This window comes from Erwinia rhapontici (assembly GCF_012271765.1).
In the GTDB taxonomy this organism is placed as follows: domain Bacteria; phylum Pseudomonadota; class Gammaproteobacteria; order Enterobacterales; family Enterobacteriaceae; genus Erwinia; species Erwinia rhapontici.
Map to the genome: position 1 here is coordinate 56997 of NZ_VRKO01000017.1, position 57671 is coordinate 114667.

A 57671-nucleotide genomic window follows, 5' to 3' on the forward strand; every position below is an offset into this window, starting at 1 on the left:
CTTCGTTGACGGTGCTTTCCACTTTCGGAAATGAGCACTAATCCCCCAGGATGTTTCTGTGTAGAATGGCGTGCTTTTTATTCACTTATCCGCCTCTCTGGGAGAATCCTATGGCTCTGCTGAAAGGATTGCTGGCGTCAGCAATTCTGTTTCCGACGTTGGTGCTGGCACAGACCGCTACCGTAAAAGATGTCCACGATCAGCCTGCGGTTCGCGGCAGCATTATTGCCAATTTGCTGGAGAAGCACGATAACCCGTTTATCTTGTTCCCTTACGAAAACAACTATCTGCTTTACACGGATACCAGCAATATCAACAAGGAAGCGATCGAGTCTTACGACTGGGGAAATAAAGCCAAACATGATGAAGTGAAGTTCCAGTTAAGCCTGGCCTTCCCGTTATGGCGTGGCATTCTCGGCGATAACTCGGTGCTGGCGGCGTCCTATACTCAACGGTCCTGGTGGCAGTTATCTAATCGTGGTGCCTCTTCACCGTTTCGTGAAACCAACTACCAGCCGCAGATCTTTCTTGGCTGGGCCACGGATTACTCTTTCGCTGGCTGGACGTTACGCGATGTGGAAACGGGCCTGAATCATGAGTCTAACGGCCGATCCGATCCGACATCGCGCAGCTGGAACCGTGTCTATGCCCGACTTATGGCAGAAAACGGCAATTGGATGGTTGAGGTCAAACCCTGGTACCGTCTTCCAGAAAGTGAAAATAATGACGATAACCCGGATATCACTAAGTACATGGGTTATTATCGCCTGACGGTGGGCTACCAGTGGGGCGAGAGCATCTTCAGCGTGAGGAGCAACTACAACTGGAACAGCGGCTACGGCGGCGCTGAACTGGGCTGGAGCTACCCGATGACCGATCATGTGCGTTTCTATACGCAGGTGTTTAGTGGTTATGGCGAATCGTTAATCGACTATAACCACCGTCAAACGCGCGTCGGTGTGGGCGTGACGCTCAACGACCTGTTCTAAGGTCGTCGTGACCGGGTTGAGCAATCAACCCGGCCAGAATTCTTGTTATTTCAGATGTGGGGACAACGTGTCTACGGCAGCAGTCATCAATAAAGAAACGCTGGCAGAGCAGGTATTACGCGATACCTTCGGCTATCAGCAGTTTCGTCCGGGGCAACAAACCATCATTCAGGAGTCGCTCAACGGGCGTGACTGTCTGGTCGTTATGCCAACCGGCGGCGGAAAATCACTCTGTTATCAGATCCCTGCACTGGTGCGTGAGGGGCTGACGCTGGTGGTGTCGCCGTTGATCTCGTTGATGAAAGACCAGGTCGACCAACTGCTTGCAAACGGCGTTGCGGCGGCCTGCCTCAATTCGACGCAGAACCGTGAAGAGCAGCAGGAAGTGATGGCAGGCTGCCGTACCGGTCGCATCCGTCTACTGTACATTGCCCCTGAACGTCTGATGATGGACAACTTCCTCGAGCAGCTGACGCACTGGAATCCGGCGATGCTGGCGGTGGATGAAGCCCACTGTATTTCCCAGTGGGGCCACGACTTCCGCCCAGAATACGGTGCGCTGGGCCAGCTACGTCATCGCCTGCCGGATGTCCCGGTGATGGCGCTGACCGCCACCGCCGATGAAACCACGCGTAACGACATTGCCCGTCTGCTGCAGCTTGATGACCCGCTCATCCAGGTCAGTAGCTTTGACCGCCCCAATATCCGCTATACGCTGGTGGAAAAATTCAAACCTACCGAACAGCTGCTGCGCTATGTGCAGGATCAGCGCGGCAAGTGCGGCATCATTTACTGTAACAGCCGGGCCAAAGTGGAAGACACCGCAGCACGTCTGCAAAGCCGTGGCCTGAGCGTTGGCGCCTATCATGCGGGCATGGATAACGCACACCGTGCTCATGTGCAGGAAGCCTTCCAGCGCGATGACCTGCAAATCGTGGTGGCGACCGTGGCTTTTGGTATGGGCATTAACAAACCCAACGTGCGTTTTGTGGTGCACTTTGATATCCCGCGCAATATCGAATCCTACTATCAGGAAACCGGGCGTGCGGGGCGTGATGGCCTGCCAGCCGAGGCGCTGCTGCTGTACGATCCGGCCGATATGGCCTGGTTGCGTAAGTGTCTGGAAGAGAAAACACCGGGGCCGCTACAGGATATTGAACGCCATAAGCTGAATGCGATGGGTGCGTTTGCCGAAGCGCAGACCTGCCGTCGTCTGGTCTTGCTGAACTATTTTGGTGAGGGGCGTCAGCAGCCTTGCGACAACTGCGATATCTGCCTTGATCCACCGCGCCGCTATGATGGCCTGGTCGAGGCGCAAAAAGCACTCTCCTGCATTTATCGCGTTGGGCAGCGTTTTGGTATGGGGTATATCGTCGAGATCCTGCGCGGCGCCAATAACCAGCGCATCCGCGATATGCAGCACGACAAATTACCGGTGTATGGCATCGGCCGTGAGCAGAGCCATGAGCACTGGACCAGCGTGTTACGCCAGTTGATTCACCTTGGGCTGGTGACGCAAAACATCGCCATGCACTCAGCATTACAGCTGACGGAAGCCGCACGCCCCACCTTACGTGGTGAAGTGCCGCTGATGCTGGCGGTTCCTCGCCTGGTGAGTATTAAACCGCGTAACAGCAGCCAGAAATCCTATGGCGGAAGTTATGACCGCAAGCTGTTTGCCAAACTGCGCAAGCTGCGTAAATCCATCGCCGATGAAGCCAATGTTCCGCCATATGTGGTGTTTAACGATGCAACGCTGATTGAAATGGCGGAGCAAATGCCGCTGACAGCATCCGAGATGTTGAGTGTGAATGGCGTCGGGCATAAGAAGCTGGAGCGTTTTGGCAGGCCGTTTATGGTGATGATCAAAGAACATGTCGACGGTGAAGACGACGAGTAATGTTTGATGTGGGCCGATCGATAAATTATCGGCCGCGACAGTTTTTGTAGGGGGCGGGCATGCCCGACCCGGGTTCTGTCAGGCGATTCTTCGTGCCGAGGCCAGCAGTGCACCTACCGCAATAAACAAGCCCCCAAAAATCCGGTTTAGCAATTTCATCTGATGCGGTCCTTTGATCCACGCGGAGATGCGTGTGGCCAGCGTGGCATAGCCAATCATCACGATAATATCCACCACTACGGTCGTGACGCCCAAGACCAGATACTGCATCGCCTGCGGCTGATGTGGCAGAATGAACTGCGGGAAGAGGGCAGCCAGGAACACAATACTTTTTGGATTGGTCAGATTCACCAGCACGGCGCGTTTAAACAGCCTACGACGCGGCATCGCTTTGGCAACCGCATTCAGATCGATCGCCCCGGCCGATCGCCACTGTTGAATACCCAGCCAGACCAGGTAGCCCGCCCCGGCCCATTTAAGAATTTCAAAGGCCAGTAACGACTGGGAAAACAGTGCACCCAGCCCGATGCCAACCAGCACAATATGCAGTGACAGCCCAACCTGAAGGCCGGAGATTGAGGCGACCGCACCCCGATAACCGTGGCTGATACCGGTGCTCATGGTATTGATTGCGCCAGAACCTGGCGACAGACTTAAGATGCTGGTTGTTAACAGATAGGTCAGCCACCACTCGATGGTCATGCGTAAAACTCCCGAAAAACGCTCATTTGTGACACAATACGTTATTGTTGAATGCGGCGCTACGGGGAACCCTGCCCCTTTTTTTAAGGGAGAGTCCTTTCTGGAAATGAGCCTGATGGAACATCGTAAACACAACTGGACGACGCGGGAAAAAGCCTTTGCGGCATTTGCTACAGGCCCGTTGCTGGATTTCTGGAAATTGCGTGAAGAGGATGAGTTTTTCGGTGTTGAAAACATCCCGATCCGCTACGTCCGTTTCATCTCACCGCAACACGATAAGGTGATACTGCTGTGCCCGGGGCGCATTGAAAGCTATGTGAAATACCCGGAGCTGGCCTATGACCTGTTCCATAGCGGTTATGATGTCATCATTATCGATCATCGCGGGCAGGGACGATCCGGGCGGTTATTGCAGGATTCTCACCGTGGCCATGTGGTTGAATTCGAAGATTATGTCGACGACCTCGAAACCCTGTATTTGAAAGAGATTGTCACACGTCACTATCGCCGCCGTTATGCACTGGCCCATTCGATGGGCGGGGCGATACTGGCGCTGATGCTGGCTCGCCAGCCTGCGGCGTTTGATGCAGTGGCGCTGGCATCGCCGATGTTTGGCATCTTCCTGCCGATGCCGTTATGGATGGCCAACTCTATCCTTAATTGGGCGGAAAAATATCCGACGGTACGCGAGGGTTATGCACTGGGGACCGGAAAATGGCATGCGCGCCCGTTCGCCATTAACGAACTGACACACAGCCGTGAACGCTATCGCCGTAACCTGCGCTTTTATGCCGACGACCCGGGCTTGCGTGTGGGTGGCCCCACTTATCACTGGGTGAGAGAAGGGGTACGCGCCGGGCACAGTATTTTAAGCCAGGCGGCGAAGATATCGACGCCGCTGCTGCTGCTCCAGGCCGCTGACGATAAAGTGGTGGATAACCGCGCTCAGGATCTGTTTTGCCAGACGATGGTGGCCGCCGGCCAGCCCTGCGAAGGGGGTAAGCCGATGATTATCGACGGTGCCCGCCACGAGATCCTGTTTGAGAAAGACAGCATGCGCAGCGAAGCGCTGGAGGCCATCCTGGCCTTTTTTTCCCGCCACTGCTGAGTGGACAGAATGACTTTGCCGGTGGGTACTGACAGCCCGCCAGAAATATTAATCAGAGGTGTTATGTACCGTATTGTTGCTTCAGATCTGGATGGCACGCTGCTGTCACCGGACCACACGCTTTCCCCTTATGCCCGCGAAACGTTACAGTTGCTGACACGTAAAGGCATCCATTTTGTCTTTGCAACGGGCCGCCATTACATCGACGTGGCGCAGATGCGTGACAGCCTGGGCATCGATGCTTACATGATCACCTCAAATGGGGCGCGGGTGCATAACACCGCCGGTGAGCTGGTTTTCAGTCACAACCTGGATGAAGATATCGCGCTTGAACTGTTCGCCATGCAGCACGCCAACCCTGATATCTACACCAACGTGTATCGGGATGAAGAGTGGTTCCTGAACCGCCACCGTCCTGAAGAGATGGATTTCTTCCGCGAGTCTGACTTCAACTATCAGATCTATGAGCCGGGCCAGCTGTCGACCGACGGCATCAGCAAGGTGTTCTTCACCTGCGCGATCCCGGAACTGCTGGTCCCACTGGAGTTGGCGCTGATTGCGCGCTGGGGTGATCGGGTTAACGTCAGCTTCTCGCTGCCAACCTGCCTGGAAGTGATGGCGGGCGGTGTGTCGAAAGGGCACGCGCTGGATGCGGTATCAAAATCACTGGGCTTCTCGTTACAGGAGTGCATTGCCTTTGGTGACGGTATGAATGATAAAGAGATGCTGAGTATGGCGGGCAAAGGCTGCATCATGAGCAACTCTCATCAGCGCCTGAAAGATATCTTACCGGAGCTGGAAGTGATCGGGTCGAATGCCGATCAGGCCGTGCCGAACTTCCTGCGTCAGCTGTATCACGTGTAAGTCTGCAGGGCCGATCAACTGTTCGATCGGCCCTTTAGTCATCCGATAGTTATCGACCTAAGAAACGAACGGCTTTATCCGGGAAATCGGTAAACAGACCATCAACCTCCGCTTTGTTGTACAGCAGGTCGTACAGCTGATCGACGTTGCTGACATAAGGCGGTAGCTGATCGGCGCGTACCGTGTACGGATGCACCACCAGATGATTCTGGTGTGCCTCTTTCACCATATCGTTCAGCGGCACATTGCCGGTTTTTGCGCCTGGCGCCACCAGCATATGGTAATCCGGGCCGATACCGTCGGCGTATTGGGCGATGGTTTTCATCGCACCCGGCGCAAACATCCAATCGTAATCGTAGTTCACCCACTTACCGTCGCGCTGCTCCTGAGTTTCATCCCATTTGGTATAGGCGATCAGCTGCACCAGCTTCAGATTCATTCCCCGCTGAGGTTCCAGCTCGGTCTTGATGCGCTTCACTTCGTTATAGTCAAAGCACTGCACATAAACCTTATCGGTCTTACTGCTGTAACCATACTGCTTCAGGACATCCAGCACTTTGGCAGAGATATCCTTGCCTTCTTTGCGGTGGAACCACGGGGCTTTAATTTCGGTATAAATCCCGATGTCTTTGCCGGTGGAGTGGTTCAGGCCCTGAATAAACTCCAGTTCTTCCTCAAAGGTATGAACACGGAAATCAGATTTCCCCATCGGGAAGCGGTCTGGGAAGGTCTGCACCTTTTTGCCGTTTTCAAGCGTAAAGCCTTCGGTAAACGCCAGGCTCTTGATCTCGGTAAGGGTAAAGTCGATAGCGTAATAACGTCCGTCAGCCCGTGCGCGATGGGGGAAACGCGTGGCAACATCCGTCACCCGATCCAGATAGTGGTCATGCAGCACCACCAGATGATCGTCTTTGGTCATCACCAGATCCTGCTCAAGGTAATCCGCTCCCTGAGCATAGGCCATCGCTTTTGCCGGCAGGCTGTGTTCCGGCAGATAACCGCTGGCCCCACGATGCGCAATCACGACAGGCGAAGAACTCGCGGCTGTCGCCGCGAGAGAGGTGGTGAGAAGTAAGGTAGCGATAACGTTTTTCAACATAATGTTCCCTTCAATCAGAGTGAGTTCAGGCCCTGTTTGTGTTTCTTCTCGCTGAACATCGTCATCGTCAGCAGGATCACCGCCAGCACACAGCCGCCGATCATAATGATAAAGCCGCCATCCCAGCCGAAGTAATCAACGGTATAGCCGACGATAGCACTGGCGGCAACGGACCCACCGAGGTAGCCAAACAGACCGGTAAAGCCTGCTGCGGTACCCGCCGCTTTCTTCGGTGCCAGCTCCAGGGCATGCAGACCAATCAGCATCACCGGGCCATAAATCAGGAAGCCAATAATCATCATACAGGCCATATCCACACCAGGATTACCTGCCGGGTTCATCCAGTACACGATGGTGGCAATGGTGACCAGCACCATAAAGAACACGCCTGTTGCACCACGGTTACCTTTAAAGACTTTATCCGACATCCAGCCGCACAGCAGCGTACCCGGGATACCGGCGTACTCGTAGAAGAAGTAAGCCCACGATGATTTATCCAGCGTGAAGTGTTTCACTTCTTTCAGGTAGGTCGGTGACCAGTCGAGGATGCCGTAACGCAGCAGGTAAACAAACACGTTAGCCAGCGCGATATACCACAGCAGTTTGTTCGGCAGGATGTACTGCATAAAGATCTGCTTAGCCGTTAGCTCATCTTCATGTTTCTCATCATAGTTCGGTGGATAGTCGTTTTTGTACTCCTCAATCGGCGGCAGGCCGCAAGACTGCGGGGTATCACGCATCAGCGCAAAAGCAATGATGGCGATAACAATGGCACCAAAAGCAGGCATATACAGCGCCGCTTTCCAGTCGTTAAACCAGGCCATACCGAGCAGGAACAGCAGTGGAGGGATACCACCACCGACGTTATGCGCACAGTTCCAGACGGAAACAATGCCGCCGCGCTCTTTCTGTGACCACCAGTGCACCATTGTACGACCGCACGGCGGCCAGCCCATCCCCTGGAACCATCCACACAGGAACAGCAGTACAAACATCACCATGATGCTGGACGTTGCCCAGGGGACAAAGCCCATAAACAACATGACTGCCGCGGCAAGTATCAGGCCAGCAGGTAAGAAGACGCGCGGGTTGGAGCGGTCAGAGACCGACCCCATAATGAATTTTGAGAAACCGTAGGCGATAGAGATGCCGGAGAGCGCAAAGCCGAGGTCACCACGTGAGAAACCCTGTTCAACCAGGTAGGGCATCGCGAGGGCAAAGTTCTTACGCACCAGGTAGTAGGCAGCATAACCGAAGAATATCCCCAGAAAGATCTGCCAGCGTAGCTTGCGGTATAACGGGTCAACGCGGCTGTCATCAACGCGGGGCTGATGTGCAGCAGGTTTGAAAAAACGTAACATTTTGGCCTCCCATGGCTCGAAAGACTGACATCCGGCTTCGAATGCGCAGAGTAGAGGAACAGGATCCTGTTAAAACAGGAATAAATGTTCCATTTCGCGCATAGCGTAGTCGTAATCAGAACAACTGACTGTGAAGAATGGCGCAAATGTTACAGTTTTATGACGAGATGGCTATATCTACATCACAAATCGGTGTTTTATTTTCATAATGAAACTATAAAGTGTGAGGATAGTCACATATGCAAACCCAGATAAAGGCTGTGGGTTTCGTTTGGTGAGTGATTTTGTTCTAAAAGGAAGGTTTTAATCTGGCAGAAGAACAAAGATTAACGCCAGCAGATGGCGTTAATCAGTCAGTCAATCGCTTAGGCTTTCTTCACCGGACGGATTTTCATCGTCAGGCCTTTGAGGAAGTTACGCAGAATTTGATCGCCGCATTCGCGGTAATTTTTATGCCCAGGTTTACGGAAGATCGCCCCAATTTCTGACTGTCCTACCGCAAAATCGGCACTTTTCAGTAGTTCCAGAATGTCGGTGGTTTTCAGGTCGAAGGCCACACGCAGCTTCTTCATCAGGATGTTATTGGTCATCTTGCGTTCGATAGAAGGCGCAGGTGCGTCTTCACTTTTGCCACGGCGTTCAAAAATCAAACCATTCAGAAAGTAACCCATGATGACATCAGGGCAGGGGCGATAGCCGGCTTCATCCTCTTTTTTCAGGAAGCTGTGCACTTCGGCTTCTGTTACTTCGCTCTCTGCCAGCGCCAGAATGCTCACAACTTTAGCATCGCTTAAATTCAGCATGTAACGCACGCTGCGCAGGACATCGTTATTGGTCATAGGGACTCTCTGTAGTGAAACAATTGCAGTGAGTGCAGTATAACTCGTCGTCCCTCAGGGTGCATCTGCGTTAGCGGCGTGCGCTGCCCTGAGTCACGAGCGCGGGTCAGCGTGTAACGCCAGTAGTCGACTGGCTGCCGTGCATGCTAAGGATGGCTGATGGAAGGATGTGGCACGCCAGGACGGGATGCATCACGAACCCGAGGCAGATGATCGCAGGCGTGCTGGCGGGCGGAACGAATAAAGGCTTCGACTACAGGCTGACGCTGTTCACCGTCGCGCACTGCCGCATACAGGCGGCTCCAAAGGCCCTCTCCCAGCGTTTTCGTTACCACCAGTCCCTGATGCTCAAAACTCTCCACTACCCAGTGTGGCAGCGCAGCAATCCCCATCTGTGCAGACACCATCTGAATCAGCAGTAGCGTGTTGTCTACGCTTTTCAACGTTGGGCTGACATCGGCCGGCTGTAAGAAATGACGCCAGATATCCAGGCGTTGGCGCTGAACCGGATAAATCATCAGCACCTCACTGGCCAGGTCTTCCGGTGAAATATGCGCCTTTTGCGCCAGGGGATGATCCGGTGCCAGCACCAGGCGGACTTCGAAATCAAACATAGGTGAATAAAACAGCCCACTGCGCGGCAGAATATCGGAGGTCAGTACCACATCCAGCTCTCCCTGTTGCAGGGCGGGCTGCGGGTCAAATGTCATCCCCGATTTGAAATCCATCACCACCTGCGGCCAGCTCTTGCGGAAATTGTTCAGCGCCGGGGTCAGCCACTGAATACAACTGTGGCATTCAATAGCGATGCGCAATGTGGTCTGGTGCGGTTCATGGCAGGCCTGCAATGCCTGCTGGATTTGCGGCAGCACCTGTTCCGCCAGTTGCAGCAAAAGTTCTCCCTGTGGCGTGAAACGCAGCGGCTGGCTTTTACGTACAAACAGCCGGAACCCCAGACGTTGCTCCAGGTCGCTGAACTGATGAGATAACGCTGACTGCGTTTGATGAAGCTGGGCCGCCGCCGCCGCCAGTGAACCTGTCGTTCGCAACGCTTGCAGCGTCCGCAGGTGTTTAAGTTCGATCATGAGAGTCCTTCACATCGACAGTGAATATTTTGCGCTTGTGGTTGATACAGTACCTGCACAATATAGCGGTGTAAACATCTGGACGTCTAAATGATTCGCTGATGAGTTTACTTGTCATTTTACATCCCGGGCAGTGCTCAGAATCCTCACGTACTTCAGTACGCTCCGGTTCTTGCGCGCTGGCTGTGTGCACACTGACATCAGCCAATTTTGATGGTCCCGGTAAAGAACAATTTAACGAGGCACAACTGATGACTATTCTGAACCACATTCTCGGATTTCCCCGCGTTGGTCTGCGTCGCGAACTGAAAAAAGCGCAGGAAAGCTACTGGGCGGGCACCACCAGCCAGGACGATCTGCTGACGACTGGCCGTGAACTTCGTGCACGCCACTGGCAACAGCAGAAAGACGCAGGTGTGAATCTGCTGCCGGTCGGTGACTTCGCCTGGTACGATCACGTGCTGACCACCAGCCTGATGCTGGGTAACGTACCCGCGCGCCACCAGAATAAAGAGGGCTCAGTTGACCTCGATACGTTGTTCCGTCTTGGTCGTGGCCGCGCTCCGACCGGTGAACCCGCCGCCGCCGCAGAAATGACCAAATGGTTTAACACCAACTATCACTACATGGTGCCTGAATTTGTTCAGGGTCAGCAGTTCAAACTGACCTGGACCCAACTGCTGGACGAAGTCGACGAAGCGCTGGCGCTGGGCCACAAAATTAAACCTGTCTTACTGGGCCCGGTAACTTATCTTTGGCTGGGCAAAGTGAAAGGGGATCAGTTTGATCGCCTGAGCCTGTTGAAAGACATCCTGCCAGTTTACCAGCAGGTGCTGGCCGAACTGGCTAAACGCGATATCGAATGGGTGCAGATTGACGAGCCCGCGCTGGCGCTGGAACTGCCTGCCGAGTGGTTAGCTGCTTTCAAATCCGCCTATGCTGCATTGCAGGGGCACAGCAAGCTGTTGCTGACCACCTATTTCGACAGTATCGGCCAGAACATTGACATCATTACGGCACTACCGGTTCAGGGGCTGCATGTGGACCTGGTCCACGGTAACGATGATATCTCTGTGCTCAACAGCAAAGTACCGGCAAGCTGGTTGCTGTCAGTCGGGGTGATTAACGGTCGTAACGTCTGGCGTGCGGATCTGAGCCGCTGGTTTGAGCGTCTGCAGCCGCTGAGCGCTGCCCGTAAACAGCTGTGGATCGGTTCTTCCTGCTCACTGCTGCACAGCCCGATCGACCTGAGCGTGGAAACCCGTCTGGATGATGAAGTAAAAAGTTGGTTCGCCTTTGCCCTGCAAAAGTGTGCTGAACTGTCACTGCTGAGCAATGCGCTGAACAACAACGATCCGGCGTCACTGGAGGCCTGGAGTGCGCCCATTCGCGCCCGTAAACACTCCACCCGTGTTCACAATGCGGCCGTTGGCGAGCGTCTGGCCGGGATTACTGCCAAAGACAGCCAGCGTAACAGCAGCTACCTGGTGCGTGCTGAAGCACAACGTCAGCGTTTCCAGTTGCCCGCCTGGCCCACCACCACTATCGGCTCTTTCCCGCAAACCACCGAAATTCGTGGCCTGCGCCTTGATTTCAAACAAGGGCGTCTGGACGGCAATCACTACCGTACCGGCATCGCTGAACATATTAAGCAGGCCATTGCTGAGCAAGAGCGTTTAGGTCTGGACGTGCTGGTGCACGGCGAAGCGGAACGTAATGACATGGTGGAATATTTCGGTGAAAACCTGGATGGCTTTATCTTTACGCAGAATGGCTGGGTACAGAGCTACGGTTCGCGCTGTGTGAAACCGCCGGTGATTATCGGTGACGTCAGCCGCCCGCAAGCCATTACCGTTGAGTGGGCGAAGTATGCGCAGTCTCTGACCGACAAGCCGGTCAAAGGCATGCTGACCGGGCCAGTGACGATCCTGTGCTGGTCATTCCCACGTGAAGATGTGTCTCGCGAAACCATCGCAAAACAGATTGCCCTGGCACTGCGTGACGAAGTGGAAGATCTGGAAAAAGCCGGTATCGGTATCATCCAGATTGACGAACCTGCACTGCGCGAAGGTTTACCGCTGCATCGCTCCGACTGGGCTGCCTATCTGAAGTGGGCTGTGGATGCCTTCCGTTTAAACGCCGCCGTGGCGCAGGATGACACTCAGATTCACACCCACATGTGTTACTGCGAGTTCAACGACATCATGGATTCGATCGCTGCACTGGATGCCGATGTGATCACCATCGAAACCTCACGCTCGGATATGGAACTGCTGGAGTCGTTTGAAGAGTTCGACTACCCGAATGAAATCGGTCCCGGCGTTTACGATATTCACTCGCCAAACGTTCCGAGCGTGGAGTGGATGGAAGCACTGCTGCTGAAAGCGGCACAACGGATCCCGACTGAACGTCTGTGGGTTAACCCGGATTGTGGTCTGAAAACGCGTGGCTGGACAGAAACACGTCAGGCGCTGGCAAACATGGTGAAAGCGGCCCAGAACCTGCGCAGCACGCAAAAAGCCTGATGACGATGTTGTTGCTGATCATAAAGGGGCGCCAAGAGGCGCCCCTTTTTTATGCTTTTGGCGCCACGCCATGCTGTTTAAACCATGCCAGCATCCGTTGCCAGCCATCCTGAGCAGACTCCGCGTGATAGCTGGGACGATAATCCGCATTAAAGGCGTGCCCGGCATCGGGGTAAACGATAATCTCAGCGTCAGCATTCGCCGCACGCAGCGCCTGGCGCATGGTCTCCACGCTCTCCAGCGGGATACCGTCATCTTTGCCGCCGTAAAGGCCCAGGACCGGCGAATTCAGATCCACGGCAATATCCACCGGATGCTTCTGCTGCTTCATGGTTTTTTCACCCACCAGCTTGCCATACCAGGCGACCGCGGCTTTTAGCTGCGGATTGTGCGCGGCATACAGCCAGGTGATACGTCCGCCCCAGCAAAAACCGGTGGCAGCCATGTTGCGCATATCCCCGCCATGACGGGACGCCCAGTTTGCCACGTGGTCGAGATCGGCCAGTACCTGGCTGTCCGGGACCTTGCTGACGAGGTCATTGAACAGGGTGGAGATGTCGGTGTAATCCGCAGGATCACCCTGGCGGAAATAGAGTTCTGGCGCCACCGCCAGATAGCCTTCACTGGCCAGACGACGACAAATATCCCGGATATGTTCATGTACGCCAAAGATCTCCTGGACCACCAGCACTACCGGCAACAGCCCTTCGGCATGGCGCGGTTTCGCATGGAAAGCCGGCATGTTCTCACCCTGAGTAGGAATGGACGTCTCACCTGAAATAATATCGGTACTGTCAGTGATAATCGTGGTGGCTGCGGCAGGACCTGTTGCGGGTGCAAACCCTTTATTGCTCGATTCTTGCGTCGTGTTATCGTCGGTTTTCATTATCCTCTCCGTGCATGCACAAGTACGATCGGCATTCAGGGTTTAACTATAGCCCGTAATGCGATGGGATCAGGTTTCACTACGGGCTATCTCTATCACCAGATAGCCCTGAACCACAGGCCCGGATGTGTGAAAGTGCCATGATCGGATTTAATAATGTGACATCCATCACTTTTTACAATGTAATCAATGCAATTTTCATTTGTATTATCGATGTTAATCACATAAATGTTCGCCGGATTTCCTTACAGTAGCATCCCGTTAACTATCCCTCTTCCCGTGAAAGGAGTTTGAAATGGCACAGTCTGACGTTTTCCATCTTGGCTTAACGAAAGCCGATCTTCAGGGCGCCACACTGGCCATCGTGCCGGGCGACCCGGAGCGCGTGAAGAAAATTGCCGCCCTGATGGACAATCCGGTTCATCTGGCATCGCATCGTGAATTCACCACCTGGCGTGCCGAGTTATCCGGTAAACCCGTGATTGTCTGCTCAACAGGTATTGGTGGCCCGTCCACCTCGATTGCCGTGGAAGAACTGGCTCAGCTTGGAGTACGTACTTTCCTGCGCGTGGGAACCACCGGCGCGATCCAGCCTGATATCAACGTCGGTGACGTGCTGGTGACCACGGGGTCTGTGCGTCTTGATGGCGCCAGCCTGCACTTTGCTCCGCTGGAGTTCCCGGCTGTGGCGGACTTTACCTGCACCACGGCGCTGGTCGACGCGGCTAAAGCGGCTGGTGCGACCACCCATATTGGCATTACCGCCTCGTCAGACACCTTCTATCCGGGCCAGGAGCGTTATGACACCTTCTCCGGACGGGTGGTCAGCCGCTTCCAGAACTCGATGAAAGAGTGGCAGCAGATGGGCGTACTGAACTACGAAATGGAATCTGCCACGCTGCTCACCATGTGTGCCAGCCAGGGGCTGCGTGCCGGGATGGTGGCAGGGGTTATCGTCAACCGCACCCAGCAGGAAATCCCGGATGCAGAAACCATGAAACGCACCGAGAGCGATGCGGTGAAGATTGTGGTTGAGGCTGCCCGCCGTCTGATCTAATCGTTTTTCTTCTGGCCGTGCTCACGCACGGCCTGCAATGCCTTTTCCGCCGTGAAAAAATTCAGATCCTCCTCGATATTCCCTCCCTAAGCTGCCCGTTCACTGCTTTTTATCTGGACATTCATACAGTGCACCTCTATTTTTCCGCTGTCAGGGTTTCAGCAGGAGAAGCAGGGTGGATGCAACAATCGTATATGGTGCCGGTATTGGTCTGGTTGGGTTGCTGGCGGGCTGGTTAATCGCCGGGATCCGCAGCCAGCAGCAGCTGGCCAACGGCGAAACTGAGCGGCGTTTGCTTCAGCAGTCGGTGGAACTGGCGGAATCTGAACGCCAGCGTCAGCAGCAGCAACTGGATGCCCAGCTCCTGACGCAAAAACAGAATGAGCAGGAATTGCGTCAGCTGCACGGTTCACTGGCAGCGGCCGGAGAGAAGCTGCACCAGCTTGATCACTGGCGTGGTGAAACTGAGCAGCTCAATCGTGAGCTGCGCAATCAGCTGGAGATCAATGCCTCGCAGGAGGCTGAACTGCGCGAAGTTACCATCCGCCTGGAAGAGACGCGCATGGCGGCGGAAGAGAAGCAGCGGCTGCTGGTGAACAGTGAGCAGCGCCTTAACGCGCAGTTTGAAAATCTGGCGAACCGCATCTTTGAAAACAGTGGCCGCCGGGTGGATGAACAAAATCGTCAGAGCCTGCATGGCCTGATTACGCCGCTGCGGGAACAGCTTGAGGGCTTTCGCCGCCAGGTTCAGGAAGGATTTGGCCAGGAGGCGCGTGAACGGCACACCCTCGCGCATGAAATACGGAACCTGCAACAGCTGAATGCGCAGATGGCCCAGGAAGCGATCAACCTGACCAAGGCGCTCAAGGGAGATAACAAAACGCAGGGTAACTGGGGAGAAGTGATCCTCAGCCGGGTGCTGGAAGCTTCCGGTTTGCGTGAAGGCCATGAATACGAAACGCAGGTTAACATCCAGCTTGAGCAAAATGGGCGAATGCAGCCTGACGTGATCGTACGCCTGCCGCAGGGCAAGGATGTGGTGATTGACGCCAAAATGACGCTGGTGGCCTATGAGCGCTATTTTAACGGTGATGATGACGCAGCGCGTGAACTGGCAATCACTGAGCATATCGCTGCGATCCGTGGGCACTTACGCCTGCTAAGCCGAAAAGATTACCAACAATTACCGGGTTTACGCTCGCTGGATTATGTGTTGATGTTTATCCCGGTGGAACCCGCTTTCCTGCTGGCCATCGACAGACAGCCAGAGCTGATCAACGAGGCGTTGAACCAGAACATCATGCTGGTCAGCCCGACCACCTTGCTGGTGGCGCTGCGCACCATCAATAATCTGTGGCGCTATGAGCACCAGAGTCGTCACGCCCAGCGTATTGCCGATCGTGCCGCCCGGCTCTATGACAAAATGCGTCTTTTTGTCGATGATATGAGTGCCATCGGCCAGAACCTTGATAAGGCTCAGGATAGCTATCGACAGGCAATGAAAAAATTGTCCGAAGGTCGGGGCAATCTGATTGCTCAGACAGAAGGGTTCCGCCAGATGGGGGTTGAAGTGAAGCGTCCGATTAACCCAAGGCTGGTGGAACAGGCATTACCAGAAGCTGATGACGATGTGGATGACGATGATGATATGCCGCCTGTAGAAAAGGCGGAATATTCGCCGGATGCAGTATCACGCCGTATCAATGAATAAGCGTGCGGCCAGTGCCTGGCCTGCGTGACTCTGGTACACTTGGCAAATATTTGATTGTAGAGCAGGCAAAACAAATGGCAGATGAATCAAAGGACACAACCCACTTCGGCTACCGCACCGTTGCGAAAGACGAAAAGGCCGATATGGTTGCTGATGTTTTCCATTCCGTTGCGGCCAAATATGATCTGATGAATGACCTGATGTCATTCGGCATTCACCGCATCTGGAAGCGTTTTACCATTGATTCCAGCGGCGTGCGCCGTGGGCAACGCGTTCTCGATCTGGCGGGTGGCACGGGTGACCTCACGGCGAAATTCTCGCGCCTGGTGGGTGAAACCGGTGAAGTCGTGCTGGCCGATATCAACAGCTCAATGCTGAAAGTGGGCCGTGAAAAGCTGCGCAATAAAGGCATTATCGGCAACGTGAATTATGTGCAGGCCAACGCCGAAGCACTGCCGTTTCCTGATAACTATTTTGACTGCATCACTATCGCTTTCGGTCTGCGTAATGTGACTGAAAAAGAAAAAGCGCTGGCGTCCATGTTCCGTGTGCTGAAGCCGGGTGGGCGTTTGCTGGTACTGGAGTTTTCCAAGCCGCAGTTCGCACCGTTGAGCAAAGCGTACGATGCCTATTCATTCCATATTTTGCCGCGCATTGGTGAAATGGTCGCGAAAGACGCAGGCAGCTATCGCTATCTGGCAGAGTCCATCCGTATGCATCCCGATCAGGACACTCTGAAACAGATGATGAATGACGTTGGCTTTGAAAACACCACGTATCACAATCTGACGGGCGGCATTGTTGCCTTGCACCGCGGATTTAAGTTTTAAGCAGGGAAACGAATGACATTAACGCCGCTATTAACCGCCAGTCTGGAGACCGCACTTAACCATTTGCTGTACCGCGATCGTGGCCTTAAGGCGGCGCGTCAACGTCTCAATGGTCGCAGCCTGGCGATCGTGCTGGCCGAGCTTAAGCAGCCGATTATCTTCATTTTCAGTGAACAGCAGGTGGACGTGATTGGCGAATGGAGTGATACACCGGATTGTACGGTGAAGACGCGCTTTGCCACGCTGTCAAAACTGCGTGATCGGCAGCAACTGACGACACTTATTCGCAGCGGTGAGCTGGAAGTTGAAGGTGACCTTCAGGTTGTGCAGCAGTTTTCGGCCCTGCTGGACCTGGCAGAACTGGACCCGGCAGAGTATCTTGCGCCCTGGATCGGTGATATCGCCGCCCAGGGCATCACGCAGTTCGCCCGACGTGGTTTCAACGCGGTCCGCCGTGATGTGCAGCGTAAACAGAGTTATCTGTCACAAACGGTGACGGAAGAGTGGCGTCTGGCACCGGGTTCGCTTGAGCTGGTGTGGTTTGCTGAAGAAGTGGATGCGCTGTCCCGTTCGCTGGATGCGTTAGATGCTCGCCTTAGCCAGCTGGAGGTCAAATGACCTTCGGTGAACTGCGTCGTCTCTATCTGATTATTCGTGTGTTCCTCAGCTACGGTCTTGATGAACTGATCCCGAAAATGCGCCTGACTCTGCCGTTACGGCTGGGGCGTAAATGCCTGTTCTGGATGCCTAACCGCCATAAAGACAAGCCATTGGGCGAGCGTTTACGCTTGTCTCTGGAGCAGTTAGGGCCGGTGTGGATTAAGTTTGGGCAAATGATGTCGACCCGTCGGGACCTGTTTCCGCCGTTGATCGCTGATCAGCTAGCGATGTTGCAGGATCGCGTCGCGCCATTTGATGGGGCTAAAGCGCTTAAACTGATCGAACAGTCGCTGGGTGCGCCTATCGACACCCAGTTCGATGATTTCAATATTGTCCCGCTGGCTTCTGCCTCTATCGCCCAGGTACATACTGCAACCCTGAAAGAGAACGGCCGTGAAGTGGTGATCAAGGTGATCCGCCCGGACATTTTGCCGGTGATTAAAGCGGATATGCGATTGATTTACCGCCTGGCGCGCTGGGTGCCGCGTTTGTTACCTGATGGTCGCCGTCTGCGTCCACGCGAAGTGGTGGCGGACTATGAAAAAACACTGCTCGACGAGCTGAACCTGCTGCGCGAAGCCGCCAATGCTATCCAGCTGCGACGGAACTTTGATAGCAGCAAGATGCTGTACATACCGGAAGTCTTTTCAGATTACTGCAGTGAAAATATGATGGTGATGGAGCGTATTTACGGTATTCCCATCTCCGATGTGGTGACGCTGGAGCAGCATGGCGTCAACATGAAGCTGCTGGCCGAGCGTGGCGTACAGGTCTTCTTTACCCAGGTGTTCCGTGACAGCTTTTTCCATGCGGATATGCACCCCGGTAACATCTTCGTCAGCTATGAACATCCGGAAGATCCGCAATATATTGGCATTGACTGCGGTATTGTTGGCTCTCTGAACAAAGAAGATAAACGCTATCTGGCAGAGAATTTCATTGCCTTCTTTAATCGCGACTACCGTAAGGTGGCCGAGCTGCACGTGGATTCCGGCTGGGTGCCGCCCGATACCAATGTGGAAGATTTCGAATTCGCCATTCGCACAGTGTGCGAACCGATTTTTGAGAAACCGCTGGCCGAAATTTCGTTCGGACATGTGCTACTTAACCTGTTTAATACGGCACGTCGCTTTAATATGGAAGTGCAGCCTCAGCTGGTTCTGCTGCAAAAAACCTTGCTGTACGTTGAAGGGGTGGGTCGCCAGCTCTATCCACAGCTGGATTTGTGGAAAACGGCCAAGCCTTTCCTGGAAGACTGGATTAAAGACCAGGTAGGGATTCCTGCCATTGTGCGTGCGTTGAAAGAAAAAGCGCCGTTCTGGGCAGAAAAATTGCCTGAGCTGCCAGAGCTATTTTATGACAGCCTGCGTCAGCATAAGCATTTGCGCCACAGTGTTGATCGCCTGGCTAACGATCTGAAAGGAGAGCGTGCAAAGCAGCATCAGTCGCGCTATCTGTTTGGTGTCGGTGCTACATTGCTGCTCAGTGGGACGGCAATCCTGCTGTCACGTCCTGAATGGGATATGTTCTCTGCCGGGCTGATGGCCGCAGGCGTTGTTGCCTGGCTGGTGGGCTGGCGCAGAACAAACTGATTGTCATGAAAGGTAAATAGGCAGTTTATTGCGCAAGGGGCAAGGTTTGCGCATCGTAAGTAAGACATAAGCTGTTATATACTCGAAATCCGCATCACTTATTGTTATCAGAGGTAATCATGGGTATTACACTTCCACACTTGTTGATCATCGCGGTACTGGTGATTCTGTTGTTTGGCACCAAAAAACTGCGCTCACTGGGTTCTGACCTCGGTTCGTCGATCAAAGGCTTTAAAAAAGCCATGAGCGATGAAGACGACAAAGAAAAAAACCATGCTCATGATGATGCTGACTTCAATGCCAAACTGGCTGAACCGCAGCAGACTGAAGCGAAGAAAGAAGACGTCAAGAACGACAAGGTGTAATCCGTGTTCGACATAGGCTTTGGTGAACTGGTACTGGTATTCGTTATTGGCCTGGTGGTATTGGGTCCGCAGCGTTTACCTGTTGCAGTCAGAACGGTGATGGGCTGGATTCGCGCAATGCGTTCTCTGGCAACCAGCGTTCAGAATGAGCTGGCCCAGGAACTGAAAATTCAGGAACTGCAGGACGGCCTGAAAAAAATTGAACAGGCCAGCAAAGACAGTCTCTCCCCTGAACTGAAAGCGACGGTCGATGAGCTGAAACAGACGGCTGATTCAATGAAGCGCTCCTACTTGGGCGAAAATGAAAAAGCGGATGACGAAGCTCATACTATCCATAATCCGTTGGTGAAAGATCCGCAAGAATCGCATGATGGTGCCACGCCAGCGGCAGCGGATCACCAGGCAAGTGCGCCTGCACAGGCACCTGTCACGGTGACGCAATCTGCCTCGTCAATGCCATCTGAATCGAAACAGCCGCCAGCGTCTTCCGCTCCGCGTGCACCCGTGCCACCCCTACAACCAGGCGATGAACGTTAAATATGGCTGTTGATGATACCCAACCGCTTATCAGTCATCTGATTGAGCTACGTAAGCGCCTGTTGAACAGCATTATTGCTGTTCTGGCCATTTTTCTGTGCCTGGTGTATTTTTCCAACGATATTTATCAACTTGTCTCGGCGCCATTGATCAAGCAATTGCCCGCCGGGGCCAGTATGATCGCTACGGATGTCGCCTCTCCTTTTCTGGCACCGATTAAGCTGACAATCATTGTCTCTTTGTTCCTGTCAGTGCCGGTTATCCTCTACCAGGTGTGGGCTTTTGTGGCGCCCGCGTTGTATCGCCATGAACGCAGGCTGGTTATGCCCCTGCTGTTTTCCAGTTCATTCCTATTCTACCTGGGGATGGCTTTCGCCTACTTTATTGTCTTCCCGCTGGCGTTTAGTTTCTTTGCCAAGACCGCGCCCCAGGGAGTGACGATTGCCACCGACATTAATAACTATCTCGATTTTGTGATGACGTTATTTATGGCATTTGGTGTGTCGTTCGAAGTACCGATTGCTATCGTTCTGCTGTGCTGGACCGGGGTAACAACGCCAGAAGATTTGCGTGCGAAGCGCCCGTATGTGCTGGTAGGTGCATTTGTCGTGGGCATGTTACTGACGCCGCCGGATATCTTCTCCCAGACGTTGCTGGCCATTCCGATGTACTGCCTGTTTGAAGTCGGTGTTTTTGTTTCCCGCTTCTACGTGGGTAAAAACCGTCGAGATGATGAAGACGAAGTACAGGACGCGGAATCGGAGTAACGATGCGCGAACGGCTGCCACCGGCAGAACAATCTGAATAAATTAACCGCCCGTCAGGGCGGTTACTGTATGGAAGAGACTATGTTTGATATTGGTGTAAACCTGACCAGCACGCAGTTCGCGAAAGATCGCGAAAAAGTCGTTAAACGTGCGCGTGAAGCGGGTGTCACCGGCATGTTGATTACGGGCACCAATGCGCTGGAAAGTCAGCAGGCTTGCAGCCTTGCACAGCAGCATCCGAAGTATTGCTGGTCAACCGCTGGCGTTCATCCCCATCATGCCAGCGAGTGGTCGGGAGAAACGGCGGCTACGCTGCGTCGACTGGCAGAAAACGAGCGGGTTGTCGCTATTGGGGAGTGTGGCCTCGATTTTAACCGTAACTTTTCTGAGCCGGAACAGCAGGCTTACGCCTTTGAAGCCCAGCTCGCTTTGGCCGCCGAATTATCACTGCCTGTGTTTCTGCACTGCCGGGAAGCCCATGAGCGGTTTATTGCGATCCTGACGCCGTGGTTACCTAAGCTACCAGCGGCTGTATTGCACTGCTTTACCGGGACACGTGAAGAGCTGGAAGCCTGTCTGGCAGTGGGATTATCTATCGGAATTACCGGATGGGTGTGCGATGAGCGAAGAGGACAGGCGCTGCGCGAGTTGATGCCGTTGATCCCGGCAGAACGTCTGTTGCTGGAAACGGATGCGCCCTGGTTGCTCCCGCGTGATATGCACCCACGTCCGGCATCGCGCCGCAATGAACCCTGTTTTTTACCGCATATTGTTCAACAGGTGGCACTACTGCGTGGGGAAGATGCGGGTGAACTGGCGGAGCAAACGGCGTTAAACGCACGAAAACTGTTTGGTCTGTGAGACGCCCTGGGGCTATTTTTGCCTCTGAATGATGCGTATTACAGCTTCTGAAACTGGCGGTTGCCCACACTGCGTACCACCTGTTTATTTAACAGGTTCAGTAGCAGCATAGATCGGGCTTCACCGTCAGGTTCAGTGAATATCGCCTGCAACCCTTCAAATGCTCCCTCGGTAATAATCACCGTATCGCCTGGCTGCGGCAGCTCACTTTCTACGACGGTTTCGATAGGGCTTTGCAACGCGACAATCACATCCAGCGGGACGGTGGCGGGCTGGGTACCAAAACGGACAAAATGGCTGACCCCACGCGTTGCGCTGATGGTTGTGGTGTGAATGGATTCAGGATCGAACTCAATAAACAGATAATTAGGGAATAACGGTTCATTCACCTGGGTACGTTTACCGCGCACTGTTTTCTCTAAAGCAATCATCGGGCTGAGGCAATGCACGGCCTGGCGCTCAAGGTGTTCTTTTGCGCGCAGTAACTGACCTCGTTTGCAGTAAAGTAAATACCAGGATTCCATAACATCACTTTCCAATTATCTGTCCGATAAGAATAGCAAAATCGCTCTGAGAGATATAGCGAGATTGGCGGCATCAGTCTGTTTCATCCCCCTGGCTCACAGGGTACTCCGTCATACGATAACGCTGAATTCGCCGTTATTATCGAATCAACTTGTCGCCTTACACCTGTGTCGTATCCTTATTATGCACGGTAGATCAGCCTTATTCTAATAAGCGAGTCCGCTGTGTTTTGCCGTGCGCAAGAGGCTAAACGTTGCAACAAAATTTACCCTGAGCGATGGATCGGCACTATAATGGCCGACTCACTGACCGTACTGATGGAAAGTCATGAAATACCACGACTTACGCGACTTCCTTTCTCTGCTTGAACAGCGTGGGGAATTAAAACGCATCAAACATGAGATCGATCCCGATCTGGAAATGACTGAAATTGCCGATCGCACACTGCGTGCCGGTGGTCCTGCTCTGCTGTTTGAAAACCCGAAAGGTTACAGCATGCCAGTCCTTTGCAATCTCTTTGGTACCCCGGACCGCGTGGCGCTGGGCATGGGCCAGGAGGATGTTAAAGCACTGCGTGACGTTGGCCGCCTGCTGGCCTTCCTTAAGGAGCCTGAGCCGCCGCGTGGTTTCCGCGACTTCTTCGATAAAATGCCGCAGTGGAAGCAGGTCCTGAACATGCCGACCAAACGGCTGCGCAGTGCACCTTGCCAGGAACAAATCTGGCAGGGCGATGATGTCGATCTCAGCCGTATTCCGGTGATGAAATGCTGGCCAGACGACGCAGCACCGCTGGTGACCTGGGGTCTGACCGTGACGCGCGGCCCGCTGAAAGAACGCCAGAATTTAGGCATCTATCGTCAGCAGGTGATTGGTAAAAACAAACTGATCATGCGTTGGCTCTCACACCGTGGCGGCGCACTGGATTTCCAGGATTGGTGCCAGCAGCATCCGGGCGAACGTTTTCCCGTCTCTGTTGCGCTGGGTGCCGATCCGGCCACCATTCTCGCGGCCGTCACGCCAGTGCCGGATACTCTGTCGGAATATGCTTTTGCCGGGCTGTTACGCGGCACGAAAACCGAAGTGGTTAAGTGCGTTTCCAACGATCTGGAAGTCCCTGCCAGTGCAGAAATTGTGTTGGAGGGGTACATTGAACCGGGTGAAATGGCACCGGAAGGTCCATACGGTGACCACACTGGTTACTATAATGAAGTGGATAACTTCCCGGTGTTCACCATCACGCATATTACGCAGCGCCGTGATGCGATTTATCACTCTACCTTTACCGGGCGTCCGCCGGATGAACCTGCGGTACTGGGTGTCGCGCTGAATGAAGTGTTTGTGCCGATCCTGCAAAAACAGTTTCCGGAGATTGTGGATTTCTATTTACCACCGGAAGGGTGTTCATACCGTCTTGCCGTGGTGACGATTAAGAAACAGTATGCCGGACACGCCAAACGCGTCATGATGGGTGTCTGGTCTTTCTTGCGTCAGTTTATGTATACCAAATTTGTTATCGTCTGCGATGATGACATTAATGCCCGAGACTGGAATGATGTCATATGGGCGATCACCACGCGTATGGATCCGGCCCGTGATACCGTGCTGATTGAAAATACACCGATCGACTACCTCGATTTTGCCTCGCCTGTTTCGGGTCTGGGGTCAAAAATGGGGCTTGATGCGACCAATAAATGGCCGGGTGAAACCCAGCGCGAGTGGGGTACGCCAATCCGTAAGGACCCTGCCGTTACCGCACGTATTGATGCGATCTGGGATGAGTTAGGCATCTTGAGTGATACACCAGCGCGATGAAGCGCTGGCGGTCAAATGATAATGACGACCCGACAGAGGGAACGCATGACAACCTTAAGCTGTAAAGTGACCTCAGTAGAGGCTATTACCGATACCGTGTACCGCGTACGAATGATCCCTGAAGCTGATTTTAGCTTCCAGGCGGGTCAGTATTTGATGGTGGTGATGGATGAAAACGACAAACGTCCGTTCTCACTGGCATCAACGCCGATGGAAAAAGACATTATTGAGCTGCATATTGGTGCCTCTGAGCTGAACCTCTATGCGATGGCCGTAATGGAACGTATCCAACAGCAGCGTCAGATCACCGTTGATATTCCTCATGGTGATGCATGGCTACAAGAGGGCGAACGTCCGCTGGTATTGATTGCTGGCGGCACAGGTTTCTCCTATGCGCGTTCCATTTTGCTGACAGCATTGTCGCAGCAGCCGGATCGCCATATTGCGATCTACTGGGGTGGGCGCGAGCTGAAACACCTGTACGATCTGGATGAACTGAACGCCCTGGCGATTAAGCACCCGAACCTGAGCGTTATTCCGGTGGTCGAGCAACCTGAAGAGGGCTTTACCGGCCGTAATGGCACCGTTCTGACCGCTGTCATGCAGGATTATGGCTCTCTTGCCGATCACGATATCTACATAGCTGGTCGTTTTGAGATGGCTAAAATCGCCCGTGAACGCTTCTGTGCTGAACGTGGTGCACAGGAATCGCGCATGTTTGGCGATGCTTTTGCCTTTATCTGATAGTAAGGGGCAGCCTGGCTGCCCCTTGTTTTTACCCGTGTTGAAAGCTAAACGCGTTCGAACACCGTTGCGATCCCCTGTCCCAACCCGATGCACATGGTGGCAAGGCCAAATTGCGCATCCCGTCGTTCCATCAGATTAAGCAGTGTGGTGCTGATACGCGCTCCTGAGCATCCCAGTGGGTGGCCTAATGCAATCGCGCCGCCATTCAGATTCACCTTCTCGTCGAGCTGATCCATTAACCCCAGATCCTTAATACAGGGCAGGGTTTGTGCCGCAAAGGCTTCATTCAATTCAAACACACCGATATCGCTGGCGTTCAGCCCGGCACGTTTCAGCGCCAGCTGTGATGCCGGAACAGGACCGTACCCCATAATTGACGGGTCACAGCCGACAACGGCCATTGCGCGGATCCGGGCTCGCGGTGTGAGGCCAGACTCCCGTGCGAGTGACTCGCTCATCACCAGCATGGCGGCTGCGCCGTCGGAGAGTGCTGAACTGCTGCCCGCCGTCACGGTACCGTTCACTGGATCAAATGCCGGGCGCAATGCTGCCAGATTTTCCACGGTGGTATCCGGGCGAATAACTTCATCGGTGTCATAGCGTTTTAATACACCATCGGCGTCATGCCCGGATACAGACACAATTTCACTGGCGAAATGCCCGGCTTCCGTTGCTGCCCAGGCGCGCTGATGGGATCGCGCGGCAAACTGATCCTGCATCTCACGACTGATACCGTGAATTTTTGCCAGCATTTCAGCCGTCAGGCCCATCATTCCCGCCGCTTTCGCGACATTGCGGCTCAGCCCGGGATGGAAGTCGACGCCGTGATTCATCGGTACGTGACCCATGTGTTCTACGCCGCCAATCAGGCAGGCGCGGGCATCGCCCACCATAATGGCGCGTGCGGCATCGTGCAGTGCCTGCATCGACGAGCCACACAGGCGGTTGACGGTGGTCGCGGGCACGCTATGAGGGATTTCCGCCAGCAGAGCCGCATTACGCGCAATATTAAATCCCTGTTCCAGCGTCTGCTGAACGCAACCCCAATAGATGTCATCCAGCAACGCGGCGTCCAGCGCAGAATTGCGGCTGAGCAGGCTACGCATCAGATGAGCTGAAAGGTCTTCGGCACGTACATGGCGAAATGCGCCACCTTTCGAACGTCCCATTGGCGTGCGAATGGCATCAACGATCACAACTTTTTCCATTTTGATTTCCTCACGCCGTTTTCAAAGAGAGATCATTCAGGGGAACCGCCAGCGGATACCAGCTTCCGCCCTGCGCTGCCTTATCCCGTAACCCGTCCGGCAGATGATAAAGCGGACCGAGTACAGTGAGCGGTTCAGCCTGAGCAACAAACTGATCGCTGCCAAGGGTGTCCAGATAGCGGAACGCGCCGCCGTGGAACGGTGGGAAGCCAAGGCCGTACACCAGCGCCATATCGGCTTCCGCCGGACTGGCAATAATGCCTTCTTCCAGACAGCGAACCACTTCGTTAATCATGGGGATCATCATGCGCGCGATAATTTCCTCATCGCTGAACACGCGTTTAGGCTGGCACACGCTCTGCAACAAACGATCGGTTTCGGCATCCGTCACCTTTTTCGCTTTACCTTTATTGTCGGTTTCCCAGCGCCAGAATCCTTGCTGGTTTTTCTGGCCGTAGCGTTTTGCTTCAAACAGGATATCGATGGCATCCCGGTACTCTTTCTTCATACGTTGCGGGAAGCCCTCTGCCATAACGCGTTGCGCATGATGCGCTGTATCGATGCCTACCACATCCAGCAGCCACGAGGGGCCCATTGGCCAGCCGAACTGTTTTTCCATCACCTTATCAACCTGACGGAAGTCGGCGCCGTCGCGCAGCAGCAGACTGAAGCCAGCGAAGTAGGGGAACAGCACGCGGTTCACAAAGAATCCTGGACAGTCATTGACGACAATCGGTGTCTTGCCCATTTTGCTGGCCCAGGCCACCACTTTGGCGATGGTGCTTTCAGCGGTTTTTTCTCCCCGGATAACCTCAACGAGTGGCATACGGGGCACCGGGTTGAAGAAGTGCATACCGCAGAAATTTTCCGGGCGGGTGAGTGCTTTAGCAAGCTGGCTGATGGGAATGGTCGAGGTGTTCGATGCCAGAATCGTATCCGGGCGAATGTGACTTTCTGTTTCGGCCAGTACGGCCGCTTTCACCTGCGGATTTTCTACTACCGCTTCTACTACCACATCAACCCGATCGAACCCCGTATAGTGAAGCGTGGGTTGAATGGTGCTGATGACTCCTGCGAGCGTCAGACCATCAATCTTGCCGCGTACCAGCTGCTTATTCAGCAGTTTTGCGGCTTCATTCATCCCCAGCGTCAGCGATGTGTCGCTGATATCTTTCATGATAACCGGCACGCCTTTCCAGGCGGACTGATAAGCGATGCCGCCGCCCATGATGCCGGCACCCAGCACGGCGGCCTGTTTTGGCGTTTCGACGTCGCGGGTCAGTTTCTTCGCTTTGGCTTTCACCGCCTGATCGTTAAGGAAAATCCCGACCAGGGCACGGGCTTCATTCGATCGTGCCAGGGGAACAAACGCAGCCGTTTCCAGTTTCAGTGCTTCATCACGTCCCAGACGTGCGGCGGCTTCAATGGTTTTCACGGCGGTCAGTGGGGCCGGATAGTGTTTCCCGGCGGTTTGCATCACCATAGCTTTGGCCGTGGTGAAACTCATTGCGGCTTCGATTTTATTCAGTTTTAGCGCTTCCAGCTTGCACTGGCGGCGTTCCCGCCACGGCTGTCGGCCGGAGATAGCTTCTTTCAACACGGATAATGCGGCGGCATCCAGTTTATCCGCAGCCACGACAGCATCTACCAGACCCACTTTCAGCGCCTGAGCGCCATCAATATCTTTACCTGCGGCAATAATCTCCAGCGCACTGTCAGCTCCCAGCAGACGTGGCAGGCGCACGGAACCGCCGAAACCTGGCATGATGCCAAGCTTCGTTTCCGGCAGGCCAATGCGGGTATCGGCAGTCGCGATACGGAAATCCGTTGCCAGCACGCATTCGCATCCGCCACCCAATGCATAACCACGGATGGCCGAAACGGTGGGGACAGGCAAATCTTCCAGCCGATTAAAGATGCTATTAGCAAAGCCCAGCCATGCTGTCAGTTTTTCTTCCGGGGCGATAAACAGTGAGAGGAATTCCGTGATATCGGCACCGACGATAAAGGCCGTTTTGCGCGAGGTTAGTAGAACGCCGCGCAGGGTGGGTTGCTGTTCCAGCACCGAGATAGCTTCACCGAGGCTGGCAACCGTCTGTGTATCCAGCTTGTTCACCGAGCCGGGCGCATCAAAAACCAGTTCGGCTATGCCGTCTTCCAGCCAGTCGAGGGATAGGGTTTCGCCTTGGTAGAGCATGTGTGTCTCCTGTGCCGCGATAAGGGGATCTGGTCATACCAGATGATCGTGAGTGTGGGATTGGTGTTGCTTATTTGCAAACGATACGTTGTCGATTTGCAAACAAGATCACAACTGCGGCAAAACGCCATACCCCTGCTGGCTGTGGTAAGATGCCGACAATTTCGTAATAACGGAGACAGGAAGATGGAGTCACTGGTTACGCTTTATCAGCAGCATGTTAAAACGTTACAGCAGCGCGCACAGCAGGTACTGGCGCGGCACAATCTTGATGCCATGCTGATTCATTCCGGGGAATTACTGACGGTATTTCTCGACGATCACACGTATCCCTTTAAGGTTAATCCTCAGTTCAAAGCCTGGGTGCCGGTCACTCAGGTGCCAAACTGCTGGCTGTGGATCGACGGTGTGAACAAACCGAAACTGTGGTTCTATTCCCCTGTTGATTACTGGCACAACGTTGAGCCTTTACCGCACAGTTTTTGGACGAGCGAAATTGACATCGTCGGCCTGAAAAGCGCGGATGACATTGGTCAGCAGTTGCCTGTGCAGCGCCAGAATGTGGCCTACATTGGCCCGGTGCCTGCACGAGCGACTCAGCTTGGATTCAGTGCCGAAGCGATTAATCCTCAGGGCGTGATCGACTTCCTGCATTATCACCGTGCTTATAAAACGGGTTATGAGCTGCACTGCCTGCGTCAGGCGCAGAAAACAGCCGTGACCGGTCATCGTGCGGCGAAAGAAGCGTTTCTGTCGGGTATGAGCGAGTTCGACATTAATGTCGCCTATCTCAGCGCGACCGGCCACCGCGATACCGATGTTCCTTATGGCAATATCATTGCCCTTAACGAACATGCAGCGGTGCTGCACTACACTAAACTCGAACATCAGCTCCCTGAACAGCGCCGCAGTTTCCTGATCGATGCAGGTGCCGAGTATAACGGCTACGCGGCAGACCTGACCCGCAGCTATGCGGCTAATGAGAAGAGCGACTATGCGCAGTTGATCCGGGATATGAACGCTGAAGAGCTGGCGTTGATTGCCACGATGAAAGCGGGCGTGCGCTATACCGAATACCATCAGCAGATGCATTACCGTATCGCCAGTCTGTTGTTGAAACACCAACTGGTGAATGGCATCAGCGCGGAAGCCATGGTGAAAGAGGATCTTACGGGGCCCTTTATGCCTCATGGCATCGGCCATCCGCTGGGCTTACAGGTGCATGACGTTGCAGGTTTTATGCAGGATGACCATGGGACACATCTGGCCGCCCCTGCGCAGTATCCTTACCTGCGTTGTACCCGCATGCTGGAGCCTGGAATGGTGCTGACGATTGAACCGGGCATCTACTTTATCGACTCGCTGCTGGCGCCGTGGCGTGCCGGTAAGTTCAGCCAGCATTTTGACTGGGCGAAAATTGATGCGCTGAAGCCTTACGGCGGTATTCGTATTGAAGATAATGTCGTGATTCATACCAACGGCGTAGAAAATATGACTCGCGATCTGCATCTGGCCTGATGGACGCTTACGATATCCCGGCTGAACTATTCAGCTTTAGCGAAGAGATCAAGAAAAGCCGCTTTATCACGCTACTGGCACATACCGAAGGTGTGGAGGCGGCGCGGGGATTCGTACAGCAGATCAAGCAGCAGCACCCAACGGCCCGGCATCACTGCTGGGCGTTCGTTGCCGGGGCACCCGATGATTCGCAACAGTTGGGATTCTCCGACGACGGGGAGCCGTCCGGTACCGCCGGAAAACCGATGCTGGCCCAGTTAATGGGTAACAATATTGGCGAAATTACGGCGGTGGTTGTGCGTTATTATGGCGGCATCCAGCTGGGAACGGGGGGGCTGGTCAAGGCCTATGGCGGTGGCGTGCAGCAGGCGTTGCGATTACTGCCCCGCAAGGTCAAGGTTCCCATGATGCAGTTCAGCCTGATTTGCGATTATGCCCAACTGGGTGATATTGAACGGATGGTCGCACGCTTTGATGGCCAGCTGATTCATACTGAGTTCCAACAGAACATTACTCTTCACCTGGCTCTGCCTCATGCGCAGGTGGCGGGCTTCAGGCAAAATCTGTCAGACTTTAGCCGGGGCGCTTTGCACTTAGCCTCGCTCACATAACACTTCATGTCAGGAAAGGAACGGCAGAATGCATTTTCGCGCCATTACCCGCATAGTGGGTTTACTGGTCATTTTGTTCTCAGGCACCATGATTGTGCCCGGGCTGGTGGCGTTAATTTACCGCGATGGGGCAGGGCGAGCATTCACTCAGACGTTTTTCATGGCGCTGATGATTGGGACGTTACTGTGGTGGCCCAACCGTAAAAAGAAGAGCGAGCTGAAGCCACGGGAAGGGTTTCTGATCGTCGTATTGTTCTGGACGGTGCTGGGTAGTGTGGGTGCTATGCCCTTTATCTTCGCAGAGCAGCCTAATCTGTCGCTGACCGATGCCTTTTTCGAATCGTTCTCCGCTCTGACGACCACCGGAGCCACCACGTTGGTGGGGCTGGATGCATTGCCGAAGGCGATTTTGTTTTATCGCCAGATGCTGCAGTGGCTGGGGGGGATGGGGATCATCGTACTCGCCGTAGCGATCCTGCCTATTCTTGGGGTGGGGGGAATGCAGCTCTACCGTGCCGAAATGCCTGGCCCGTTGAAAGACAATAAAATGCGGCCGCGTATTGCTGAAACAGCGAAAACGCTCTGGCTGATTTATGTGCTGCTGACGATTGCCTGTGCAGTGTCGCTGTGGATGGCGGGTATGTCGTTGTTTGATGCCATTGGGCACAGTTTCTCAACTATCGCCATTGGGGGGTTCTCTACCCATGATGCCAGCATTGGCTACTTTAATAGTCCGACTATTAATACCATCATCGCCGTCTTCCTGCTGATTTCTGGCTGTAACTACGGCCTGCACTTCTCGTTACTGAGCGGGCGCAACTTACGCGTGTACTGGCGTGACCCTGAATTTCGTATGTTTATCGGCGTACAGATTACACTGGTGATTATCTGTACTCTGGTGCTGTGGTTTCATAATGTCTATCAGACAGGAATGCAGACCATTAATCAGGCTTTCTTCCAGGTGGTATCGATGGCAACCACCGCAGGTTTCACGACGGACAGCATTGCGCGCTGGCCTCTCTTTTTACCCGTATTGTTACTCTGTTCTGCTTTTATTGGTGGCTGTGCGGGTTCGACGGGCGGTGGCCTGAAGGTGATCCGTATTCTGCTGTTGTTTAAGCAAGGGTCGCGAGAACTGAAAAGGCTGGTACACCCTAATGCGGTATACACCATTAAATTGGGTAGCCGTGCGCTGCCTGAACGCATTCTTGAAGCGGTGTGGGGGTTCTTCTCTGCCTATGCATTAGTATTCATCCTCAGCATGCTGGCGATCATCGCTACTGGTGTTGATGACTTCTCTGCATTTGCGGCTGTGGCAGCAACGCTGAATAATCTTGGCCCGGGCCTTGGTGTGGTGGCGGACAACTTTACCTCAATGAATGATACCGCCAAATGGATACTGATTTTGACGATGCTGTTCGGGCGTCTTGAAGTCTTCACCTTATTAGTTTTGTTTACGCCGACATTCTGGCGTGAATAAGTGAGAGTGGAATAATGAAAGCGTTAATCCTGTTTTCCAGCCGTGATGGGCAGACCCGCGAGATTGCCTTCTATATAGCTAACCAGCTAAAGGAGGTTCGGGAGTGTGATGTGTTCAACATCCAGCTTATTAACGAGATTGACTGGGCGCAGTACGATCGGGTGATGATTGGTGCTTCTATTCGTTATGGTCACTTCCATCCAGCGGTGGCCAAATTTGTGAAAACACACCTTAATGCACTGCAGCAGCGTTCAAGTGGTTTTTTCTCGGTAAACCTGACGGCACGTAAGCCTGAGAAGCGTACACCGCAGACCAATGCTTATACTCGAAAGTTTTTGATTCAGTCGCCGTGGGAGCCTGACTGCTGTGCTGTCTTTGCGGGCGCGCTGCGGTATCCGCGATACAGTTTCTTCGATCGCATCATGATCCAGTTGATTATGCGTATGACAAAGGGAGAAACCGATGCCAGTAAAGAAGTGGAGTATACCGACTGGCAACAAGTGGCCCGTTTTGCCCATGAATTTGCTGAATTACCGAACAAATCGCAGTAAAAAAACGCGCTTCGCTGAAAAATAACGCGCTCAGTCATTTTATTGCAATAAACACTTGTCACTCGTCGGAAACTGCCTATAATGCGCAACCACTGAGACGGCACAACGGCTTACGGCCAGCGGCTCAGGAGGTTCAGGAAGCATCTGAACCGCCGGAAAAAAACTTCTCAAAAAGAAGTTGACTCCGAAGGAGGAAAGCGTAATATACGCCACCTCGCAACAGGAAGCTTCGGCACTGATTGCACCGCTCTTTAACAATTTATCAGACAATCTGTGTGGGCACTCGCAGGATTGATATCAGTCACCTCCGGGTGACAAAAAATATCAAGTCTTAAGAGTGAACACATAATGAAATTCATTATGACGTTTTACACTTGAGCATCGCTGCACTTGTTGCAGCAAATCGAACTTTTAATTGAAGAGTTTGATCATGGCTCAGATTGAACGCTGGCGGCAGGCCTAACACATGCAAGTCGAACGGTAGCACAGAGGAGCTTGCTCCTTGGGTGACGAGTGGCGGACGGGTGAGTAATGCCTGGGAAACTGCCCGATGGAGGGGGATAACTACTGGAAACGGTAGCTAATACCGCATAACGTCTTCGGACCAAAGTGGGGGACCTTCGGGCCTCACACCATCGGATGTGCCCAGGTGGGATTAGCTAGTAGGTGGGGTAATGGCTCACCTAGGCGACGATCCCTAGCTGGTCTGAGAGGATGACCAGCCACACTGGAACTGAGACACGGTCCAGACTCCTACGGGAGGCAGCAGTGGGGAATATTGCACAATGGGCGCAAGCCTGATGCAGCCATGCCGCGTGTATGAAGAAGGCCTTCGGGTTGTAAAGTACTTTCAGTGGGGAGGAAGGCGATGAGGTTAATAGCCTCGTCGATTGACGTTACCCGCAGAAGAAGCACCGGCTAACTCCGTGCCAGCAGCCGCGGTAATACGGAGGGTGCAAGCGTTAATCGGAATTACTGGGCGTAAAGCGCACGCAGGCGGTCTGTCAAGTCGGATGTGAAATCCCCGGGCTCAACCTGGGAACTGCATTCGAAACTGGCAGACTAGAGTCTTGTAGAGGGGGGTAGAATTCCAGGTGTAGCGGTGAAATGCGTAGAGATCTGGAGGAATACCGGTGGCGAAGGCGGCCCCCTGGACAAAGACTGACGCTCAGGTGCGAAAGCGTGGGGAGCAAACAGGATTAGATACCCTGGTAGTCCACGCCGTAAACGATGTCGACTTGGAGGTTGTGCCCTTGAGGCGTGGCTTCCGGAGCTAACGCGTTAAGTCGACCGCCTGGGGAGTACGGCCGCAAGGTTAAAACTCAAATGAATTGACGGGGGCCCGCACAAGCGGTGGAGCATGTGGTTTAATTCGATGCAACGCGAAGAACCTTACCTGGCCTTGACATCCACGGAATTCGGCAGAGATGCCTTAGTGCCTTCGGGAACCGTGAGACAGGTGCTGCATGGCTGTCGTCAGCTCGTGTTGTGAAATGTTGGGTTAAGTCCCGCAACGAGCGCAACCCTTATCCTTTGTTGCCAGCACGTAATGGTGGGAACTCAAAGGAGACTGCCGGTGATAAACCGGAGGAAGGTGGGGATGACGTCAAGTCATCATGGCCCTTACGGCCAGGGCTACACACGTGCTACAATGGCGCATACAAAGAGAAGCGACCTCGCGAGAGCAAGCGGACCTCATAAAGTGCGTCGTAGTCCGGATCGGAGTCTGCAACTCGACTCCGTGAAGTCGGAATCGCTAGTAATCGTAGATCAGAATGCTACGGTGAATACGTTCCCGGGCCTTGTACACACCGCCCGTCACACCATGGGAGTGGGTTGCAAAAGAAGTAGGTAGCTTAACCTTCGGGAGGGCGCTTACCACTTTGTGATTCATGACTGGGGTGAAGTCGTAACAAGGTAACCGTAGGGGAACCTGCGGTTGGATCACCTCCTTACCTGAAGATACCTTCCCGCGTAGTGTCCACACAGATTGTCTGATGAAAAAGTAACGAGCAGAAAAACCTCTACAGGCTTGTAGCTCAGGTGGTTAGAGCGCACCCCTGATAAGGGTGAGGTCGGTGGTTCAAGTCCACTCAGGCCTACCAAATTTGCACTCATGCGGCGTTATGCATTCGGTCGTTTACCAAAGTAAACTTCCCTCCTGCATGCCTTGCCTGAGCACAAATTACATTTCTTCCCTGGAATGTAATGGTAGTAAAAGGTTTCTGTAAGACTGTATGGGGCTATAGCTCAGCTGGGAGAGCGCCTGCCTTGCACGCAGGAGGTCAGCGGTTCGATCCCGCTTAGCTCCACCATACTGTTTTTCTAAATAAAATACTTCAGAGTGTGCTGGATAACAGTATGCTGCGAAGTATTATGCTCTTTAACAATCCGGAACAAGCTGAAAATTGAAACGACATGTCGTTTTCATTCTCCGTAATAAGAATGAAATTAACGATATGTTCGAGTCTCTCAAATGCTTACAACAGACAATGTGTTCTTCGGGACGCTTGTGGGTTGTGAGGTTAAGCGACTAAGCGTACACGGTGGATGCCTAGGCAGTCAGAGGCGATGAAGGGCGTGCTAATCTGCGATAAGCGTCGGTAAGGTGATATGAACCGCAACAACCGACGATACCCGAATGGGGAAACCCAGTGTGTTTCGACACACTATCATGTCATGAATACATAGTGGCATGAGGCGAACCGGGGGAACTGAAACATCTAAGTACCCCGAGGAAAAGAAATCAACCGAGATTCCCCCAGTAGCGGCGAGCGAACGGGGAACAGCCCAGAACCTGAATCAGTTTGTGCATTAGTGGAAGCGTCTGGAAAGTCGCAGGGTACAGGGTGATACTCCCGTACACAAAAATGCACTCACTGTGAGTTCGATGAGTAGGGCGGGACACGTGACATCCTGTCTGAATATGGGGGGACCATCCTCCAAGGCTAAATACTCCTGACTGACCGATAGTGAACCAGTACCGTGAGGGAAAGGCGAAAAGAACCCCGGCGAGGGGAGTGAAACAGAACCTGAAACCGTGTACGTACAAGCAGTGGGAGCCTACTTGTTAGGTGACTGCGTACCTTTTGTATAATGGGTCAGCGACTTATATTCTGTAGCAAGGTTAACCGTATAGGGGAGCCGCAGGGAAACCGAGTCTTAACTGGGCGTTAAGTTGCAGGGTATAGACCCGAAACCCGGTGATCTAGCCATGGGCAGGTTGAAGGTTGGGTAACACTAACTGGAGGACCGAACCGACTAATGTTGAAAAATTAGCGGATGACTTGTGGCTGGGGGTGAAAGGCCAATCAAACCGGGAGATAGCTGGTTCTCCCCGAAAGCTATTTAGGTAGCGCCTCGTGAACTCATCTTCGGGGGTAGAGCACTGTTTCGGCTAGGGGGCCATCCCGGCTTACCAACCCGATGCAAACTGCGAATACCGAAGAATGTTATCACGGGAGACACACGGCGGGTGCTAACGTCCGTCGTGAAGAGGGAAACAACCCAGACCGCCAGCTAAGGTCCCAAAGTCATGGTTAAGTGGGAAACGATGTGGGAAGGCACAGACAGCCAGGATGTTGGCTTAGAAGCAGCCATCATTTAAAGAAAGCGTAATAGCTCACTGGTCGAGTCGGCCTGCGCGGAAGATGTAACGGGGCTAAACCATGCACCGAAGCTGCGGCAGCGATACGTAAGTATTGTTGGGTAGGGGAGCGTTCTGTAAGCCGTCGAAGGTGAACTGTGAGGTTTGCTGGAGGTATCAGAAGTGCGAATGCTGACATAAGTAACGATAAAGCGGGTGAAAAGCCCGCTCGCCGGAAGACCAAGGGTTCCTGTCCAACGTTAATCGGGGCAGGGTGAGTCGACCCCTAAGGCGAGGCCGAAAGGCGTAGTCGATGGGAAACAGGTTAATATTCCTGTACTCGGTGTTACTGCGAAGGGGGGACGGAGAAGGCTATGTTAGCCGGGCGACGGTTGTCCCGGTTTAAGCGTGTAGGCTTGAGTTCCAGGCAAATCCGGAACTCTTTAAGGCTGAGGCGTGATGACGAGGCACTACGGTGCTGAAGTAACAAATGCCCTGCTTCCAGGAAAAGCCTCTAAGCATCAGGTAACATTGAATCGTACCCCAAACCGACACAGGTGGTCAGGTAGAGAATACCAAGGCGCTTGAGAGAACTCGGGTGAAGGAACTAGGCAAAATGGTGCCGTAACTTCGGGAGAAGGCACGCTGTCGGTAGGTGAAGGGACTTGCTCCTGGAGCTGAAGGCAGTCGAAGATACCAGCTGGCTGCAACTGTTTATTAAAAACACAGCACTGTGCAAACACGAAAGTGGACGTATACGGTGTGACGCCTGCCCGGTGCCGGAAGGTTAATTGATGGGGTTATCCGCAAGGAGAAGCTCTTGATCGAAGCCCCGGTAAACGGCGGCCGTAACTATAACGGTCCTAAGGTAGCGAAATTCCTTGTCGGGTAAGTTCCGACCTGCACGAATGGCGTAATGATGGCCAGGCTGTCTCCACCCGAGACTCAGTGAAATTGAACTCGCTGTGAAGATGCAGTGTACCCGCGGCAAGACGGAAAGACCCCGTGAACCTTTACTACAGCTTGACACTGAACATTGAGCCTTGATGTGTAGGATAGGTGGGAGGCTTTGAAGCGTGGACGCCAGTCTGCGTGGAGCCAACCTTGAAATACCACCCTTTAACGTTTGATGTTCTAACCTGGCGCCGTGATCCGGCGTGGGGACAGTGTCTGGTGGGTAGTTTGACTGGGGCGGTCTCCTCCTAAAGAGTAACGGAGGAGCACGAAGGTTAGCTAATCACGGTCGGACATCGTGAGGTTAGTGCAATGGCATAAGCTAGCTTGACTGCGAGAGTGACGGCTCGAGCAGGTGCGAAAGCAGGTCATAGTGATCCGGTGGTTCTGAATGGAAGGGCCATCGCTCAACGGATAAAAGGTACTCCGGGGATAACAGGCTGATACCGCCCAAGAGTTCATATCGACGGCGGTGTTTGGCACCTCGATGTCGGCTCATCACATCCTGGGGCTGAAGTAGGTCCCAAGGGTACGGCTGTTCGCCGTTTAAAGTGGTACGCGAGCTGGGTTTAGAACGTCGTGAGACAGTTCGGTCCCTATCTGCCGTGGGCGCTGGAGAATTGAGAGGGGTTGCTCCTAGTACGAGAGGACCGGAGTGAACGCACCACTGGTGTTCGGGTTGTCATGCCAATGGCATTGCCCGGTAGCTAAGTGCGGAAAAGATAAGCGCTGAAAGCATCTAAGCGCGAAACTTGCCTCGAGATGAATTCTCCCTGGGTCCTTGAGACCCCTGAAGGGACGTTGAAGACTACGACGTTGATAGGCCGGGTGTGTAAGCGCAGCGATGCGTTGAGCTAACCGGTACTAATGACCCGTGAGGCTTAACCTTACAACGCCAGAAGCGTTCTGGTGGGCGTTCGAGAGACGCAAAAGAGATTTTCAGCTTGTTACCGGATAAAGAATTAGCGGAAACGAAAGATTTTACGCTGAGGCAAGGCGAAGCCCGGGGCGGCCCGAGGGAGCATACTGAAGTATGTGACTGAGAGACGCGAGGGTGACAACGCTGCATCAATGAAAAAGATTCGTTTCATGCACAAAGAATTTGCCTGGCGGCTTTAGCGCGGTGGTCCCACCTGACCCCATGCCGAACTCCAGAAGTGAAACGCCGTAGCGCCGATGGTAGTGTGGGGTCTCCCCATGCGAGAGTAGGGAACTGCCAGGCATCAAACGAAGAAAGAACCCCGACCGAAAGGCCGGGGTTTTTTTTCGTCTGCTGTTTGTCGGTGAGCGACTCTTCAGTAGGACAAATGCGCCGGGAGCGCATTTGAACGGCGCGGAGCGCCGGCCCGAAGGGTGGCCCACAGGGAAGTGGGCCATAAACTGCCAGGCATCAAATAAGCAGACAAGCCTCATACGAAAGTATGAGGCTTTTTTGTGCTTTGAATTTGGCGATAATCGTCGATCTGACACGAAAAATCTCCGTTTTGTCAGGGGATTACCTGCTATAAAAGCCTAAATGAGATCTTCCGGATAGTTAACATTGCGAAATGCAGCCTCTGCTCGCTCAAACAAAACACTGTGCCCCCCTGCCTGCTGAAGAAATAGCATCAACTTACGGTCACCGTCCGCCAGATAGCGTTGCAGTGAACCCGCAATACTGCGGTGCAGCAATGCTTGCGTGGGGTGATCTCGCTCTTCTGTGCGTGCCCAGACCGCAGATGCTGTTCCTTTATGCTGCCACAAGTTCTGAACCAGATTATCCGGGAGCAATGGCGTATCACAGGAAGTGAATACTACCCACTCAGTTTCTGTCTGTTGCAGTGCTGCCAGCATTCCTGCTAGTGGTCCCGGGAAAGCTGCCAGCGTATCGGATATCACAGGCAACCCGCTCTGTTGATATACCTCAATATTTCGATTGGCATTAATCCATACAGTAGTGACCTGGGGCTGAAAACGCTGCAAAACATGTTGGTAGAGTGGTTTGTTCTGCCACAGCATGAGCCCTTTATCTTCGCCCCCCATACGGCTGCCACGGCCACCTGCAAGGATGACGCCGGTCACGGTTTCGCGTTCAGGGGCGGAAATTCGATTCATTAGTTTTATACCCTATGCTTAATGTTGGGTTCTTTATACAGGGACAACTGCATGAAATGCCATCGCCTTAACGAATTAATCAGCTTGCTGCAGCCTGCCTGGCAGGACGATCCTGATCTGAATTTACTTGAGTTTTTACAGAAATTAGCCGATGAAGCCGGCTTTAAGCAGCCTTTTAGTGAATTAACGGATGATGTACTGATCTATCATCTCAAGATGCGGGGCAGTGATAAAGATGCTGAAATTCCAGGGCTGAAGAAAGACTATGAGGATGATTTCAAAACAGCATTACTGCGTGCTCGGGGCGTGATTAAGGATTAAATCAGGCGGTTGACCCGCTGCCGCTGCCATTTAATGGTACTCTTGCAGGCTATTATTTATCGATTATCAGCGAGCATGCCGGATGAAAGAACCTGCTTTTAACTTCCACACCCTGACGCCTGATACCATCCTGGATGCGTTGTGGGAGACCGGTCTGCGCGTGGAATCCGGCCTGACGGCGCTAAACAGCTATGAAAACCGCGTCTACCAGTTCTCCGATGACGACAAACGGCGCTACGTGGCGAAGTTCTATCGCCCGCAGCGTTGGTCGCAGGCGCAGATAGAAGAAGAACATCAGTTCGCTTCTGAGCTGTTTGCTGATGAGATCCCACTGGCAGCCCCTCTGGAACTGAAGGGCTCAATGCTGCACCAGCACCAGGGGTTCTGGTTTGCTGTTTTTCCCAGCCTCGGCGGGCGCCAGTACGAAACCGATAATTACGATCACCTGGAATGGGTAGGGCGTTTCCTCGGGCGAATCCATCAGGTGGGCCGCCGGAAAACCTTTGAGTCGCGGCCTACTATCGGATTACAGGAATACATTGATGAACCGTTACAGATTCTCACCGACAGCACGCTGGTCCCCGCAAAGCTAAAAACTGATTTACTGGCCAGTATTGGGCGTCTGCGCACAACTTTACAAAACTGCTGGCATACTCAGTGGCAGCCTTTGCGCTTACACGGCGACTGCCATCCGGGCAATATATTGTGGCGTGATGGCCCACTGTTTGTTGACCTGGATGACGCGCGTAATGGCCCTGCGGTACAAGATCTGTGGATGCTTATCAATGGCGATCGCCAGGAGCAGCGTCTGCAATGGGACATTTTGCTAGAGGCGTACGGTGAATTCTGTGAATTTGATACTCATGAATTGTCACTGATTGAACCTTTACGTGCTATGCGGATGGTTTATTATCTTGCATGGGTTGTACGCCGCTGGCACGACCCGGCCTTCCCGGCCAGTTTTCCGTGGATGACGGATGAGGATTTCTGGCGCAGACAGATTTCCACTTTTAACGAACAGAACAAGCTGCTGCAAGAGCCTCCGCTACAGCTTGCACCTGTTTTCCAGGTGTGATCACCCTTTGGTTCGCCTATTGAGATGTAATCAGGAGAGAGTTTGACGATGAAAAAGATTTTATTTGCGCTCGTCGGTATGGTTCTGGCATTCAGCGCTTCTGCCGCACAATTTACCGATGGTCAGCAATACGTCACGCTGGATAAACCGGCTACTGGCGAACCACAGGTTCTCGAATTCTTCTCATTCTATTGCCCACACTGCTACCAGTTTGAGCATGTATGGCATGTGAGTGATGCCGTGAAGAAAGGCCTGCCAGAGAATGTGAAAGTCACCAAGTATCATGTTGAATTCCTGGGTGGCGAAATGGGTAAAACCGTAACGCAGGCCTGGGCAGTCGCGATGGCTCTGGGTGTGGAAGACAAAGTAACGGCACCCATTTTCGACGGTATTCAGCAGACGCAAACCATCACTGATCCTGCCAGCCTGAAAGCGGTCTTCGTTAAAGCTGCGGGTATCAAGCCTGAAGAGTACGATGCCGCCTGGAACAGCTTCGTGGTGAAATCACTGGTTGCTCAGCAAGAGAAAGCTGCAGCAGATCTGGATCTGCGTGGTGTGCCAGCGATGTTCGTCAACGGCAAATACATGGTGAACAACGGTGGCCTGGATACCAGTTCACAGGAAAACTATGTTCAGCAGTATGCCAACGTGGTGAAATTCCTGACTTCCCAGAAGTAAGCCTGCACAGACTTCCCTTAACGCCGGCAATGCCGGCGTTTTCTTTCTCGCCTGACGAGATAATTATCGTAAAAATGCCCTTTCATCAGTTGTAGATATCGTCTCTTTCTCTGAGCGTACCAACTTATATCCACATCAGCTTTATTCCGGAAAACATAAAGTTAATCCTGGAGTTAATGAATAACTAAATGATTATAAACAAAATTTAATTTTATTTTTAAATGAATTTCCACGGGTTAGCTGCTGTTAGTAAATTTACACACAAACTTATCCACAACGTGTCAATGCGAAGCGTAACGCAAAATGACAATTGTCCGTGGATTATTCGCCGTTGAGATTTCATCTTTCATAGCGAGCTGTGGCATCCTTAACGCCAATCAAAAACCAAAGAAGAACGTGACGACTTATGGCTAAAATTGCAGAAAACCCGCTGATTCTGGTAGATGGATCTTCCTACCTGTACCGTGCTTATCATGCGTTCCCTCCGCTGACCAACAGCGCAGGCGAACCTACCGGTGCAATGTACGGCGTATTAAATATGCTGCGCAGCCTGCTGCTGCAATATAAGCCAAGTCATGTAGCAGTGGTATTTGATGCCAAGGGTAAAACCTTCCGCGACGAATTATTTGAAGCGTACAAATCTCACCGTCCCCCGATGCCCGACGATCTGCGTGCGCAAATTGAACCACTGCATACCATGGTCAAAGCGATGGGGCTGCCGCTGCTGGCCATCTCAGGTGTGGAGGCTGATGATGTCATCGGTACGCTGGCGCTGGCCGCAGAGAAAATCGGTAAACCGGTGCTGATCAGCACCGGTGATAAAGATATGGCTCAGCTGGTAACGCCAAATATCACCTTAATCAACACGATGAATAATGCGATTCTTGGCCCGGATGAAGTGGTTGAGAAATACGGTATCCCTCCCTCGTTGATGATTGATTTCCTGGCACTGATGGGCGACTCCTCCGATAACATTCCGGGCGTAGCGGGTGTCGGTGAAAAAACGGCTCAGGCACTGTTACAGGGATTAGGCGGAGTGAAGGATATTTACGCCAACCTGGATAAAGTGGCAACACTGACTTTCCGCGGGGCTAAAACCATGGCCGCGAAACTGGAACAGAATAAGGAGATGGCCCTCCTCTCCTATCAGTTGGCAACGATTAAGACCGACGTGGAACTGGAATTGACCTGCGATCAGCTGACCGTTGAAGAACCGGCAGTTGAAGAACTGCTGGGGTTATTTAAACACTACGAATTTAAGCGCTGGATTGTTGATCTGGAAGAAGGTACCTGGCTGCAAGGGAATAAGAGTCGACCCACTGCCGCAAAAGGCAAAGTGGATGCAAGCGTGGAACCGGATGCCGCAGAAGTCGCTAGCGTGCTCTCTTCCGAAGGTTATGTCACCATTCTGGATGAAGCGACCTTCGATAGCTGGCTGACGAAGCTTCAGCAAAGCGAGTTGTTTGCCTTCGACCTGGAAACCGATTCGCTGGATACGCTCAGTGCTAACATCATCGGCCTGTCTTTTGCCATCGCCCCAGGTGAAGCCGCTTACCTGCCCGTTGCACATGACTACCTTGATGCACCGGATCAGTTAGATCGTCAATCCGTACTGGCACGGCTTAAACCGCTGCTCGAAAACCCCAAAGCGCTTAAAGTCGGACAGAATCTGAAGTACGACCGTGGCGTGCTGGCTAACTATGACATTGAATTACAAGGTATTAAGTTCGATACCATGCTGGAATCTTATGCGCTGAGTAGCGTTGTCGGGCGCCATGATATGGATACCCTGGCATCACGCTGGCTGGGCCATAAAACCGTAAGCTTTGAAGAGATTGCCGGCAAAGGTAAGAATCAGCTGACGTTTAACCAGATCGCGCTGGAGCAGGCGGCGCATTACGCGGCGGAAGATGCCGACGTCACGCTACAGCTGCATCTGAAAATGTGGCCAGAGTTGCAGAAAGAGCAGGGGCCAAAAGAGGTCTTTGAACAGGTTGAGATGCCGCTGGTGCCGGTCATCTCCCGTATTGAGCGCAACGGTGTGCTTATTGACCAGAATATTCTGGCGGTGCACTCGCAGGAGCTGGGCAGCCGCCTGGCAGAGCTGGAGCTGAAGGCACACGAGCTGGCAGGTGAACCGTTCAATCTCTCTTCGCCGAAGCAATTACAAACCATCCTGTTTGAAAAGCAGGGCATCAAGCCCACCAAGAAAACGCCGGGTGGCGCACCGTCGACCAGCGAAGAAGTCTTAGCTGAGCTGGCGCTGGACTATCCGCTGCCGAAGGTGATTCTGGAACATCGTGGTCTCTCTAAGCTGAAATCCACCTATACCGATAAGCTTCCGTTGATGATCAATCCACACAGCGGACGAGTACATACTTCTTATCACCAGACAGTCACGGCTACCGGGCGTCTCTCTTCCAGCGATCCGAACCTACAAAACATCCCGGTGCGTAATGATGAAGGGCGACGTATTCGTCAGGCATTTATCGCGCCGAAAGGCTGTCGCATTGTCGCGGCTGACTACTCACAGATTGAGCTACGCATCATGGCGCATCTGTCACAGGATAAAGGGCTGCTGACCGCCTTTGCCAGCGAGCAGGATATTCACCGTGCGACAGCCTCTGAAGTCTTCGGCGTTGCGCTGGATAAAGTCAGCGGCGAGCAGCGCCGTAGCGCTAAAGCGATCAACTTTGGCCTTATTTACGGCATGAGTGCTTTTGGTCTGTCACGTCAGCTCAATATTGGTGCCGGTGAAGCGAAGAAGTACATGGACCTCTACTTTGAACGTTACCCGGGTGTACTGCAGTATATGGAGAGTACCCGCGAACTGGCGGCAGAGAAAGGCTATGTCTCGACGCTGGATGGCCGCCGACTCTATCTCCCAGAGATTAAAGCGAGCAATGCGATGCGTCGTAAAGCGGCAGAGCGTGCTGCGATTAATGCACCAATGCAGGGGACCGCAGCGGATATCATCAAACGGGCAATGATTGCCGTGGATGAATGGCTGAAGCCTCAGACAAACGGTGACGTGAAAATGATCATGCAGGTACACGATGAACTGGTGTTTGAAGTGCGTGCCGATGCAGTCGATAGCGCATCAGCGAAAATCCGTCAGTTGATGGAAGGCAGCATGAAACTGGATGTGCCGCTGCGCGTTGATATTGGTGTGGGTGACAACTGGGATCAGGCTCACTAAGTTCATTTTTCTCTGTCCTGTGGGCTGATGACTCTCCCGAAATCAGCTCGCAGGATTGTCCCTGCTAACATTGTCGCTTTAAACGGTTCAGCCACTCGCGTTATCCCTTTTCGCCAGTGACATCATCTAACCATCTCTGCCGCAACACTTTTTTAGTAATTAAGCTACATGATCGACTGCATTATGTGACTTGAGTTGGATAATGCATGTCGTTTTCTGAAAATTAACTACAAAAAACCCTTTTGAGCGCTCAAAAAATGATGTAAAGTTTCAGATGTAGGGTACAGAGGTAAGATGTTCTATCTTTCAGACCTTTTACTTCACGTAATCGGATTTGGCTGAATATTTTAGCCGCCCCAGTCAGTAATGACTGGGGCGTTTTTTATTGGGCGAAACGTAGGGGGCAGGCGGGTTATTCGGCAGGAATATCGTCTTCGGTTGCCGGAGGAATATCACGATACCAGCTGTCCAGCTTCTGGCTCAGTTTATCCACACCAATTTTCTTGAGTGATGAAAACGCTTCAACATCGACAGTGCCGAGGAAGGTTTTTGCCTCTTCACGAACCGCGTTCAGCTGGGCCTTACGCGCCCCGGATGCCAGTTTGTCGGCTTTAGTCAGCAAAATCAGTACTTCAATCCCGCTCTGTACGGCCCACATCACCATCTGACGATCGAGATCTTTCAGCGGATGGCGAATATCCATCAGCACTACCAGTCCCTTCAGACAATGACGATCGCGCAGGTATTCCGCCAGCGCACGTTGCCATTTGAGCTTCATCTCTTCCGGGACCTGCGCGTAACCGTAGCCTGGCAGGTCGACCAGACGGTAGCCTTCAGCAACCTGGAAAAGGTTGATCAATTGGGTACGACCAGGGGTTTTACTGGTACGAGCCAGGCCTTTCTGGTTAGTCAGCGTATTCAGTGCGCTGGATTTACCCGCGTTAGAACGCCCGGCAAAAGCAACCTCAATGCCAGTATCGGCAGGCAGGTGGCGGATATCGGGGGCGCTGGTGACAAAATGGGTTACGTGATAATTCCAGCCAGACAAAATAGATACTCCAGGTAAGAAAGGACAATTGTGCTGATTATACCCTGTATAGCGGTAAAGCGCCCGGTAAGACACTGCATGATCGAGTGCTGTGAGACATTGACCATTCACCCTGCGAGCACTCTCTGTATTTTGAAATTAAAAAAATGGATTTTTTACTAATTTTCATAGGGTTGTGAAATGGCCAAAAAAAACAGAGTAAAAATTACTTATGTCACCTTGTTTGCCGGACTGGTTAGTCTACATTTGTATCCAGAAACAGGATATTTCACTTCAGGATGAAGTGCTCAGGGAGCATCAGGACGATCTCGGGCAGGGAAGGAAATGTGCACAGGTGTGCGCGACAAGGATTCAGGAACGCTCACAGGATTGAGTAAAGGCAAAGGAAAACAGGGATGCTGGCTGCTAATAAGGATGCTGACATTGTCAGTCCTTCTGCGGAAGGTGCGAAAAAAGGCGACAGGGTGACCTGCCGCCTTTTTTCTTTGTCTGCTTTCTGCTAGATTTCGCGGCAATTCTATACTGAAGATAAACGTCTGAGAGCAGAAACCATGAAGCAACCTGCACGCACGCCCCAGGATAAAAAACCGGGAGCCAAAGTGAAACGTAAAACGCGTGATGAGATTAATCAGGAAGCGCGAGACCGCAAGCGTGATAAAAAGCACAGCGGCAATAGTTCCGGCAGCCGGGCTAACCCGGTCGCCGAGAGCAAGAAAGGCGCTAACGGCAAACCGGCCAAAGACCCACGTATCGGCAGTAAAAAACCGATTGCCCTGGGCCCGGATGTGGTTGCCAGCAAGCCGAAGCCGGCAAAAGTGGCAAAACCCGTTGTAGAGAAGAAGGCTCGTCTGTCACCAGAAGAAGAACTGGCGCAGTTGGAAAATGACGAGCGTCTGGATGCGTTGCTCGATCGTCTGGAAAATGGCGATGCACTGTCAGCTGAAGAGCAGGCGTGGCTGGATCAGTCACTGGATCGTATCGACGTGCTGATGGAGCAGTTAGGGATTGCCCTGGACGATGACGCACAAGATGAGCAGGCAGAAGAAGATATGTATCGCCTGCTCAAAGGCGGCCAGTGATCCTCTCGTCTCTCTGACGTAACATGAGGCAGCGCAATTTAGCGCTGCCTTTTCTTTGTAGGGTTTTTGGTGATGATTTGGCCTGGATCAATTATTGCGCTGATTCTGCTGTGCTGGCTGGGGTGGTTATTCGTTAAACTACAGCGGCTATCGCGGCTGAAAACCCGGCTGCGCAGCAAGATCGTCAGCCAGCAGCTTCCTGTCACGCGGCGGTCAATGCGACGACGATAAGGGAAGCCGCCATGCAGATGCAGACCACAGAGTGGGATCTCCCGCTCATTCAGAAGTACAATACCGCCGGTCCCCGCTATACCTCTTATCCGACCGCACTGGAATTCCATCAGGATTACGACGAGCCGGCTTTTCTTCAGGCAACGCAGCGTTACCCTGAACGGCCGCTGTCGCTCTATCTGCACATCCCCTTTTGCCACAAGCTATGTTACTTCTGCGGTTGTAATAAGCAGGTCACGCGTCAGCAGCATAAAGCGGATGACTATCTGGATGTACTGGTGCAGGAAATCGCCCTGCGTGCACCGCTGTTCCAGCATCGCACCGTCAGTCAGATGCACTGGGGGGGCGGCACTCCCACTTTCCTCAATAAAGCGCAAATCAGCCGACTGATGACCTGTCTGCGCCAGCACTTTCACTTTACGGAGGGTGCTGAGATCTCAATTGAAGTCGACCCGCGGGAAATTGAGCTCACCGTGCTTGATCATCTGCGAGCCGAAGGTTTTAACCGCCTGAGCATGGGCGTGCAGGATTTTAATAAGCAGGTGCAGGAGAAGGTGAATCGCGTACAGGATGAAGCGATGATCTTTTCCCTGATGGCACGGGCGCGTGAGCTGGGTTTTGCCTCCACGAATATTGATCTGATTTATGGCCTGCCTGCACAGACCCCAGAGAGTTTTGCTTTCACTTTGCAAAAAGTGGCTGAGCTGAACCCGGATCGTCTGAGTGTCTTTAACTATGCTCATATGCCCGCACTGTTCCCCGCTCAGCGTAAAATCAAGGATGAGGAGCTGCCCGGCGCCCTGGAAAAGCTGGAGATTTTGCGGCAAACCATCACGACGCTCACCGCGCAAGGGTATCAGTTTATCGGCATGGACCACTTTGCCCGGCACAATGACGAACTGGCTATTGCTCAGCGTGGGGGGAAACTGCACCGCAACTTCCAGGGATACACGACGCAGGGTGACAGTGACCTGCTGGGAATGGGCGTTTCAGCGATTAGTATGATCGGGGACAGCTACGCGCAAAACCACAAAGAGCTGAAACACTATTACGCAGAAATACGGGCAGGAAAAACCGCCCTGTGGCGCGGCTTGCAATTGAGTGAAGATGATTGTCTGCGGCGGGATGTGATTAAAAGTCTGATCTGCAACTTCTCGCTGTCATTTGACGCCATCAGTACGCAATGGGGAATTCACTTCCGTGAGTATTTTGCCGACGATCTGGCTCTGCTGACGCCACTGATGGTGGACGGGCTGGTGGAATGCCACGACAGCCGCCTTGTCGTCACCGCTAAGGGCCGTTTACTGATAAGGAATATCTGCATGTGCTTCGACCGTTACCTGCGTCAGAAAGCATCTGGGGGACAATTTTCACGGGTGATCTGATGGCCGGGGCGACCGAAAAAAATGGTCGCCCCAAAGGCCCGATCGGAAAAAATGATCGGACCCTACAGCTGGAACGTGTAGGGGCGGACCTTCTTTTTCGGTCCGCTCTTTATCCGCCCTCGTCTGTTATTCCATTCCCAGCTCTTTCAGCTTACGTGTTAGCGTATTGCGTCCCCAGCCCAGCAGACGAGCCGCTTCCTGTTTATGACCCTGCGTATGACGCAGGGCGGTAGTCAGCAGCGTACGCTCCATCTCGGGTTGCGCTTCCGACAGCAGGTTTTGATGACCGGAGCGCAGTGCGCGGTCCGCCCACTGTGCCAGCAACGTCGCCCAGCTGTCCGGCAATGACTGAACAGGGTTTTCTGGCGTCGATGTTTCAAACAGCTCTGGCGGTAGATCCTGGATCAGGACTTCCTGCCCGGCGGCCATCACCGTCAGCCAGCGACAGGTATTCTCCAGCTGGCGAACGTTGCCAGACCAGTGCAACCGCGTGAGCGCGGTTTCCGTTTCAGGATGCAGGATCTTGGCTTCCACCCCCAGTTCTCTGGCGGCGACCTGTAAGAAGTAACGCGCCAGACGCGGAATATCTTCGCGACGCTCACGCAGGGGAGGCAGATGCACACGGATCACGTTCAGGCGGTGGAATAAATCCTCACGGAATTTCCCCTCATGCACGCGCAGCTCCAGATTCTGGTGGGTCGCAGCAATAATACGCACATCCACCTTGACCGGCGCATAGCCCCCGACACGATAGAACTGACCATCGGCCAGCACTCGCAGCAGACGGGTCTGAACATCCAGTGGCATATCGCCAATTTCATCGAGGAACAGCGTACCGCCATCGGCCTGTTCAAAACGACCTTGTCGAATTTGATTGGCACCGGTAAACGCCCCTTTCTCATGACCAAACAGTTCTGATTCGATCAGGTCTTTAGGGATCGCGGCCATATTCAGCGCGATAAATGGCGCTTTCGCACGCGGACTGTGGCGATGCAGTGCATGAGCAACCAGCTCTTTACCCGTACCGGATTCACCGTTAATCAGCACACTGATCGACGAGCGCGACAGGCGGCCGATAATACGAAAAACATCCTGCATTGCTGGCGCTTCACCGATGATATCGGTGGTAGGCCCGCTGACGGGCTGATTGCGCGGCTGCTGCTGCTCTTGATAGTGACTGATGGCGCGCTCAACCAGTGCAACGGCTTCATCAATATCGAAAGGCTTCGGCAGGTAATCAAACGCGCCCTGTTGATAAGCGCTGACGGCAGCATCCAGGTCTGAGTGCGCTGTCATAATGATCACCGGCAGCATAGGGTGCCGCTGTTTGATCTGCTTTAACAGCGCCAGGCCGTCCATACCGGGCATACGAATATCTGACAGTAAAACGTCTGGGGTTTTGGTCGCAAGGGCTTCCAGTACCTCGTTTGCGCTGTCAAACGTTGCGCAGTTTAAACCAGCTCCGGTCAGCGCGCGTTCAAGCACCCAGCGGATGGAGCTATCGTCATCGACGATCCAAACTATCCCTCGTTGCATAGAAACCTCACTGGCGAATAGGCAGGTAAACCGAGAATTCAGTGTGTCCAGGCCAGCTGTGGAACTCTATTTTTCCCGAATGCTGATCGATCAGGCTGCGGGCAATCGATAACCCCAGCCCGGTACCGCCTTCGCGGCCGCTTACCATCGGGTAAAACAGCGTATCCTGCAGCTGTGCCGGAATGCCGGGGCCGTCATCTTCAATATCGATGCGTGCCACCAGGCGATAGCGTGTTCCGTGCAGCGTTAACTGGAACGCCGTTCGGGTACGTAAAGTAATCGTGCCGCCTTCTTCACCCAACGCCTGCAGGGCGTTGCGTACTACATTCAAAAGGACTTGTTCTATCTGGTCCGGGTCGTGCGGCAGTTCAGGCAGGCTCGGGTCATAATCGCGGACAAGCACCACATTATCGGGCAGCTCCATCGAGACCAGATTCACCACACGTTCAGCCACCTGATGGATGCTTTGTGTGACATGCATACCGGGCTGTTGCGGGCCAAGCAGACGGTCGACCAGATTGCGCAGGCGATCGGCCTGTTCAATGATGACCTTGGTGTATTCCGTTAACGCCGGGTCGGGCAGGGCTCTGGCCAGCAGTTGTGCTGCACCGCGTAGCCCACCCAGCGGGTTTTTAATTTCGTGTGCCAGTCCACGCACTAAATCACGTGCTGCTACCTGCTGCGCATGTTGTAGCTGTTCCTGACTCAGCCGGCGCTGATTATCCATGGGCGCCATTTCCAGCAGAATCAATCCTTCGGGCAGACGTTGTGCGGTGAGCGACATAATGTGCGCACGGCTGTCGACCACCAGGGTCACTTCGCTGTCGGTAAAACCTTGTCCGGCATCCAGACTTTCGAGCATGACCTCAATATTCAGGGAAAAATAACCCATCAGTTCCGGCAGTGGCGTACCAAACAGCTTGCGGGAACTTTGCGCCAGCAGTTGCTGCGCGGCAGGGTTGGCGTAATGAACCACCAACGCACCATCAACCAGTAAGATACTGTTGATCAGTGAATTGAGAATCTGCCCAGCATCGGGCAGCGGGCCAGTTGCCATACAGCATTCTCCTGAAGTAGTTATGCACCAATTTAGTGCATTATAGCCATAAAACGCGAAAATCGTCTGACATTACCGGGAATTCGTGGTGAAAAAAGCCCATCCTGAGATGGGCTGAAAGTTTCCACGGCAACAAAATCCCAGACGTCTTTCACGCCGCAGCTGTGTTGGCTTCTCTCAGTCACCCGAATCACTTAGCGGACTAAGCTCATCGGGCCTCCTTCGATTGCCGCCTTGCTGCAACATGAAATTCGTCGGGCTTACTTCTAAATTAAACGCTGTAGTACAGTTCGAACTCAACCGGATGCGGAGTCATACGAACGCGGTCCATTTCTGCTTTACGCAGCTCGATATAAGCTTCGATAGCATCGTCAGTGAACACGCCACCACGGGTCAGGAACTCGCGGTCTTCGTTCAGTGCAGCCAGGGCTTCGTCCAGAGAACCTGCAACTTTTGGAATCTCAGCTTCTTCTTCCGGTGGCAGGTCGTACAGGTTTTTGTCCATTGCATCGCCAGGGTGGATCTTGTTGATGATGCCGTCCAGGCCAGCCATCAGCAGTGCAGCGAAGCACAGGTATGGGTTTGCAGCAGGGTCAGGGAAGCGCGCTTCAATACGGCGTGCTTTCGGGCTGGCAACCACTGGGATACGGATAGAAGCAGAACGGTTACGGGCAGAGTAAGCCAGCATAACTGGCGCTTCGTAGCCTGGGACCAGACGCTTATAGGAGTTAGTGGTCGGGTTCGCCAGAGCATTGATTGCTTTAGCGTGTTTGATTACACCACCGATGTAGAACAGCGCCATTTCAGACAGGCCGCCGTATTTGTCACCCGCGAACAGGTTAGTGCCGCCTTTTGACAGAGACATATGGCAGTGCATTCCAGAACCGTTATCACCGAACATCGGTTTTGGCATGAAGGTCGCGGTTTTGCCGTAAGCGTGAGCGACGTTGTGCACAACATATTTGTAGATCTGAATTTCGTCAGCTTTTTTGGTCATGGTATTGAAGCGGGTTGCCACTTCGTTCTGACCCGCCGTTGCCACTTCGTGGTGGTGAGCTTCAACGACCAGGCCCATCTGTTCCATGGTCAGACACATTGCAGAACGGATATCCTGCGCTGAGTCGACGGGTGGCACTGGGAAGTAGCCGCCTTTCAGACCTGGACGGTGGCCTTTGTTACCGCCTTCATATTCTTTACCGGAGTTCCAGTAAGCTTCGATGTCGTCGATAGCAACGTGTGAACCTGAAGTGCTGCTGCCGAAACGGATATCATCGAACAGGAAGAACTCTGGCTCTGGCCCAAACAGAACGGTGTCTGCAATGCCGGAAGAGCGCAGGAAATCTTCAGCGCGTTTCGCGATGGAACGCGGGTCGCGGTCGTAGCCCTGCATGGTGCCTGGCTCGAGGATGTCACAACGGATGATCAGTGTAGAATCAGCAAAGAACGGGTCAATGACTGCGGTGGTTGAGTCTGGCATCAGAACCATGTCGGATTCGTTGATACCTTTCCAGCCACCAATCGAGGAGCCGTCAAACATTTTGCCTTCTTCGAAGAAGTCAGCGTTAACCTGATGAGCAGGGATAGTCACGTGCTGCTCTTTACCTTTGGTATCGGTAAAACGCAGGTCAACAAATTTGACTTCGTGCTCGTTCATCATCGACAGAACGTGTTCAGCGGACATACTTAACTCTCCTGGATTTTGTCATTGGCGTCGTGTTTAGAGAACTTCACCGGTGCGCTTTGCTATTCGCCGCGCTAACTCCGATAATAAAGATCTCTCACAAGCTTACAACCGTTGTGGAAACTGGCGTTTTTCGCTTAATGAGTATTTGCGAAATCTATGCCAACTTTTTTATTTAACGAAAAAAGCGCTATGATGCGCCCTCTCGTGAGACGAGGACTGCACCACGATGGAAGTCGCGCACCATTTTGGTGCCATTGAATGATAAATGGGCACTCTTTTGGTGCAAATTTTCGTCCAAGTGCAATGTTTGCACTGAAAATGGCTGTAAATGCAATCCGGACAGTTATCTTTATATGAAATATGTGATCCTGTTCAGTCCTTCGATTAATCCGTGTACAATAGCGCGCTATTTCTAATGCCTGAGGCAAAGCTGTGATCGAAAATTTGCGTAACATCGCCATTATTGCCCACGTTGACCATGGTAAAACTACCCTGGTTGATAAGTTGCTGCAGCAGTCCGGGACCTTTGATGCCCGTACCGAAGCAACCGAACGCGTAATGGACTCCAACGATTTGGAGAAAGAGCGTGGGATTACCATCCTCGCAAAAAACACCGCCATTAAATGGAATGACTACCGCATCAACATCGTGGATACCCCAGGACACGCCGACTTCGGCGGTGAGGTAGAGCGTGTGATGTCAATGGTCGACTCGGTGCTGCTGGTTGTGGATGCAATGGATGGCCCGATGCCGCAAACCCGTTTCGTGACCAAAAAAGCGTTTGCTAATGGTCTGAAGCCGATCGTGGTAATTAACAAAGTCGACCGCCCTGGCGCGCGTCCTGACTGGGTTGTTGATCAGGTGTTTGACCTGTTCGTTAACCTGGATGCGACCGACGAGCAGCTCGACTTCCCGATTATCTATGCTTCAGCCCTGAACGGTATTGCAGGCCTGGATCACAACGATATGGCGGAAGACATGACCCCGCTGTATGAGGCGATTGTTAAGCACGTCTCTCCACCACAGGTTGAGCTGGAAGCCCCGCTGCAGATGCAAATCTCCCAGCTGGACTACAACAACTACCTGGGTGTTATCGGTATCGGCCGTATCAAGCGCGGTAAAGTGCGTCCTAACCAGCAGATCACTGTGATCAACAGCGAAGGCAAAACCCGTAACGCTAAAGTCGGTAAAGTTCTGACCCATATGGGCCTGGAGCGTATCGAAGCGACTGAAGCGGAAGCCGGCGACATCATCGCTATCACCGGTCTGGGCGAACTGAACATCTCTGACACCATCTGTGATACTCAGAATGTGGAAGCGCTGCCAGCCCTGAGCGTTGATGAACCAACGGTTACCATGTTCTTCTGCGTTAACACCTCTCCGTTCTGCGGTAAAGAAGGTAAGTATGTGACTTCACGTCAGATCCTTGACCGTCTGAACAAAGAACTGGTGCACAACGTGGCACTGCGTGTTGAAGAAACCCCAGATGCTGACGCCTTCCGCGTATCAGGTCGTGGTGAACTTCACCTGTCAGTTCTGATCGAAAACATGCGTCGTGAAGGTTTCGAGCTGGCGGTATCCCGTCCAAAAGTTATCTTCCGTGAATTCGAAGGCCGCAAGCAGGAGCCATTCGAAAACGTGACCCTCGACATCGAAGAACAGCATCAGGGTTCTGTGATGCAGGCGATGGGTGAGCGTAAAGGTGACATGAAAAACATGGATCCGGATGGCAAAGGCCGTGTGCGTCTCGACTATGAGATCCCAAGCCGTGGTCTGATCGGTTTCCGTAACGAATTCATGACCATGACTTCCGGTACCGGTCTGCTGTACTCCACCTTCAGCCACTACGACGATGTGCGTCAAGGCGAAGTTGGCCAGCGTCAGAACGGCGTGCTGATCTCTAACGGCCAGGGTAAAGCAGTCGCGTTCGCCCTGTTCAGCCTGCAGGATCGCGGTAAGCTGTTCCTCGGCCACGGTGCTGAAGTGTATGAAGGCCAGATCATCGGTATTCACTCACGTTCTAACGACCTGACTGTGAACTGCCTGACCGGTAAGAAGCTGACCAACATGCGTGCTTCCGGTACTGATGAAGCCACCACTCTGGTTCCACCTCAGAAAATGACCCTCGAGCAGGCGCTTGAGTTCATTGATGATGACGAACTGGTCGAAGTGACTCCACAGTCTGTACGTATCCGTAAACGTCACCTGACTGAAAACGACCGTAAGCGCGCAAGCCGCGGTCCGAAAGAAGCGTAATACCGCTTTTCTCAGGGCCGGAGTTTTCTCCGGTCCTGAGCTTCCTTCTGAATCTTCTCCGCAGTTTTCAAAATCCTCACCTGTTCAGTCTCTCCATTTACCGCTAGAGTGAATAACTCACCGGAACAAAAGGAGATGGCCATGCTGTATATCTTTGATTTAGGTAACGTCATTGTTGATATTGATTTCAACCGGGTTCTCGGTGTCTGGAGCGATCTGAGCCGCGTACCACTCTCGACGCTGCAAAGTCGTTTTCAAATGGGCGAGAGTTTTCACCAGCACGAGCGTGGTGAAATAAGTGACGAAGCGTTCGCACAAAAAATGTCTGATGAGCTGGGGCTGTCATTAAGCTATGAACAGTTTGCTGCCGGTTGGCAGGCGGTGTTCGTCGGCGTGCGCCCGGAAGTCATTGCCATCATGCATAAATTGCGTCAGCAGGGTGAGCGCGTGGTTATCCTGTCAAACACTAACCGTCTGCACTGTCAGTTCTGGCCGTCACAATATCCGGAGGTGAATGCTGCCGCCGACAAAGTCTATCTGTCGCAGGAAATGGGATTGCGTAAACCTGACCCGGCGATCTATCAACACCTGCTCAATGAAGAAGAGTTCTCCGCTGAAGAAGCGATCTTCTTTGATGATAACCCCGATAACATTGAAGCGGCGCGCAAGCTCGGTATTCACAGCCTGCTGATTACCGATGCCAGCGTGTTACCGGCTTTCTTTGCCGATCGCCAATAAATGCGCTTTCTCAATCATTATCGGCACCGACTACGGGCCTTTTGGGCATGGGTGAAGCTGCTGTGGCAACGCATTGATGAAGATGGCATGACCATGCTGGCCGGGCACCTGGCCTATGTCTCGTTACTGTCGCTGGTGCCACTGATTGCCGTGGTCTTTGCCCTGTTTGCCGCTTTCCCGATGTTTTCTGATGCCAGTATTCAGCTGAAAAACTTCGTCTTTAACAACTTTGTGCCAGCGGCTGGCGCCACGATCCAAAACTATCTGGAACAGTTTGTGGCTAACGTCAGCAAAATGACCGCTGTTGGCGTCGGTGGTCTGGTGTTCACTGCGCTCTTGTTAATGTATTCGATAGACTCGGCGCTTAACACCATCTGGCGCAGTAAACGTAAGCGGCCACTGGTCTACTCGTTTGCCGTCTACTGGATGATTCTGACCCTCGGGCCGCTGTTGGCGGGTGCCAGCCTGGCGATCAGCTCCTATCTGCTGTCGTTACACTGGGCGACGGTCAGCGGCGTGAGCATGCTGGTGGATGTCGGGTTACGGATATTCCCGCTGCTGCTCTCCTGCCTGTCGTTCTGGCTGCTGTACAGCATTGTCCCGACCACCCAGGTGGCAGGGCGCGATGCGCTAATCGGTGCGGTCGTTGCCGGGTTACTCTTCGAACTGGGTAAAAAGGGCTTTGCGCTGTATGTTACGATGTTTCCCTCGTACCAGCTGATTTACGGCGTGCTTGCTGTTATTCCCATTCTTTTTTTATGGGTTTACTGGACCTGGTGTATTGTTTTATTAGGGGCAGAAATTACCGCCACGCTGGGGGATTACCGCCAGCTTAAACAAGAAGAACAAGAAAGAGAGAACGAAGAATCATGATTGCCTTAATTCAACGGGCGTTATCCGCCAGCGTGACAGTGGCGGGGGAAACCATCGGGGAAATCGGGCCTGGGCTACTGATTTTACTGGGTGTGGAGAAAGGCGATACGCCTGAGCACGCGAAAAAGTTAGTCGATAAAGTCCTTGGTTACCGTATCTTCGGCGACGAAAACGACAAGATGAATCTCAACGTGCAACAGGCGGGGGGAAGTGTTCTGGTCGTGTCGCAGTTCACACTGGCGGCTGACACCAAAAAAGGGATGCGTCCGAGTTTTTCTGGTGGTGCTGCGCCCGCTGATGCTGAAAAACTGTATGAGTATTTCGCTGCCTGCTGTCGTGATAAAGGAATAGCCACGGAAACCGGGCGTTTCGCCGCTGATATGAAAGTGGCGTTGATTAATGATGGCCCCGTGACCTTCTGGCTGCAGGTTTGAAGCAGCTAGCCGAGCGGCAAAGGAATGGCCTGGCGGGACCTGAGAGAGAGAACCATTTTATGTATCACCTCCGCGTGCCAGAAACTGCAGAAGAGTTAGATACCTATTACCAGTTCCGCTGGGAGATGCTGCGTAAGCCATTACACCAGCCGATGGGCTCAGAACGTGATGCCTGGGATGCGTTGGCGCATCATCAGATGGTCGTGGACGAACAGGGCAATCCGGTGGCTATCGGCCGGTTGTATATCAATGCCGATAACGAAGCCGCCATCCGCTTCCTCGCCGTTCATCCGTCTGTCCAGGGGAAAGGCCTGGGAACACTGGTGGCGATGACGCTGGAGTCTGTTGCCCGTCAGGAAGGGGTCAAGCGCGTGGTGTGTAGCGCCCGTGAAGATGCGGTCGATTTCTTCTCTAAGCTTGGCTACCTCAATCAGGGCGAAATCACGGCGCCACAAACCACGCCGGTACGCCATTTCCTGATGATTAAACCCGTGGTGACACTGGATGATATTCTGCACCGTGCGGACTGGTGTGGGCAGTTGCAGCAGGCCTGGTATCAGCACATTCCGCTCAGTGAAAAAATGGGCGTGCGCATTCTGCAGTATACCGGTCAGAAATTTATCACCACGATGCCGGAAACCGGCAACCAGAATCCTCACCACACATTGTTTGCCGGAAGCCTGTTTTCACTGGCGACGCTCACCGGGTGGGGGCTTATCTGGCTGTTGTTGCGTGAACGTCACCTTGGTGGGACGATCATCCTGGCCGATGCCCATATTCGTTACAGTAAGCCTATCAGCGGTAAGCCGGGCGCAATCGCTGACCTCGGATCACTGTCTGGCGACCTTGACCGTCTGGCGCGTGGCCGTAAGGCGCGTGTGCAGCTGGAGGTGGAACTGTTTGGTAACGATGAGTCGGGTGCGGTGTTTGAAGGGGTATATATCGTATTGCCCGCCGACCCGGACGGCCCGTTAGAGCTGGGCGGGTGCGGCGGTTAATGAGAAAATGGCCTTAGCGGCCCTTTTTCTTACGGCCTGGCTGGTCAAAACGTTTGCG

Annotated in this window: 47 protein-coding genes, 2 tRNA genes and 3 rRNA genes (1 of these 52 only partly in view); 37 read left to right on the forward strand and 15 right to left on the reverse strand. The window is 53.2% G+C overall.

Features of this window, described 5'->3' with window-relative positions; genetic code table 11:
- Positions 1–110 precede the first annotated feature (110 nt).
- Positions 111–989: a phospholipase A gene (pldA, locus tag FVB43_RS21965; protein ID WP_133846838.1), complete on the forward strand. Its 879-nt coding sequence runs from the start codon at positions 111–113 to the stop codon at positions 987–989.
- Between the two features lie 67 nt (positions 990–1056).
- A complete protein-coding gene (gene recQ / locus FVB43_RS21970) occupies positions 1057–2889 on the forward strand; it encodes an ATP-dependent DNA helicase RecQ (protein ID WP_133846837.1) in 1833 nt (610 codons plus the stop codon).
- 78 nt (positions 2890–2967) lie between these two features.
- On the opposite strand, the gene rhtB is transcribed toward recQ, so the two are convergent.
- Entirely contained in the window at positions 2968–3591 is a 624-nt protein-coding gene (rhtB, locus tag FVB43_RS21975; protein ID WP_133846836.1) for a homoserine/homoserine lactone efflux protein, read from the reverse strand.
- A 115-nt stretch (positions 3592–3706) separates the two neighbouring features.
- Between rhtB and pldB the strand changes: the two genes are divergently transcribed.
- Together pldB and yigL are read left to right on the forward strand one after the other, a co-directional pair.
- A complete protein-coding gene (gene pldB / locus FVB43_RS21980; RefSeq protein WP_159338544.1) occupies positions 3707–4699 on the forward strand; it encodes a lysophospholipase L2 in 993 nt (330 codons plus the stop codon).
- Positions 4700–4762: 63 nt separating this feature from the next.
- Entirely contained in the window at positions 4763–5563 is an 801-nt protein-coding gene (gene yigL / locus FVB43_RS21985) for a sugar/pyridoxal phosphate phosphatase YigL (RefSeq protein ID WP_133846834.1), read from the forward strand.
- Between the two features lie 49 nt (positions 5564–5612).
- On the opposite strand, the gene glpQ is transcribed toward yigL, so the two are convergent.
- The 4 genes from glpQ to metR form a co-directional block, all read right to left on the reverse strand.
- Positions 5613–6662: a glycerophosphodiester phosphodiesterase gene (glpQ, locus tag FVB43_RS21990; RefSeq protein ID WP_167864783.1), complete on the reverse strand. Its 1050-nt coding sequence runs from the start codon at positions 6660–6662 to the stop codon at positions 5613–5615.
- Between the two features lie 14 nt (positions 6663–6676).
- On the reverse strand, positions 6677–8023 hold the full coding sequence (gene glpT / locus FVB43_RS21995) for a glycerol-3-phosphate transporter (RefSeq protein ID WP_167864784.1): 1347 nt from the start codon (positions 8021–8023) through the stop codon (positions 6677–6679).
- Between the two features lie 365 nt (positions 8024–8388).
- Positions 8389–8862: a YehS family protein gene (locus FVB43_RS22000; RefSeq protein ID WP_133846831.1), complete on the reverse strand. Its 474-nt coding sequence runs from the start codon at positions 8860–8862 to the stop codon at positions 8389–8391.
- 146 nt (positions 8863–9008) lie between these two features.
- Positions 9009–9947 (reverse strand): HTH-type transcriptional regulator MetR, encoded by a 939-nt coding sequence (metR, locus tag FVB43_RS22005; RefSeq protein ID WP_167864785.1) that lies wholly within the window; start codon positions 9945–9947, stop codon positions 9009–9011.
- A gap of 251 nt (positions 9948–10198) precedes the next feature.
- On the opposite strand from metR, the gene metE reads away from it, so the two are divergent.
- Positions 10199–12472 carry a 5-methyltetrahydropteroyltriglutamate--homocysteine S-methyltransferase gene (gene metE, locus FVB43_RS22010; RefSeq protein ID WP_167864786.1) on the forward strand — a complete coding sequence of 758 codons (2274 nt, stop codon included), beginning with the start codon at positions 10199–10201 and terminating at the stop codon, positions 12470–12472.
- A gap of 49 nt (positions 12473–12521) precedes the next feature.
- On the opposite strand, the gene FVB43_RS22015 is transcribed toward metE, so the two are convergent.
- Positions 12522–13358 (reverse strand): dienelactone hydrolase family protein, encoded by an 837-nt coding sequence (locus tag FVB43_RS22015; protein WP_133846828.1) that lies wholly within the window; start codon positions 13356–13358, stop codon positions 12522–12524.
- A 295-nt stretch (positions 13359–13653) separates the two neighbouring features.
- Between FVB43_RS22015 and udp the strand changes: the two genes are divergently transcribed.
- The 9 genes from udp (at position 13654) to tatD (ending at position 21738) form a co-directional block, all read left to right on the forward strand.
- Complete coding sequence (gene udp, locus FVB43_RS22020) at positions 13654–14415, forward strand: uridine phosphorylase (protein WP_133846827.1); 762 nt, start codon at positions 13654–13656, stop codon at positions 14413–14415.
- A gap of 175 nt (positions 14416–14590) precedes the next feature.
- Positions 14591–16126, forward strand: a complete 1536-nt coding sequence (gene rmuC, locus FVB43_RS22025; RefSeq protein WP_133846826.1) for a DNA recombination protein RmuC — start codon at positions 14591–14593, stop codon at positions 16124–16126.
- Positions 16127–16200: 74 nt separating this feature from the next.
- On the forward strand, positions 16201–16956 hold the full coding sequence (gene ubiE, locus FVB43_RS22030; RefSeq protein ID WP_133846825.1) for a bifunctional demethylmenaquinone methyltransferase/2-methoxy-6-polyprenyl-1,4-benzoquinol methylase UbiE: 756 nt from the start codon (positions 16201–16203) through the stop codon (positions 16954–16956).
- 12 nt (positions 16957–16968) lie between these two features.
- Positions 16969–17574: a ubiquinone biosynthesis protein UbiJ gene (gene ubiJ, locus FVB43_RS22035; protein ID WP_159338547.1), complete on the forward strand. Its 606-nt coding sequence runs from the start codon at positions 16969–16971 to the stop codon at positions 17572–17574.
- Positions 17571–19208, forward strand: a complete 1638-nt coding sequence (gene ubiB, locus FVB43_RS22040) for a ubiquinone biosynthesis regulatory protein kinase UbiB (protein WP_133846823.1) — start codon at positions 17571–17573, stop codon at positions 19206–19208. Before ubiJ ends, ubiB begins: the two co-directional genes overlap by 4 nt.
- A gap of 116 nt (positions 19209–19324) precedes the next feature.
- Positions 19325–19573, forward strand: a complete 249-nt coding sequence (gene tatA, locus FVB43_RS22045) for a twin-arginine translocase TatA/TatE family subunit (protein WP_133846885.1) — start codon at positions 19325–19327, stop codon at positions 19571–19573.
- Between the two features lie 3 nt (positions 19574–19576).
- On the forward strand, positions 19577–20110 hold the full coding sequence (gene tatB / locus FVB43_RS22050; RefSeq protein ID WP_133846822.1) for a Sec-independent protein translocase protein TatB: 534 nt from the start codon (positions 19577–19579) through the stop codon (positions 20108–20110).
- 2 nt (positions 20111–20112) lie between these two features.
- A complete protein-coding gene (tatC, locus tag FVB43_RS22055) occupies positions 20113–20877 on the forward strand; it encodes a Sec-independent protein translocase subunit TatC (protein ID WP_133846821.1) in 765 nt (254 codons plus the stop codon).
- 81 nt (positions 20878–20958) lie between these two features.
- A complete protein-coding gene (tatD, locus tag FVB43_RS22060; RefSeq protein WP_133846820.1) occupies positions 20959–21738 on the forward strand; it encodes a 3'-5' ssDNA/RNA exonuclease TatD in 780 nt (259 codons plus the stop codon).
- A 38-nt stretch (positions 21739–21776) separates the two neighbouring features.
- Here the strand turns inward: tatD and rfaH are convergent, their stop codons facing one another.
- Positions 21777–22262: a transcription/translation regulatory transformer protein RfaH gene (rfaH, locus tag FVB43_RS22065; RefSeq protein WP_167864787.1), complete on the reverse strand. Its 486-nt coding sequence runs from the start codon at positions 22260–22262 to the stop codon at positions 21777–21779.
- A gap of 328 nt (positions 22263–22590) precedes the next feature.
- On the opposite strand from rfaH, the gene ubiD reads away from it, so the two are divergent.
- Together ubiD and fre are read left to right on the forward strand one after the other, a co-directional pair.
- The gene (gene ubiD / locus FVB43_RS22070) at positions 22591–24075 is read left to right on the forward strand and encodes a 4-hydroxy-3-polyprenylbenzoate decarboxylase (RefSeq protein ID WP_133846818.1); all 1485 of its coding nucleotides are present in this window, start codon (positions 22591–22593) and stop codon (positions 24073–24075) included.
- Between the two features lie 45 nt (positions 24076–24120).
- Positions 24121–24819: an NAD(P)H-flavin reductase gene (gene fre, locus FVB43_RS22075; RefSeq protein ID WP_133846817.1), complete on the forward strand. Its 699-nt coding sequence runs from the start codon at positions 24121–24123 to the stop codon at positions 24817–24819.
- A 47-nt stretch (positions 24820–24866) separates the two neighbouring features.
- Here the strand turns inward: fre and fadA are convergent, their stop codons facing one another.
- Complete coding sequence (gene fadA / locus FVB43_RS22080) at positions 24867–26030, reverse strand: acetyl-CoA C-acyltransferase FadA (protein WP_133846816.1); 1164 nt, start codon at positions 26028–26030, stop codon at positions 24867–24869.
- A gap of 10 nt (positions 26031–26040) precedes the next feature.
- Positions 26041–28227, reverse strand: a complete 2187-nt coding sequence (gene fadB, locus FVB43_RS22085) for a fatty acid oxidation complex subunit alpha FadB (protein WP_133846815.1) — start codon at positions 28225–28227, stop codon at positions 26041–26043.
- A gap of 186 nt (positions 28228–28413) precedes the next feature.
- Here fadB and pepQ point away from each other — a divergent pair, with 186 nt between their 5' ends.
- From pepQ to rrf, 9 genes are all read left to right on the forward strand, one after another.
- Positions 28414–29745, forward strand: coding sequence for a Xaa-Pro dipeptidase (gene pepQ / locus FVB43_RS22090; protein ID WP_167864788.1), 1332 nt, complete (start codon positions 28414–28416; stop codon positions 29743–29745).
- Positions 29745–30356, forward strand: a complete 612-nt coding sequence (locus FVB43_RS22095; protein ID WP_133846813.1) for an IMPACT family protein — start codon at positions 29745–29747, stop codon at positions 30354–30356. The genes pepQ and FVB43_RS22095 overlap by 1 nt, the downstream gene beginning before the upstream one ends.
- Positions 30357–30384: 28 nt before the next feature.
- Positions 30385–31836, forward strand: coding sequence for a Trk system potassium transporter TrkH (gene trkH, locus FVB43_RS22100; RefSeq protein ID WP_133846812.1), 1452 nt, complete (start codon positions 30385–30387; stop codon positions 31834–31836).
- A gap of 14 nt (positions 31837–31850) precedes the next feature.
- On the forward strand, positions 31851–32387 hold the full coding sequence (gene hemG / locus FVB43_RS22105; RefSeq protein WP_133846811.1) for a menaquinone-dependent protoporphyrinogen IX dehydrogenase: 537 nt from the start codon (positions 31851–31853) through the stop codon (positions 32385–32387).
- A gap of 412 nt (positions 32388–32799) precedes the next feature.
- Positions 32800–34342 (forward strand): 16S ribosomal RNA (locus FVB43_RS22110).
- Positions 34343–34415: 73 nt separating this feature from the next.
- A tRNA-Ile gene (locus FVB43_RS22115) sits at positions 34416–34492 on the forward strand.
- 134 nt (positions 34493–34626) lie between these two features.
- Positions 34627–34702 (forward strand) — tRNA-Ala (locus tag FVB43_RS22120).
- A gap of 208 nt (positions 34703–34910) precedes the next feature.
- Positions 34911–37816, forward strand: a 23S ribosomal RNA gene (locus FVB43_RS22125).
- A gap of 216 nt (positions 37817–38032) precedes the next feature.
- Positions 38033–38149 (forward strand): 5S ribosomal RNA (rrf, locus tag FVB43_RS22130).
- The 16S, 23S and 5S rRNA genes sit together here with 2 tRNA genes alongside, the layout of an rRNA operon.
- 290 nt (positions 38150–38439) lie before the next feature.
- Here rrf and mobA read toward each other — a convergent pair.
- On the reverse strand, positions 38440–39021 hold the full coding sequence (gene mobA, locus FVB43_RS22135) for a molybdenum cofactor guanylyltransferase MobA (protein ID WP_159338297.1): 582 nt from the start codon (positions 39019–39021) through the stop codon (positions 38440–38442).
- 51 nt (positions 39022–39072) lie between these two features.
- Here mobA and FVB43_RS22140 point away from each other — a divergent pair, with 51 nt between their 5' ends.
- The 5 genes from FVB43_RS22140 (at position 39073) to spfP (ending at position 44636) form a co-directional block, all read left to right on the forward strand.
- Positions 39073–39342 carry a YihD family protein gene (locus FVB43_RS22140; RefSeq protein WP_159338298.1) on the forward strand — a complete coding sequence of 90 codons (270 nt, stop codon included), beginning with the start codon at positions 39073–39075 and terminating at the stop codon, positions 39340–39342.
- Positions 39343–39424: 82 nt separating this feature from the next.
- On the forward strand, positions 39425–40417 hold the full coding sequence (locus FVB43_RS22145; protein ID WP_167864789.1) for a serine/threonine protein kinase: 993 nt from the start codon (positions 39425–39427) through the stop codon (positions 40415–40417).
- Between the two features lie 48 nt (positions 40418–40465).
- Complete coding sequence (gene dsbA, locus FVB43_RS22150; protein WP_133846482.1) at positions 40466–41095, forward strand: thiol:disulfide interchange protein DsbA; 630 nt, start codon at positions 40466–40468, stop codon at positions 41093–41095.
- Between the two features lie 406 nt (positions 41096–41501).
- Positions 41502–44294, forward strand: coding sequence for a DNA polymerase I (gene polA, locus FVB43_RS22155; RefSeq protein ID WP_167864790.1), 2793 nt, complete (start codon positions 41502–41504; stop codon positions 44292–44294).
- A gap of 294 nt (positions 44295–44588) precedes the next feature.
- Positions 44589–44636, forward strand: coding sequence for a small protein SpfP (gene spfP / locus FVB43_RS24955; protein WP_071892919.1), 48 nt, complete (start codon positions 44589–44591; stop codon positions 44634–44636).
- 70 nt (positions 44637–44706) lie between these two features.
- Here the strand turns inward: spfP and yihA are convergent, their stop codons facing one another.
- The gene (gene yihA, locus FVB43_RS22160; RefSeq protein WP_133846480.1) at positions 44707–45342 is read right to left on the reverse strand and encodes a ribosome biogenesis GTP-binding protein YihA/YsxC; all 636 of its coding nucleotides are present in this window, start codon (positions 45340–45342) and stop codon (positions 44707–44709) included.
- A 551-nt stretch (positions 45343–45893) separates the two neighbouring features.
- On the opposite strand from yihA, the gene yihI reads away from it, so the two are divergent.
- Positions 45894–46421: a Der GTPase-activating protein YihI gene (gene yihI / locus FVB43_RS22165; RefSeq protein ID WP_167864791.1), complete on the forward strand. Its 528-nt coding sequence runs from the start codon at positions 45894–45896 to the stop codon at positions 46419–46421.
- 242 nt (positions 46422–46663) lie between these two features.
- Positions 46664–48037, forward strand: a complete 1374-nt coding sequence (gene hemN / locus FVB43_RS22170) for an oxygen-independent coproporphyrinogen III oxidase (RefSeq protein WP_133846477.1) — start codon at positions 46664–46666, stop codon at positions 48035–48037.
- 126 nt (positions 48038–48163) lie between these two features.
- Here the strand turns inward: hemN and glnG are convergent, their stop codons facing one another.
- From glnG to glnA, 3 genes are all read right to left on the reverse strand, one after another.
- Positions 48164–49573, reverse strand: a complete 1410-nt coding sequence (glnG, locus tag FVB43_RS22175; RefSeq protein ID WP_133846476.1) for a nitrogen regulation protein NR(I) — start codon at positions 49571–49573, stop codon at positions 48164–48166.
- A gap of 7 nt (positions 49574–49580) precedes the next feature.
- Entirely contained in the window at positions 49581–50630 is a 1050-nt protein-coding gene (glnL, locus tag FVB43_RS22180) for a nitrogen regulation protein NR(II) (protein WP_133846475.1), read from the reverse strand.
- A gap of 271 nt (positions 50631–50901) precedes the next feature.
- A complete protein-coding gene (gene glnA / locus FVB43_RS22185) occupies positions 50902–52311 on the reverse strand; it encodes a glutamate--ammonia ligase (protein WP_133846474.1) in 1410 nt (469 codons plus the stop codon).
- A gap of 435 nt (positions 52312–52746) precedes the next feature.
- On the opposite strand from glnA, the gene typA reads away from it, so the two are divergent.
- From typA to fabY, 5 genes are all read left to right on the forward strand, one after another.
- Positions 52747–54570, forward strand: a complete 1824-nt coding sequence (gene typA / locus FVB43_RS22190) for a ribosome-dependent GTPase TypA (protein ID WP_133846473.1) — start codon at positions 52747–52749, stop codon at positions 54568–54570.
- A gap of 141 nt (positions 54571–54711) precedes the next feature.
- Positions 54712–55308 carry a glucose-1-phosphatase gene (yihX, locus tag FVB43_RS22195; protein WP_133846472.1) on the forward strand — a complete coding sequence of 199 codons (597 nt, stop codon included), beginning with the start codon at positions 54712–54714 and terminating at the stop codon, positions 55306–55308.
- On the forward strand, positions 55309–56181 hold the full coding sequence (locus FVB43_RS22200; protein ID WP_133846471.1) for a virulence factor BrkB family protein: 873 nt from the start codon (positions 55309–55311) through the stop codon (positions 56179–56181).
- Complete coding sequence (gene dtd, locus FVB43_RS22205) at positions 56178–56615, forward strand: D-aminoacyl-tRNA deacylase (RefSeq protein ID WP_133846470.1); 438 nt, start codon at positions 56178–56180, stop codon at positions 56613–56615. The genes FVB43_RS22200 and dtd overlap by 4 nt, the downstream gene beginning before the upstream one ends.
- Before the next feature lie 59 nt (positions 56616–56674).
- On the forward strand, positions 56675–57613 hold the full coding sequence (gene fabY, locus FVB43_RS22210) for a fatty acid biosynthesis protein FabY (protein ID WP_167864792.1): 939 nt from the start codon (positions 56675–56677) through the stop codon (positions 57611–57613).
- 13 nt (positions 57614–57626) lie between these two features.
- Here the strand turns inward: fabY and rluF are convergent, their stop codons facing one another.
- Positions 57627–57671, reverse strand: partial view of a 23S rRNA pseudouridine(2604) synthase RluF gene (rluF, locus tag FVB43_RS22215; protein ID WP_133846468.1) — the final stretch only. 828 nt of this gene lie beyond the right edge of the window; only the last 45 of its 873 coding nucleotides appear in the window; its start codon lies beyond the right edge, outside the window — the gene reads right to left on this strand; its stop codon occupies positions 57627–57629.

Bases quoted from the DNA above. Each gene is read 5' to 3' on its own strand.
- pldA (WP_133846838.1), top strand. From the start codon at position 111: ATGGCTCTGCTGAAAGGATTGCTGGCGTCAGCAATTCTGTTTCCGACG.
- rhtB (WP_133846836.1), bottom strand. From the start codon at position 3,591: ATGACCATCGAGTGGTGGCTGACCTATCTGTTAACAACCAGCATCTTA.
- pldB (WP_159338544.1), top strand. From the start codon at position 3,707: ATGGAACATCGTAAACACAACTGGACGACGCGGGAAAAAGCCTTTGCG.
- yigL (WP_133846834.1), top strand. From the start codon at position 4,763: ATGTACCGTATTGTTGCTTCAGATCTGGATGGCACGCTGCTGTCACCG.
- glpQ (WP_167864783.1), bottom strand. From the start codon at position 6,662: ATGTTGAAAAACGTTATCGCTACCTTACTTCTCACCACCTCTCTCGCG.
- glpT (WP_167864784.1), bottom strand. From the start codon at position 8,023: ATGTTACGTTTTTTCAAACCTGCTGCACATCAGCCCCGCGTTGATGAC.
- FVB43_RS22000 (WP_133846831.1), bottom strand. From the start codon at position 8,862: ATGACCAATAACGATGTCCTGCGCAGCGTGCGTTACATGCTGAATTTA.
- metR (WP_167864785.1), bottom strand. From the start codon at position 9,947: ATGATCGAACTTAAACACCTGCGGACGCTGCAAGCGTTGCGAACGACA.
- metE (WP_167864786.1), top strand. From the start codon at position 10,199: ATGACTATTCTGAACCACATTCTCGGATTTCCCCGCGTTGGTCTGCGT.
- FVB43_RS22015 (WP_133846828.1), bottom strand. From the start codon at position 13,358: ATGAAAACCGACGATAACACGACGCAAGAATCGAGCAATAAAGGGTTT.
- udp (WP_133846827.1), top strand. From the start codon at position 13,654: ATGGCACAGTCTGACGTTTTCCATCTTGGCTTAACGAAAGCCGATCTT.
- ubiE (WP_133846825.1), top strand. From the start codon at position 16,201: ATGGCAGATGAATCAAAGGACACAACCCACTTCGGCTACCGCACCGTT.
- ubiJ (WP_159338547.1), top strand. From the start codon at position 16,969: ATGACATTAACGCCGCTATTAACCGCCAGTCTGGAGACCGCACTTAAC.
- ubiB (WP_133846823.1), top strand. From the start codon at position 17,571: ATGACCTTCGGTGAACTGCGTCGTCTCTATCTGATTATTCGTGTGTTC.
- tatC (WP_133846821.1), top strand. From the start codon at position 20,113: ATGGCTGTTGATGATACCCAACCGCTTATCAGTCATCTGATTGAGCTA.
- tatD (WP_133846820.1), top strand. From the start codon at position 20,959: ATGTTTGATATTGGTGTAAACCTGACCAGCACGCAGTTCGCGAAAGAT.
- rfaH (WP_167864787.1), bottom strand. From the start codon at position 22,262: ATGGAATCCTGGTATTTACTTTACTGCAAACGAGGTCAGTTACTGCGC.
- ubiD (WP_133846818.1), top strand. From the start codon at position 22,591: ATGAAATACCACGACTTACGCGACTTCCTTTCTCTGCTTGAACAGCGT.
- fre (WP_133846817.1), top strand. From the start codon at position 24,121: ATGACAACCTTAAGCTGTAAAGTGACCTCAGTAGAGGCTATTACCGAT.
- fadA (WP_133846816.1), bottom strand. From the start codon at position 26,030: ATGGAAAAAGTTGTGATCGTTGATGCCATTCGCACGCCAATGGGACGT.
- fadB (WP_133846815.1), bottom strand. From the start codon at position 28,227: ATGCTCTACCAAGGCGAAACCCTATCCCTCGACTGGCTGGAAGACGGC.
- pepQ (WP_167864788.1), top strand. From the start codon at position 28,414: ATGGAGTCACTGGTTACGCTTTATCAGCAGCATGTTAAAACGTTACAG.
- FVB43_RS22095 (WP_133846813.1), top strand. From the start codon at position 29,745: ATGGACGCTTACGATATCCCGGCTGAACTATTCAGCTTTAGCGAAGAG.
- trkH (WP_133846812.1), top strand. From the start codon at position 30,385: ATGCATTTTCGCGCCATTACCCGCATAGTGGGTTTACTGGTCATTTTG.
- hemG (WP_133846811.1), top strand. From the start codon at position 31,851: ATGAAAGCGTTAATCCTGTTTTCCAGCCGTGATGGGCAGACCCGCGAG.
- mobA (WP_159338297.1), bottom strand. From the start codon at position 39,021: ATGAATCGAATTTCCGCCCCTGAACGCGAAACCGTGACCGGCGTCATC.
- FVB43_RS22140 (WP_159338298.1), top strand. From the start codon at position 39,073: ATGAAATGCCATCGCCTTAACGAATTAATCAGCTTGCTGCAGCCTGCC.
- FVB43_RS22145 (WP_167864789.1), top strand. From the start codon at position 39,425: ATGAAAGAACCTGCTTTTAACTTCCACACCCTGACGCCTGATACCATC.
- dsbA (WP_133846482.1), top strand. From the start codon at position 40,466: ATGAAAAAGATTTTATTTGCGCTCGTCGGTATGGTTCTGGCATTCAGC.
- polA (WP_167864790.1), top strand. From the start codon at position 41,502: ATGGCTAAAATTGCAGAAAACCCGCTGATTCTGGTAGATGGATCTTCC.
- yihI (WP_167864791.1), top strand. From the start codon at position 45,894: ATGAAGCAACCTGCACGCACGCCCCAGGATAAAAAACCGGGAGCCAAA.
- hemN (WP_133846477.1), top strand. From the start codon at position 46,664: ATGCAGATGCAGACCACAGAGTGGGATCTCCCGCTCATTCAGAAGTAC.
- glnG (WP_133846476.1), bottom strand. From the start codon at position 49,573: ATGCAACGAGGGATAGTTTGGATCGTCGATGACGATAGCTCCATCCGC.
- glnL (WP_133846475.1), bottom strand. From the start codon at position 50,630: ATGGCAACTGGCCCGCTGCCCGATGCTGGGCAGATTCTCAATTCACTG.
- glnA (WP_133846474.1), bottom strand. From the start codon at position 52,311: ATGTCCGCTGAACACGTTCTGTCGATGATGAACGAGCACGAAGTCAAA.
- yihX (WP_133846472.1), top strand. From the start codon at position 54,712: ATGCTGTATATCTTTGATTTAGGTAACGTCATTGTTGATATTGATTTC.
- FVB43_RS22200 (WP_133846471.1), top strand. From the start codon at position 55,309: ATGCGCTTTCTCAATCATTATCGGCACCGACTACGGGCCTTTTGGGCA.
- dtd (WP_133846470.1), top strand. From the start codon at position 56,178: ATGATTGCCTTAATTCAACGGGCGTTATCCGCCAGCGTGACAGTGGCG.
- fabY (WP_167864792.1), top strand. From the start codon at position 56,675: ATGTATCACCTCCGCGTGCCAGAAACTGCAGAAGAGTTAGATACCTAT.